This window comes from Curvibacter gracilis ATCC BAA-807 (assembly GCF_000518645.1).
Classification (GTDB): domain Bacteria; phylum Pseudomonadota; class Gammaproteobacteria; order Burkholderiales; family Burkholderiaceae_C; genus Curvibacter; species Curvibacter gracilis.
Genome location: NZ_JADZ01000036.1, coordinates 1 through 55,080 on the forward strand (window position 1 = coordinate 1; position 55,080 = coordinate 55,080).

At 66.9% G+C, this 55,080-nt stretch carries 51 protein-coding genes and 2 pseudogenes; 37 read left to right on the forward strand and 16 right to left on the reverse strand.

Features of this window, described 5'->3' with window-relative positions; translation table 11 throughout:
- The first annotated feature begins 123 nt into the window (after window positions 1–123).
- Genes L880_RS0122155 through L880_RS0122170 form a run of 4 tightly spaced genes read left to right on the forward strand, consistent with a single transcriptional unit; the run spans window position 124 to window position 2,223 of the window.
- Entirely contained in the window at window positions 124–462 is a 339-nt protein-coding gene (locus L880_RS0122155) for a hypothetical protein (protein WP_027477537.1), read from the forward strand.
- Window positions 459–785 carry a hypothetical protein gene (locus L880_RS0122160; protein WP_027477538.1) on the forward strand — a complete coding sequence of 109 codons (327 nt, stop codon included), beginning with the start codon at window positions 459–461 and terminating at the stop codon, window positions 783–785. The genes L880_RS0122155 and L880_RS0122160 overlap by 4 nt, the downstream gene beginning before the upstream one ends.
- Window positions 782–1,099, forward strand: coding sequence for an excisionase family protein (xisR, locus tag L880_RS36490; RefSeq protein ID WP_245615297.1), 318 nt, complete (start codon window positions 782–784; stop codon window positions 1,097–1,099). Before L880_RS0122160 ends, xisR begins: the two co-directional genes overlap by 4 nt.
- Window positions 1,075–2,223 carry a site-specific integrase gene (locus L880_RS0122170; protein ID WP_027477540.1) on the forward strand — a complete coding sequence of 383 codons (1,149 nt, stop codon included), beginning with the start codon at window positions 1,075–1,077 and terminating at the stop codon, window positions 2,221–2,223. Before xisR ends, L880_RS0122170 begins: the two co-directional genes overlap by 25 nt.
- A 103-nt stretch (window positions 2,224–2,326) precedes the next feature.
- Here L880_RS0122170 and L880_RS33145 read toward each other — a convergent pair.
- The 9 genes and pseudogenes from L880_RS33145 to L880_RS0122215 form a co-directional block, all read right to left on the reverse strand.
- Window positions 2,327–2,719: pseudogene (locus L880_RS33145) on the reverse strand (TauD/TfdA dioxygenase family protein); the annotation flags it as partial.
- 59 nt (window positions 2,720–2,778) lie between these two features.
- Window positions 2,779–4,128 carry an LLM class flavin-dependent oxidoreductase gene (locus L880_RS0122180; protein WP_027477541.1) on the reverse strand — a complete coding sequence of 450 codons (1,350 nt, stop codon included), beginning with the start codon at window positions 4,126–4,128 and terminating at the stop codon, window positions 2,779–2,781.
- Window positions 4,129–4,155: 27 nt separating this feature from the next.
- Entirely contained in the window at window positions 4,156–5,280 is a 1,125-nt protein-coding gene (locus L880_RS0122185) for an ABC transporter substrate-binding protein (protein ID WP_211245349.1), read from the reverse strand.
- A gap of 211 nt (window positions 5,281–5,491) precedes the next feature.
- Window positions 5,492–6,064, reverse strand: coding sequence for a c-type cytochrome (locus L880_RS0122190; RefSeq protein WP_027477543.1), 573 nt, complete (start codon window positions 6,062–6,064; stop codon window positions 5,492–5,494).
- Window positions 6,065–6,110: 46 nt separating this feature from the next.
- Window positions 6,111–7,385: a sulfite dehydrogenase gene (gene soxC, locus L880_RS0122195; RefSeq protein WP_027477544.1), complete on the reverse strand. Its 1,275-nt coding sequence runs from the start codon at window positions 7,383–7,385 to the stop codon at window positions 6,111–6,113.
- Between the two features lie 18 nt (window positions 7,386–7,403).
- Window positions 7,404–8,231 carry an ABC transporter ATP-binding protein gene (locus L880_RS0122200; protein ID WP_027477545.1) on the reverse strand — a complete coding sequence of 276 codons (828 nt, stop codon included), beginning with the start codon at window positions 8,229–8,231 and terminating at the stop codon, window positions 7,404–7,406.
- Between the two features lie 58 nt (window positions 8,232–8,289).
- On the reverse strand, window positions 8,290–9,057 hold the full coding sequence (locus tag L880_RS0122205; protein WP_027477546.1) for an ABC transporter permease: 768 nt from the start codon (window positions 9,055–9,057) through the stop codon (window positions 8,290–8,292).
- Between the two features lie 92 nt (window positions 9,058–9,149).
- Window positions 9,150–10,016, reverse strand: a complete 867-nt coding sequence (locus tag L880_RS0122210; protein ID WP_027477547.1) for an ABC transporter permease — start codon at window positions 10,014–10,016, stop codon at window positions 9,150–9,152.
- A gap of 198 nt (window positions 10,017–10,214) precedes the next feature.
- The gene (locus L880_RS0122215; protein ID WP_027477548.1) at window positions 10,215–12,125 is read right to left on the reverse strand and encodes an FAD-dependent monooxygenase; all 1,911 of its coding nucleotides are present in this window, start codon (window positions 12,123–12,125) and stop codon (window positions 10,215–10,217) included.
- A gap of 129 nt (window positions 12,126–12,254) precedes the next feature.
- Here L880_RS0122215 and L880_RS0122220 point away from each other — a divergent pair, with 129 nt between their 5' ends.
- The 3 genes from L880_RS0122220 to L880_RS0122230 all read left to right on the forward strand — a co-directional run bounded on the left by L880_RS0122220 (window position 12,255) and on the right by L880_RS0122230 (window position 13,323).
- Window positions 12,255–12,674 (forward strand): MarR family winged helix-turn-helix transcriptional regulator, encoded by a 420-nt coding sequence (locus tag L880_RS0122220; RefSeq protein ID WP_027477549.1) that lies wholly within the window; start codon window positions 12,255–12,257, stop codon window positions 12,672–12,674.
- A 71-nt stretch (window positions 12,675–12,745) separates the two neighbouring features.
- Entirely contained in the window at window positions 12,746–12,997 is a 252-nt protein-coding gene (locus L880_RS0122225; protein ID WP_027477550.1) for a ribbon-helix-helix domain-containing protein, read from the forward strand.
- The gene (locus tag L880_RS0122230) at window positions 12,994–13,323 is read left to right on the forward strand and encodes a type II toxin-antitoxin system RelE/ParE family toxin (protein WP_027477551.1); all 330 of its coding nucleotides are present in this window, start codon (window positions 12,994–12,996) and stop codon (window positions 13,321–13,323) included. Before L880_RS0122225 ends, L880_RS0122230 begins: the two co-directional genes overlap by 4 nt.
- Before the next feature lie 21 nt (window positions 13,324–13,344).
- On the opposite strand, the gene L880_RS0122235 is transcribed toward L880_RS0122230, so the two are convergent.
- Window positions 13,345–13,791: an SRPBCC family protein gene (locus tag L880_RS0122235; protein ID WP_027477552.1), complete on the reverse strand. Its 447-nt coding sequence runs from the start codon at window positions 13,789–13,791 to the stop codon at window positions 13,345–13,347.
- 171 nt (window positions 13,792–13,962) lie between these two features.
- Here L880_RS0122235 and L880_RS0122240 point away from each other — a divergent pair, with 171 nt between their 5' ends.
- The 3 genes from L880_RS0122240 to L880_RS0122245 all read left to right on the forward strand — a co-directional run bounded on the left by L880_RS0122240 (window position 13,963) and on the right by L880_RS0122245 (window position 15,347).
- Window positions 13,963–14,370 (forward strand): cupin domain-containing protein, encoded by a 408-nt coding sequence (locus tag L880_RS0122240; RefSeq protein WP_027477553.1) that lies wholly within the window; start codon window positions 13,963–13,965, stop codon window positions 14,368–14,370.
- 229 nt (window positions 14,371–14,599) lie between these two features.
- Complete coding sequence (locus L880_RS35155) at window positions 14,600–15,061, forward strand: type II toxin-antitoxin system RelE/ParE family toxin (RefSeq protein WP_084461538.1); 462 nt, start codon at window positions 14,600–14,602, stop codon at window positions 15,059–15,061.
- Entirely contained in the window at window positions 15,015–15,347 is a 333-nt protein-coding gene (locus L880_RS0122245) for a helix-turn-helix domain-containing protein (RefSeq protein ID WP_027477554.1), read from the forward strand. The genes L880_RS35155 and L880_RS0122245 overlap by 47 nt, the downstream gene beginning before the upstream one ends.
- Window positions 15,348–15,394: 47 nt before the next feature.
- Here the strand turns inward: L880_RS0122245 and L880_RS0122250 are convergent, their stop codons facing one another.
- A complete protein-coding gene (locus tag L880_RS0122250; protein ID WP_027477555.1) occupies window positions 15,395–16,519 on the reverse strand; it encodes a branched-chain amino acid ABC transporter substrate-binding protein in 1,125 nt (374 codons plus the stop codon).
- Between the two features lie 514 nt (window positions 16,520–17,033).
- Here L880_RS0122250 and yddG point away from each other — a divergent pair.
- The gene (gene yddG, locus L880_RS0122255) at window positions 17,034–17,948 is read left to right on the forward strand and encodes an aromatic amino acid DMT transporter YddG (protein WP_027477556.1); all 915 of its coding nucleotides are present in this window, start codon (window positions 17,034–17,036) and stop codon (window positions 17,946–17,948) included.
- Window positions 17,949–17,981: 33 nt separating this feature from the next.
- Here yddG and L880_RS0122260 read toward each other — a convergent pair whose 3' ends face one another.
- Window positions 17,982–18,923 (reverse strand): LysR family transcriptional regulator, encoded by a 942-nt coding sequence (locus L880_RS0122260; RefSeq protein WP_027477557.1) that lies wholly within the window; start codon window positions 18,921–18,923, stop codon window positions 17,982–17,984.
- Between the two features lie 115 nt (window positions 18,924–19,038).
- Here L880_RS0122260 and L880_RS0122265 point away from each other — a divergent pair, with 115 nt between their 5' ends.
- The 11 genes from L880_RS0122265 to L880_RS0122315 all read left to right on the forward strand — a co-directional run bounded on the left by L880_RS0122265 (window position 19,039) and on the right by L880_RS0122315 (window position 35,133).
- A complete protein-coding gene (locus L880_RS0122265; RefSeq protein WP_027477558.1) occupies window positions 19,039–20,046 on the forward strand; it encodes a tripartite tricarboxylate transporter substrate binding protein in 1,008 nt (335 codons plus the stop codon).
- A 6-nt stretch (window positions 20,047–20,052) separates the two neighbouring features.
- Window positions 20,053–21,579: a UxaA family hydrolase gene (locus tag L880_RS0122270; RefSeq protein ID WP_027477559.1), complete on the forward strand. Its 1,527-nt coding sequence runs from the start codon at window positions 20,053–20,055 to the stop codon at window positions 21,577–21,579.
- Between the two features lie 45 nt (window positions 21,580–21,624).
- Window positions 21,625–23,124: an NAD-dependent succinate-semialdehyde dehydrogenase gene (locus L880_RS0122275; RefSeq protein ID WP_027477560.1), complete on the forward strand. Its 1,500-nt coding sequence runs from the start codon at window positions 21,625–21,627 to the stop codon at window positions 23,122–23,124.
- Between the two features lie 73 nt (window positions 23,125–23,197).
- Window positions 23,198–24,004, forward strand: coding sequence for a 4-hydroxy-2-oxoheptanedioate aldolase (hpaI, locus tag L880_RS0122280; protein ID WP_027477561.1), 807 nt, complete (start codon window positions 23,198–23,200; stop codon window positions 24,002–24,004).
- A gap of 44 nt (window positions 24,005–24,048) precedes the next feature.
- Window positions 24,049–25,479: an FAD-binding oxidoreductase gene (locus L880_RS0122285; protein ID WP_027477562.1), complete on the forward strand. Its 1,431-nt coding sequence runs from the start codon at window positions 24,049–24,051 to the stop codon at window positions 25,477–25,479.
- A 250-nt stretch (window positions 25,480–25,729) separates the two neighbouring features.
- Window positions 25,730–28,030: an AMP-binding protein gene (locus L880_RS33150; RefSeq protein WP_027477563.1), complete on the forward strand. Its 2,301-nt coding sequence runs from the start codon at window positions 25,730–25,732 to the stop codon at window positions 28,028–28,030.
- 16 nt (window positions 28,031–28,046) lie between these two features.
- Entirely contained in the window at window positions 28,047–29,024 is a 978-nt protein-coding gene (locus tag L880_RS0122295) for an ABC transporter permease (RefSeq protein WP_157463024.1), read from the forward strand.
- 81 nt (window positions 29,025–29,105) lie between these two features.
- Window positions 29,106–30,119 (forward strand): sugar ABC transporter substrate-binding protein, encoded by a 1,014-nt coding sequence (locus L880_RS0122300; RefSeq protein WP_019572342.1) that lies wholly within the window; start codon window positions 29,106–29,108, stop codon window positions 30,117–30,119.
- Window positions 30,120–30,269: 150 nt separating this feature from the next.
- Entirely contained in the window at window positions 30,270–32,465 is a 2,196-nt protein-coding gene (locus L880_RS0122305) for an ABC transporter permease (protein WP_211245351.1), read from the forward strand.
- On the forward strand, window positions 32,465–33,577 hold the full coding sequence (locus L880_RS0122310; RefSeq protein ID WP_043330258.1) for an SMP-30/gluconolactonase/LRE family protein: 1,113 nt from the start codon (window positions 32,465–32,467) through the stop codon (window positions 33,575–33,577). The genes L880_RS0122305 and L880_RS0122310 overlap by 1 nt, the downstream gene beginning before the upstream one ends.
- Window positions 33,574–35,133 (forward strand): sugar ABC transporter ATP-binding protein, encoded by a 1,560-nt coding sequence (locus L880_RS0122315; RefSeq protein WP_211245352.1) that lies wholly within the window; start codon window positions 33,574–33,576, stop codon window positions 35,131–35,133. Before L880_RS0122310 ends, L880_RS0122315 begins: the two co-directional genes overlap by 4 nt.
- A 37-nt stretch (window positions 35,134–35,170) precedes the next feature.
- Here the strand turns inward: L880_RS0122315 and L880_RS0122320 are convergent, their stop codons facing one another.
- Window positions 35,171–36,169: a LacI family DNA-binding transcriptional regulator gene (locus L880_RS0122320; protein ID WP_027477567.1), complete on the reverse strand. Its 999-nt coding sequence runs from the start codon at window positions 36,167–36,169 to the stop codon at window positions 35,171–35,173.
- A gap of 243 nt (window positions 36,170–36,412) precedes the next feature.
- Here L880_RS0122320 and ptsP point away from each other — a divergent pair, with 243 nt between their 5' ends.
- From ptsP to L880_RS0122340, 3 genes are read left to right on the forward strand one after another with little or no spacing between them, the layout of a single operon-like run.
- Entirely contained in the window at window positions 36,413–38,941 is a 2,529-nt protein-coding gene (gene ptsP / locus L880_RS0122330; protein ID WP_027477568.1) for a phosphoenolpyruvate--protein phosphotransferase, read from the forward strand.
- Entirely contained in the window at window positions 38,938–39,921 is a 984-nt protein-coding gene (locus tag L880_RS0122335; protein ID WP_027477569.1) for a 1-phosphofructokinase family hexose kinase, read from the forward strand. The genes ptsP and L880_RS0122335 overlap by 4 nt, the downstream gene beginning before the upstream one ends.
- A 56-nt stretch (window positions 39,922–39,977) precedes the next feature.
- Window positions 39,978–41,786 carry a fructose-specific PTS transporter subunit EIIC gene (locus L880_RS0122340; RefSeq protein WP_027477570.1) on the forward strand — a complete coding sequence of 603 codons (1,809 nt, stop codon included), beginning with the start codon at window positions 39,978–39,980 and terminating at the stop codon, window positions 41,784–41,786.
- A 151-nt stretch (window positions 41,787–41,937) separates the two neighbouring features.
- Here L880_RS0122340 and L880_RS0122345 read toward each other — a convergent pair whose 3' ends face one another.
- The gene (locus tag L880_RS0122345) at window positions 41,938–42,840 is read right to left on the reverse strand and encodes a LysR family transcriptional regulator (protein WP_027477571.1); all 903 of its coding nucleotides are present in this window, start codon (window positions 42,838–42,840) and stop codon (window positions 41,938–41,940) included.
- Window positions 42,841–43,019: 179 nt separating this feature from the next.
- Between L880_RS0122345 and L880_RS0122350 the strand changes: the two genes are divergently transcribed.
- From L880_RS0122350 to L880_RS0122400, 11 genes are all read left to right on the forward strand, one after another.
- A complete protein-coding gene (locus L880_RS0122350; RefSeq protein WP_027477572.1) occupies window positions 43,020–43,739 on the forward strand; it encodes a pirin family protein in 720 nt (239 codons plus the stop codon).
- A gap of 119 nt (window positions 43,740–43,858) precedes the next feature.
- Entirely contained in the window at window positions 43,859–44,512 is a 654-nt protein-coding gene (locus tag L880_RS0122355; RefSeq protein WP_027477573.1) for a hydrolase, read from the forward strand.
- 6 nt (window positions 44,513–44,518) lie between these two features.
- Window positions 44,519–44,797, forward strand: a complete 279-nt coding sequence (locus L880_RS0122360; protein ID WP_019572331.1) for a XapX domain-containing protein — start codon at window positions 44,519–44,521, stop codon at window positions 44,795–44,797.
- Window positions 44,797–46,689 (forward strand): amidohydrolase, encoded by a 1,893-nt coding sequence (locus tag L880_RS0122365; RefSeq protein WP_027477574.1) that lies wholly within the window; start codon window positions 44,797–44,799, stop codon window positions 46,687–46,689. The genes L880_RS0122360 and L880_RS0122365 overlap by 1 nt, the downstream gene beginning before the upstream one ends.
- A 17-nt stretch (window positions 46,690–46,706) precedes the next feature.
- Window positions 46,707–47,135, forward strand: coding sequence for a DoxX family protein (locus L880_RS0122370; RefSeq protein WP_027477575.1), 429 nt, complete (start codon window positions 46,707–46,709; stop codon window positions 47,133–47,135).
- A 50-nt stretch (window positions 47,136–47,185) separates the two neighbouring features.
- Complete coding sequence (locus L880_RS34510) at window positions 47,186–48,007, forward strand: AraC family transcriptional regulator (protein WP_051443514.1); 822 nt, start codon at window positions 47,186–47,188, stop codon at window positions 48,005–48,007.
- A 350-nt stretch (window positions 48,008–48,357) separates the two neighbouring features.
- The gene (locus L880_RS0122380) at window positions 48,358–49,188 is read left to right on the forward strand and encodes an alpha/beta fold hydrolase (RefSeq protein WP_027477576.1); all 831 of its coding nucleotides are present in this window, start codon (window positions 48,358–48,360) and stop codon (window positions 49,186–49,188) included.
- A gap of 22 nt (window positions 49,189–49,210) precedes the next feature.
- Window positions 49,211–49,714 (forward strand): DNA starvation/stationary phase protection protein Dps, encoded by a 504-nt coding sequence (gene dps, locus L880_RS0122385; RefSeq protein ID WP_027477577.1) that lies wholly within the window; start codon window positions 49,211–49,213, stop codon window positions 49,712–49,714.
- 65 nt (window positions 49,715–49,779) lie between these two features.
- The gene (locus L880_RS0122390) at window positions 49,780–50,073 is read left to right on the forward strand and encodes a helix-turn-helix transcriptional regulator (protein WP_051443515.1); all 294 of its coding nucleotides are present in this window, start codon (window positions 49,780–49,782) and stop codon (window positions 50,071–50,073) included.
- 25 nt (window positions 50,074–50,098) lie between these two features.
- Entirely contained in the window at window positions 50,099–50,776 is a 678-nt protein-coding gene (locus L880_RS33160; protein ID WP_043330261.1) for a YoaK family protein, read from the forward strand.
- Window positions 50,777–50,861: 85 nt separating this feature from the next.
- Window positions 50,862–51,299 carry a hypothetical protein gene (locus L880_RS0122400; protein WP_245615300.1) on the forward strand — a complete coding sequence of 146 codons (438 nt, stop codon included), beginning with the start codon at window positions 50,862–50,864 and terminating at the stop codon, window positions 51,297–51,299.
- Window positions 51,300–51,540: 241 nt separating this feature from the next.
- Here the strand turns inward: L880_RS0122400 and L880_RS33165 are convergent.
- Both L880_RS33165 and L880_RS0122410 read right to left on the reverse strand, forming a co-directional pair.
- Window positions 51,541–53,622, reverse strand: a pseudogene (locus L880_RS33165) (PQQ-dependent dehydrogenase, methanol/ethanol family).
- A gap of 280 nt (window positions 53,623–53,902) precedes the next feature.
- Window positions 53,903–54,697 (reverse strand): phosphodiesterase, encoded by a 795-nt coding sequence (locus L880_RS0122410; protein ID WP_027477579.1) that lies wholly within the window; start codon window positions 54,695–54,697, stop codon window positions 53,903–53,905.
- A gap of 140 nt (window positions 54,698–54,837) precedes the next feature.
- On the opposite strand from L880_RS0122410, the gene L880_RS0122415 reads away from it, so the two are divergent.
- A partial coding sequence (locus tag L880_RS0122415; RefSeq protein ID WP_027477580.1) for a transposase occupies window positions 54,838–55,080 on the forward strand: 243 nt, incomplete at its 3' end.

The window sequence follows — 55,080 nt, forward strand, 5'->3', positions numbered from 1 at the left end:
CGCGCGCTCACGCACCTCGGGTGAGAACTTGTTCGACTTGCTCATGGCTCAATCCTCTCAGAGTGTTGAGCCTCCTCAAAATCCGGGGCGATTCACACCAGCCTCTACCGCGCAGATGCAGTTGTGCGCTGCCTGATTCATGTCTTTGGTGGAGATGCCAACCTCAAAGAGCCTGCCAAAGTGACCGGCCTCTTCGGCACTCTTCAAGCGGCAGCAGGGCTGATGTCCCGCGTGAACATCGTGCTCCAGAATCACAATGCATTGCCGGATCAGCTGCGCCTCAACGTCGAACAAGCGCTGTCGATGTTGCAACTGATCGAGACCCTGCAGGTGGCAGATCAGCACGAATGGCGCTGGAGCGATGACTGGTACTGCGCTTACTTCGATGCCGCCAGCGGTTGCATCGAAAGCGCCCTCAAGGCCATGGATGACCAGGTGAAAACCAGAAAGGTGGCAGCATGACGGAAGATCAACTTGAGCGAGTGCTGGAGGTCTTCGAGGCCCACTATCCTGGACATAGGTACACCGTCGAACTCAATGCGGAGCTTCCAACGGGCATCGGTGGGTATGCCGATTTCAAACATGACCCCATTGAAGTGATGGTGGCGAAGCATCCGACCGTTGATCTGGAGCGCCATTACCTGATCCACGAACTCGCTCATGTGGTTTGCGGATTGGCTGCCGAGCACAACGAGCACTTCCAACAAGTGAATCAAGAACTGGCCGACCTGTGCGACGCCAAAGACATGCTCACGTACCTGAACGGGCAGGAGGCAAACCAATGAAGCGCCAGCGTACCACCCAGGGCGATGAGTCATTTGACATCGCCGGCCTGCACCTCGATCGCGGCCACAACGTCGGGGCCCGCAGAGCCGCCCAGGAGCCAGCCAATGACGAGCCGATGGTGATCCAGATCCGCACGACGGAGTGGGTCACTGTTGAGTTGTTCGCCAAGATTTCTGGACTCACTCAGCCGGCCGTGCGCTGCATGATTTTCGAAGGAAAATGGCTCGAAGGGCGCCACTACCAACGCCGCGCCGGCCGGGTCTACATCTCGATCAAAGGGTTCGAAAAGTGGGTCGCATCGGGCTCGGCGTAGAGGTTCGAGAGACCAGCATCAGGCTGTCATTCACCTTTGAGGGCCGCCAGTACAGGCGGACTCTCAAGGCCAATGGGCAGCCGATCAGCCCTACCCTGGCGAATGTCGGGTTCGCCGAGCGCCTGGCCGCTGAGATTCGGACTCGAATCAAGTTCGGAACGTTCTCGATGCGGGAGTACTTCCACGAGGACGACACCGGCACCGGTGTCTTAACCGTTGGGCAACAGTTGGACACCTGGCTGTCAACTCTCAGAGTTGAGCATTCAACCCGGGCTGGGTACTCGAGCGCGGTTCGCTTCTGGCAGTCTTCGACTTGCGACAAGTTCGGGAAGAAGCTCGGCGATCTTCCACTTCGGACCATGCTCACAAGCCATGTGCTCACAGCGCTGGCCAGCCGCCCGGATCTGAGCGGCAAGACCCGAAACAACTACTTGGGCGTGCTGCAGGACGCACTGGAGGCCGCGGTCACAGATCGTGTGCTGGAGGTCAATCCTGCGGCCAAGGTGCCCAAAGCAAAGCATCAGAAGTTGCCGCCGGATCCGTTCACACGAGAGGAGAGCGAGGCCATCCTTCAAAAGATCGGGCAGCTCTTCCCTGGGCATGTATTCAACATGGCTGAGTTCTGGTTTTGGAGTGGGCTGAGAACTGGTGAACTGCTGGGGTTGACGTGGGCAAACGTCGATCTCGAGCACGGCATCGTGCACGTCAGAGAGTCCCTGGTACGAGGCCAGTACAAAGGATCGACAAAGACCAATGTGGCTCGCAGAGTGATCATGAACAGCAGGTCGCGCGCGGCACTCGAGCGTCAGAGCCTACTGCCCCGTGCGAAAGGACCAACAGTATTCCTGGACCCCAGAACCTCGAAGGGTTGGGCCAACGAAACCGTATTCCTGAAGTCCTACTGGATTCCGGTACTCAAGTGGTTGGGCATCAGGTATCGTCGCCCCTACAACTGCCGGCACACCTACGCGACTCAGATGCTGATGGCCGGGATGAACCCGGCGTTCTGCGCGGGCCAGTTGGGTCACAGCGTCGAGATCTTCCTGGGCACCTATTCGCGCTGGCTGGATGGTGATCGCAACGCGCTGGAGATGGGCCGGCTTGAGGCTGCAATCTCGGGCTGAACTCCACTACGGCGCCCGATTCATCCCTGGAAATTCCCTGGGAAGGATTTCATCAGCGCTAACCTATTGATTTTCAATGGGATGTTGTTCAGTGAACGGTGGGCGGGATGACCACCGAGCGCAGCACCGCCACCTGGGGGTAGTCGACCTCGAAGGTCACGTCGGTGTGCCAGGAATCGGCGCGGCCGCCATGGGCCGAGTCCAGCTCCAGGATCTGGGTGCCATCGCGCGAGGGCACGGTGGGGTGCTCGACCAGCGGCCCGAACAGGCGGGCAAAGGCCTGGTGCGAAGCATCGTCCAGGTGCTGCTGGCCCTTGAAAAACAGCACCTTGTGGCGCAGCAGGGCCTGCTTGAGGGCGGCGAAGGTGGCGGGATCCAGTTCGCCCGACAGGCGCAGGCCGCGCACTTCAGCCCCGAGCTTGCCGGCCAGGGGCTGCAGTTCAAAGGGTGCCGAGATGGAGGCGGCGTGGGTGGGTTCCAGAACGGTGCTGCTCATCGTGGGTTCTCCTGATCAATGGACGTGAGATGAAGGCGGGACAACATGAAAGGCGGTGCTCAGGCCGCCTTGGCCTGTTGCGCGTAGCGGCTGGCCGGGCGCTCCAGGCCCAGGTTCTCGCGCAGGGTGCGGCCCTCGTAGGCGGTGCGAAACAGCCCGCGGCGTTGCAGCTCGGGCACCACCAGGTCGACAAACTCGTTGAGCGACTGCGGCAGCACCGGCGGCATCACGTTGAAGCCATCGGCCGCGCCGTTCTCGAACCACTCCTGGATGCGGTCGGCAATGGTGGTGGGGGTGCCTACCACCACCCAATGGCCGCGGGCACCCGCCAGGTACTCGTAGAGCTGGCGCACGGTGAAGCGTTCGCGCCGGGCCAGCTCGATCACCACATGGGCGCGGCTGTTGATGCCCTTGGGCGGCTCGGGGTAGTAGGGGGGCACGGCGTCCAGATCCCAGCGCTGCAGGTCTTCACCGGGCCAGAAAGGCTCGAGCGTGGCCAGGCCCACCGAGGGGTGGATCAGGCCCTGCAGCTCGGCCCATTTGGCCTGGGCCTCTTCTTCGGTGCGCCCGACGACCGGCGAGATGCCGGGCAGCACCAGCAGTTGTTCGGGGCGGCGGCCGTAACGCGCCAGGCGGCCCTTCACATCGCGGTAGAAAGCCTGGGCCTCGGCCAGGCTGGTCCAGGCGGTGAAGATGGCCTCGGCACTGGCGGCGGCCAGCTCTTTGCCGTCCTCCGACGAGCCGGCCTGCACGATCACCGGGTAGCCCTGGGGTGGGCGCTCGATGTTCAGTGGGCCCTTGACCTTGAAGTACTTGCCCACGTGGTTGAGCTCATGGATTTTGCGCGGATCGACGTAGACGCCGCTGGCCCGGTCACGCACCAGGGCATCGTCGTCAAAGCTGTCCCACAGGCCCTTGACCACGTGCACGAACTCATGCGCCCGCTCGTAGCGCACGGCAGGGTCGGGGTGCGCATCAATGCCGAAATTGCCGTGCACGTTGTCGGCGCTGGTGGTGACCACGTTCCAGGCGGCGCGGCCCTTGCTGATGTGGTCCAGCGAGGCGAACTTGCGCGCCAGCAGGTAGGGGTCTTCGTAGGTGGTGGAGGCCGTGGCCACAAAGCCGATGTGCTTAGTGACCGCCGACAGCGCCGCCCACAGCGTGACTGGCTCGAAGTACGAGACGCGGCCCTGGCGGCTCAGCGATTCATCGCCGCCCCGATGCCACAGGCCCGGGCTGTCGGCCACAAAGACCTGGTCGAAAAGGCCGCGCTCGGCTGTCTTGGCCACCTCGATGTAGTGATCGATGTTGACGCCCGAGTCGATTTGCGAGCCGGGGTGGCGCCAGGCGGCCACGTGGTGGCCGGTGGCCATGACAAAGGCGCCTAGGCGCAGTTTTCTCTGACTCATGTGGACTCCGTGCTTGAGGTTTCAGGTTCAGCGCTTGGCGCCCTGGCTGCCCACCAGGTTGCCGTCGGCGGCGTACTCGGGCCAATAGCCTTCGAGCTTTTGCTCTTTGAGGGCGGCGTTCAGAAAGCGGCGGTCAAACCAGCTGTCGATCTCGGGCTGCTTGCGGATCAGCTTGAGCTTGAAGGACTCGTCGGTGGCGTCCTTGTAGCGGGCCACCAAGAAAGGGTCGAGCAGGGGCGACAGACGCACCCGCAGCGGCTGGCCCACAAAGTCTTCGCGCCAGTATTTTTCGGGCAGCTCGGCCTTGCCCCACTGGGCAAACAAGTCACCACGGCGCGACTCTTCGGAATACTCACGCGCGGTGCGCACCACCACATTCACCACGCGCTGCACCAGCTCGGGGTGTTCGGTGGCAAAGACCTCGGTGGCCAGCAGCACGGTCTGCCGCGTGAAGCGGTACGAATCTGCCGCCGCCGACCACACCACCTTGGCCACGCCGCTTTCGCGCAGGCGGAACAGGTCGACATAGCTGAAGGCCGCGTCGATGTCACGGGTGCTGAGGGCCGCCTGGGTACCGGCCGGGTCGAGGTTGATGAGCTTCACATCGCTCTCTTTCAGGCCATGCGCCGCCAGGGCGCGCACGGCGGCCAGGTGCAGGTTGGTGCCCTTGAACACGGCCACACGCTTGCCTTTGAGGTCTTCGATGCGGGTGATGGTCGAGTCCGGCGGCACGCCCAGGTACAGGCCGGTACGCACGCCGGTGCCCAGCACGATGCGGGTCTTCACGCCATTGGCGCGGTGCACGATGGAGGGCAGGTCGCCCTGCCAGGCCAGGTCCAGCTGCTGGTTGACCAGGGCTTCGTTGACCGCCGGGCCGGCGCCCTTGAAAAAGATCCACTCGACCTTGATGCCGTCTTTCTCGAACTCTTTCTCGATCAGGCCCTGGGCGTTGACGATGCCGACGGTGGAGCCCCCCGTGCGCGGCGGGCTGCCCACCCCACCCGTGGCCACGCCGATGCGGATGGAAGCGGGGGCCGCCGCCTGGACGGGGCTGATGGCTGCAAACAGCGAAACAGACAGCGCCAGCAGCGCGTTCAGCCATCGCTGGGGTGTTCGGGCCGGTGAGGGCCGGGGCGTTTGTTCTGGCGTCATGGGAGAGATCCTTTTTTGGCGAATGTGGGTGTTCTGCCTTCAAAGGTATGACGCCACCTGCGGCCCGTGAACGCAGGTTTTCAGATTTGGATATGACCAAGTGTGGGCCAGCCACCAGGAGGCCAGACAAGGGCACACAAAGTCAGAAGCCCCGGGACCAGGGTCGCCGGGGCGTTGATGGAGGCGCGAGGAAAGGGGGCTAAGCCGGCATTCAGCGACAGGTGCGGCAGGCCCAATTGCTGACATCGGGCCGGGCGTCGCTGACAAAGCCGGCCTGGTTGGGCATCTTGAGAGCGCTCAGGCGCGGTGCGTCCAGCACCGCATCGGCGGGCAGCACGCCATTGGCATGCAAGACCCAGGCCGTCAGCGCATACACCTCATCGGGCTGCAGGCTTTGCGGCGCGTTGTAGGGCATGGCACGGCGGATGAAATCAAACAAGGTGGTGGCATACGGCCAGAAGTTGCCCACGGTCTTGAGCGGCGTGCTTTTTTGCTCCCCCAGCGGCACATTGCCACCCACCAGGGCGTCGGCCGGTTTGCCCTGGCCGCGCTCGCCATGGCAGGCGGCGCATTTCTCGGCGTACAGGCGGGCGCCCTCGGCCACACTGCCCTGGCCACGCGGCAGGCCGTGGCCCTGGGCATCGATGTCGATGTCCCAGGCGGCGATGGCCGCCGGGGTGGCCACTCGGCCAAAGCCATAGGGAGCTGCGTCCTGGCTGGATTGGGCCTGGACCGTGAGGGGCAAGGCGCCTACTGCCAAGCACAGCGGCAAGGCAAGCGACATCAGGGAGCGGTACGCGGACAACATGTTCTGGCGGGGGCTTGGCGTATCAGGCATGGACATTCTTCAGGCTCCCATCCGCTGACAGCTGCCAACTCTGGATGGCGTTGTAGTGGTAGAGCGAGTTCAAGCCGCGTGCCGCAATCAGTTGCTCGCGGGTGGGCTGAACATAGCCGGTCTCATCGATCACCCGGCTTTGCAGCACGGCGGGTGAGCCGTCCCAATGCCAGCCCAGGCTGAAGCGGGTCAGGGCGCGGTTCAGCACCGGCTCTTGCAGCTGGGCTTCGCGCCACTGGCGGCCGCCATCGACCGACACCTCCACCCGCTTGACCCGGCCCAGGCCGCTCCAGGCCAGGCCGCTGATTTCATGAAAGCCGCGCTGGCGCAGCACCTGCCCCGGTGAAGGCCGGGTGATGACGGATTTGGCCTCCATCAGAAAGGTGAACTGTCGCGCCGTGCCGTCGGGCAACGAATCGGTGTACTTGGAGGTTTCCTCCCGGGTCTGGAAGGGCTCGGTGCCGATCTTCAGGCGGCGCAGCCACTTGATGCTCATGTTGCCCTCGAAGCCGGGCAGGAACAGGCGCAGCGGGTAGCCGCTTTCGGGTCGCAGGCGCTCACCGTTCTGGGCATAGACCACCAGGGCGTCTTCAAAGGCCTTGTGCACCGGGATGCTGCGCGACATGGCCGCGCCATCGGCGCCTTCGGCCAGGATCCAACGCGCCTCGGGGGCGATGCCCACCTCGTCGAGCAGCACCGACAAGGGCACGCCTGTCCACTCGCAGCACGACAGCAGGCCATGCGACAACTGCACATTGGCCGAGGTCGGGGTGCGCCACTCGGTGCCGGTGTTGCCCGAGCACTCCAGAAAGTGGATGCGCGACACCGAGGGGAAGCGCAGCAGGTCGTCCATCGTGAACACCCGGGGCCGTTTGGCCAGACCATGGATCACCAGGCGGTGCTGGTCCGGGTCGATCTGCGGGATGCCGGCGTGGTGGCGCTCGAACACCAGCCCGGTGGGGGTGATGATGCCGAACAGATCGGCCAGCGGCGTCATCGACGAAGCCGCCCCCGGGAAAGGCGCGTTGCCGCGGCTGCGGCGCACCACGTGGCGCTCGTGCTCGGAGGGCTGGCCATAGGGGTGCCACAGCACGGGCTCGCCGGGCTGGCGGCTCCAGTCGGGCACGGTCAGCGGCGCGGCCTCGGGGGTCGAGGGGCTCTGAACCTGGGCCAGGATCGGGGTGGCGGCCACGGCGCCCAGGGCGGCGGTGGCTCGGCGGAAGAAGGCCCGGCGCGGGGCCCGAGGGGCTGATGGGACTTGGCTCATGGGGCTTGGCACAAGAGTTCAGACGGCAAACTGCCAATGGGCTGCCACCGGGGCTTCAGGGCGCAGCGGGGCTTCGATCAAGGCGGCAGCCGGGTGGCCCGAGAACTCGCGCAGCACCGACTCTTTCACCTGGGTGAAGGCAAAACTGGCACGGTCGCGCGGGTGCGGCAGGGGCACCGGCAGCACCTGGCGGATGCGGCCCGGGCGGGGCTCCATCACCACCACCTTGTCGCCCAGGTAGACGGCTTCTTCCACATCGTGCGTCACCAGGATCATGGTGATGCCTTCCTGCTGCCAGATGCGGTGCAGCTCTTGCTGCAGGTGGGCCCGCGTGAGGGCGTCGAGAGCGCCAAAGGGTTCGTCGAGCAGCAGGATGTCGGGCCGGTTGACCAGGGCGCGCGCGATCGCCACGCGCTGCGACATGCCACCCGAAAGCTGGTGCGGGTAGGCGGTCTCGAAGCCGTTGAGGCCCACCAGCTCGATGTGCTCGTTCACGGCCATGCGCTTCTGGCCCTCGGTCTGGTCAGAGTTGAGCAGGCCCAGACCGATGTTGTCGCGCACATTGAGCCAGGGGAACAGGCGGTGCTCCTGAAACACGATGCCTCGGTTCAGGCTGGTGCCTTTGATGCGCTGGCCGTCGAGCAGGATCTGGCCCTGGTAGCCCTCCTCCAACCCGATGATCAGGCGCAGCAGCGTGGACTTGCCGCAGCCGCTGGCGCCCACGATGCTGACGAACTCACCCGGGGTGATCGAAAGCGAGATGTCTTGCAACACCGGCAGGGCAGCGCCCTTGACCTCGTATTGCTTGCTGACGTTTTGCAGCGTCAGGGTTCCTGCATGTGCCATGGTGAATCGGTCCGGGAAAGAGAGAACGACAGGGGTTGTGCTGCGCGTGGTCAGCGGCTTATTCGTACTGGGCGACCGAGCGCCCGCGCCAGGCCAGCAGACGGTGCTCGAGTTGGCTGGCCAGCCAGTTCAGGGCAAAGCCCACCAGACCGACCACGATGACGCCAAACAGCACCAGGTCCATCTTGAAGTGCTCGCGCCCATCGATCAGGGTGTTGCCGATGCCCTGGCCCGAGACCAGCAGGTACTCGGCGCCCAGGGTGGCCAACCAGGCGTAGATCAGGCCCAGGTGGATGCCGGCAAATACCGAAGGCAGGGCCGAGGGCAGCACCACGCGGCGCAGCATCTGCCAGCGCGAGAACTCGAACACCCGGCCCACCTCGATCAGCTCGGGCGCCACACTGCGGATGCCCTCGAAGGTGTTGAGCACCACCGGGAAAAACGCGGCCAGCGACAAAAACGCCACCTTGGCCGCATCGCCCAGGCCGAACCACACCGACAGCAGCGGGATCCAGGCAAACAACGAGATCTGCTTGAGCGTGTGAAAGCTCGGGCCCAGCAGGCTCTCGAACAGGCGCGACAGGCCCAGCACGGTGCCGAAGATCAGGCCCGCGCTGGCGCCGATGGCAAAACCCAGCAGATCGCGCCACAGGCTGGAGCGCAAGGCACGCCAGAGCTCGCCGCTCACGGTCTGCTCGACCGCGGTGTGCCAGACCTGGCTGACCGGCACCAGCAAGGGCGACTTGGACCAGCCCAGCGACACCGCCAGCCACCACAGCAGCAGCAACAGCAGGGGCAACACCCAGCCGCGCAGGGCTGCGGGCAAGGCGAAGGACGGCCTGCGCGTTGGCGCGGGAGCCGAAGGGACCGAAGTGGAAACAGAAGCGGAAACGGGTTCAGACATGCGACACCTTTGCCTCAAAAACCAACCCGACGCCAGCGCAGCAGGCGCAGCTCGACCAGGGCCAGCAGCTTGTCAAGCGCAAAGCCCACCACGCCCACCACGATCACCGCCGCCATCACCACATCCAGCTGAAACAACTGGCGGCCGTAAACGATCATGAAACCCAGCCCCTCGGACGAGGCCAGCAGCTCCACCACCACCAGCGCCAGCCAGGCGTGGGTCAGCCCGTAGCGGATGCCGTTCCAGATCGGCGCGGCGGCGGCCGGAAACACCACCCGCGACAGCAATTGCCAGCGCGTGAAGCCAAACACCCGTGCCACTTCGACGTAGCGGTTGGGCACGTTTTCGATGCCCTTGGCGGTGTTGAGGGCCACCGGCACCAGCGCGGCCTTGGAAATCAGGATGATCTTGAGCGCCTCGTCAATGCCCACCAGCAGCATCAGCAGCGGCAGCCAGCCCAGCACCGGCACCTGGCTGAAGGCCTTGAACAAGGGGTAAACGTAATCTTTGAAGCGCGGCGACAGGCCCATGCCCACGCCCAGCAGCAGCCCCGCCATGGCGCCCACGCCAAAGCCGAACAGCACCCGCTGCGCGCTGATCCACAGGTTGTCGGCCATCTCGCCGCTGCGCACCAGCTCGACCAGGGTGGTGCCAACGTCTTCAGGCGAAGGCAGCACCTGCGGGGCAATCCAGCCCTGGCGGGCGGCCACCCACCACAGCAAGAGCAGCAGCAGCGGCACGGCCCAGGGCAGCAACCAGGGGCGCAACGCCCGCCCCGCCCGGCGCAGCAGGCCGCCGGGCAAGGCGCCCCCAGCGGTGGCCCCCGGGGCTGGGGCAGCCTGGGCCAGCGCCCCATCGGGCAGCCGCAAGGTCTGGCTCATGTTTGGCACTCCTGGAAAGAATCGTGGGATCGATCTGACCGGTGCGCGCAACAGCCTGCCTGGGCTGGCTTCAGCAAGGCCAGCTCAGCCTGTCTTGACACGGGTCATGGTGGCGCCATTGTTCGTGCCCAGGCTGGATTGAAAAACGAATATTTACAACGCTTCTTATGCAAAAAATGGCGGCCCGAGGGCCGCCACTCAGCGCAGGATGCCGGCGAAGAAGGCCGCCAGCTCGTCAAAGGCATCCAGGGGCAGGACGTGGGCGATGTACTGGTCAGGGCGGACCACCACGATGCAGCCGCGGGCCCGGTCGATGCGTCGCATGTCAAAAATATCGCCTGCGCCCTTGTGGTCCACGCAGAAGACCTTCTCGTGGTCCTGCAAGCCCAGTCGGCCCGTCTTGGGCTTGAGCAGCGAGGGCATGTGCTCGTACGCCAATTGCTCGAAGGTCTGCTGGAAGACGGCCCGGAAGTCGATCACCGCATCGATGTCTTCGCCCGGGCGGGTGTGCCGGCGCACCGGCGAGGCCGGGTCGGATTCCAGCCAGTCGGCCAGCCGGTGGATCGCCGAGCCGGATGCGGAGCTGTCGGCCTGGCCGGCAAAGGCATACAGGCGCCAGCGCGCGTCGGCCTCGGCCACATGGCCCAACTGCATCTGCTTGGCATCGGCCAGGCGCACCACGGGTGCGGAATGGAAGCGGCGGCCGATTTCCTCGCCACGCGCCAGGGCCTGGTACTTGGGGGATGCGATCAAGGTCGAGGCGTCGTATTTGACGGCCGTGCCGCCCGTGAACTCGAGGTTCTGCTTGAACTGGCGGATGATGCGCGGCTCTTCAGTGCCGTCGCGCTCAGCCTGGGTGGTGGGGGCAGACATGATGCGAGCCCACTCGTGGTCGGTCTCGACCAGGCGGCGGGCCTCGGTCAGGCGCTCTTTGGAGTAGCTGCGCAGCAGGCTGGCGTCGGCCCGGCCCTGCAGCACGTGCACCAGCTTCCAGCCGAGGTTGAAGGTGTCCTGCATCGACACGTTCATGCCCTGGCCCGCCTTGGGCGAGTGGGTGTGGCAGGCATCACCCGCGGTGAACACGCGGGGGTTGCGCTCGCTGCCCTCGGGCACGTCGTCGAACTTGTCGGTGATGCTGTGGCCGATGTCATAGATCGACCACCAGACCACCTCCTTCACATCGATCGAATAGGGCCGGATGATGCGATTGGCCGCGGCAATCATGTCGTCCTGGGTGAACTTGCGGCTGGCGGCCTTCTCGTCGGGGCGCAGCTTGTCGAGCTCCACGTACATGCGGAACACATAGCCGCCCTCGCGCGGCAGGATCAGCACATTGCCTTCGTTGGCCGACGAGATCAGGCACTTCTGGCGCACATCGGGGAAATCGGTGTTGGCCAGGATGTCCATCACGCCCCAGGCCTGGTGCGCGGCGTCACCATGCAGCACGCCGCCGATGGCCTTGCGCACGGCCGAGTGGGCGCCGTCGCAGCCCACCACGTAGTTGGCGCGCACGGTGCGGGTGGCGCCCCAGTTCACGCCGCTGGCATCCTTGAGGGTGACGGTGACCGGGTGGTCGTCGGTGTCGGGGTCGACCGTGAGGCCCACGATCTCCCAGCTGTAGTCGGGCTCCAGGCGCGAGGGCGAGTTCTTCATCACCTCCAGAAACAGCTCGTGCAGGCGCGCCTGGTTGATCAGGATGTGGGGCATCTCCGAGCTGTCATCGGCCACGTCCTGCACCCGGCCCACGCGCTTGATGTGCTCGGGGTTGGCCGGGTCGGGCATCCAGAACGCGGTCTGGTTCACCCAGTAGGTTTCACGCTTGACCTTGTCGGCAAAGCCGAAGGCCTGGAACATCTCCATGGTGCGCGTGTTGATGCCGTCGGCCTTGCCCTTGATGATGTTGGTGGGCATGCGCTCGATGATCATCGTCTCGATCTCGGGGAACTGCGCCAGCTGGGCCGCCAGGCACAGGCCGGCCGGCCCGGTGCCGGCGATCAGCACATCCACTTTTTCAGGCAGGGGCTCGTTGATGCCCCGGTTGCGACGGTTTGGCGCGGCTTGCTTGATGTCGGGGCTGCCGCCTCGGAACCCGTTTTTGTAGAACTGCATGGCTTGTCTCCTTGGGATGGGGGGATACCGTCCAGGGTTTGGCGGTATGTATGCAAATAATAACTATGCTTACTAATTGCTGTCAATAAAATAAGTACACTTATCAAAAACACCACCCGGAGCGCAGGCATGAACTCACTCGACATGGCGGGCCACCTGATACGGCGCCTGCACCAGCAATCGACCCAGGTGTTCACCCAACGCACCCAGGCCGCCGGCTTCGACCTGACACCGGTTCAATTTGCCGCGCTCGACGCCATCCAGGCCCACCCTGCCACCGACCAGGCCACAGTGGCCGAGCTGATTGCCTACGACCGCGCCACCATCGGCGGCGTGATCGACCGGATGGAGCAAAAGGGCTGGGTCAAACGCATCGTCAGCGAGCGCGACCGCCGAGCGCGCGAGCTGTCGCTCAGCCCCGAGGGCGAGCGCATCCACGCCACCCTGCTGCCCATCGTGCAAGAGCTGCAGAACGAGATCCTGCAACCACTGGATGAGGCTGAGCAAAGCGCGTTTCTGGCCCTGGCCAGCCGGGTGGTGCGGGCTTGAGCATCGCCGCAGTTGCGTGGCGTCACACCTCATTTCTTGCCAAATCTTGTCAAAAATCCTAGGCTATGGGCATGAGTACCATGAACATTTCTCTGCCTGACACCCTGAAGAATTTTGTCGATGAGCAAGTCAGCCAGCGTGGCTATGGCACCAGCAGCGAGTACGTGCGCGAACTGATCCGCAATGATCAGGATCGCCAGCGATTGCGCGGTCTGCTGTTGGCGGGGGCAGAATCCACACCCGGCGCCCCGGCCGACGCCCTTTACTTCGATGCCCTGCGAGATCAGGTTCGCCAGAGCGCCAGCCCCCGAGCCAAAGCGTGAGGCATCACACCGTCATCCCGCGTGAGCAGGCCCATCAGGACGTACAGGACGCGGTGATGTACTACCTGAAGAGCGCTGGCGAAAAGGTGGCACTGGGCTTCATCGACGCCTTGGAGAGAGCCTACACCCACCTCGCTCGCCACCCTGCGACCGGATCACCGCGCTACGCCCACCAACTCCAACTGCCCAGCCTGCGCGCCTGGCCTCTGACACGCTATCCCTATTTGGTGTTCTACACCGAACGCTCCGACCACATCGACGTCTGGCGTGTGCTACACAGTCAGCGAGACATCCCCGCCTGGATCGACGCGACGGACAACTTGTGAGGGCCCCGTGGGCTCAGAGGCTTAACCCCGGACCTCAGGCTCCACCAGCCAGGCCAGCAACTGCAATGACTCCTGCCAGCCCAGGTAGCAGGCCTCCGGCGGGATGACGGCAGGGATGCCCTCTTGCATCACATGAAGCTCCACCCCGCAGGACACGGCCTTGAGCGTCACCGTGGTCTGCATCGTGCCCGGCAGATGGGGGTCGTCGAAGGTGGCGGTGTAGCGCAGCCGCTCGTGGGGCACCAGTTCGAGGTATTCGCCACCGAAGGCATGGCTGTGGCCGGTGCTGAAGTTGGTGAACGACATCCGGTAGTGGCCCCCGACCTGGGGCTCCAGCTGATGGACCTGGCCCGTGAAACCATGGGGTGGCAACCACTTGGCCCAGGCCGCCGGATCGAGGAAGGCGCGGTAGACGCGTTCAGGGGTGGCACGCAGGACTCGGTGCAACTGGATGGTCTGGGTCGACATGGTGGGCTCAGCTCCTGTGGACAAGATCAACAACCCCTTGGCAGGGACCGCGGGAACCCAGTATGCCGCAGCAGGCATCCACGGAAGTGGCGATGGCTTGGCACAAACCCGAAGTGCTTCGCTGCGACTTGCTTTCATACTGCCGGCTGCATCACACAGGAGGTTTCATTCATGTCCCCACTGCTTCAACGTCCCCTCATCGGCCTGGCCTGTCTGCTCGCCGCACCGCTGTGCCTGGCACAGGCTTCAGGGCTGACCCGCACCCTGGTCACCAAGGCCGATGTGTCGGTCGCCAACCGCGAGGCGGTGGTGGCCCGGGTGGAGGTGAGCCCGGGCAGTGCCGCCGGCTGGCACACCCACCCGGGCGACGAGATCAGCTATGTGCAGGAAGGCGAAGCCACCCTGCTGATGGCGGGCCAGCCCGCACGCAAGGTGGCGGCCGGTGAGGCCTTTGTGATCCCGGCCGGGGTGGTGCACAACGCCATCAACCACGGCCAGGCGCCGATCAAGCTGGTCGGCGTCTATGTGGTGGAAAAAGGCCAGCCACTGGCCACGCCGGCGCCTGCTCCGGCGCCCTGATCGACCCGCGGCCCAACCCTGACAGCGCCGCCCAACTGCGAAGCTGCGAGCTTGCAGGGATCCCAGGTGGCAGCGACTGCTCTGCATGAGCCGGTCCAGGCGATGCCGCCCCATTGGGTGCCACCTACCCGGGAACGCCGTCGGAATGGCCTTCCATCATGACGCTGGCCTTCGACGGCCGCGCTGCCTTTCCGTGCCAAAAGAATGAGGGACAACTCTCTCATTTCCCATGAGCTACGGCCGGAAATACGGTGCCACTAAGTGGCATACTACGCCCCAACATCGGGTTTTTGTAACACGGCACTTCGCCCGCTGGATGCGCAAAACGGCCTTGACCCATGTGGCACTCTGTGCCGCCGTCGAGGAAATGGTGGCTGGATTGATCGACGCAGAATTGGGTGGTCATATCTTGAAGAAGCGGGTTGCATTGCCAGGACGAGGCAAACAAGGCAGTACCCGAACTCTGGTGGCCGCCCGTCAAGGCAGTCACTGGTTCTATCTCTTCGGCTTTGAGAAAAACGAGCGTGCCAACGTCACGCCCACCGAACTGCAGGCCTTGCAAATGCTGGCAGCCTCGCTGTTGAGCCTCAGTGATACCGAACTGGAAACCGCCGTTGCTGACGGCACCTTGCAGGAGATTGGCCATGAAGCCCCCCCATCAAGCCTCCCCGCCCAAAAGCCGGATTCTTGAAGCAGTCCATGAAACCTCAACTGACCTGGGGCGCCTGGGCTTCATCGACAAGCGCAAGCAGCAACAGATCGATGTTTTGTGCCTGCAACCTATCCCCCCTTACGACCGACAGCGCATCCGGGCCCTGCGCGAGCGCCTGCAACTGAGCCAGACGGTGCTGGCATCGGTGTTGAACGCCAGTCCATCTTCTGTGCGCAAATGGGAATCCGGTGAAAAGCAGCCCAGCGGCCCTTCGCTCAAGCTGCTCCACCTGCTGGAGCGCAAAGGCCTGGAAGCGGTCTTGTAGGCGGCACCAGGAACATGAAGGAGGGCCGTCCGGCCCCCCGCAAACGTTCACAGGCTCTTGAGCGGCACCACGTCCTTGCCCTTGAAGGTGTAGACCGTCACGGCCGACGACTTCAGGTCGTGCTTGGGATCGTAGGCAAACTCGCCGGTCACGCCCGCGTACTTGCCTGCGGCGATGGCGGGCACGATCTTCTTGGCGTCCAGCGATTGGGTGGCTTCGATGGCGCCGGCCAGCAGGTACATGCCGTCGTAGAAGGCGGCAGCGTAGGTCAGCGGGTCGCGCTTGTACTCGGCGCGGTAGCGCTCGACAAACTTCTGGCCCTTGTCGCTCTTGTCCAGCATCGAACCACCTTGGGTGCAGAAGGTGTTCAGATCACCCGCCACCTGGGCCAGGGTGGCAGTCTCCGACGAGCAGATACCGTCGCCGCCCAGCAGCGGCACCGTCAGGCCCAGCGAGCGCATCTGGCGCAGCATCGGGCCGCCCTGGGGCGAGTAGCCGCCAAAGAACACGGCATCGGCCTTGGAGGCCCGCACATTGGTCAAGATGGCGCTGAAATCGGTGGCCTTGTCGGTGGTGAATTCATTGGCCACCACCTTCAGGCCCAGGCGCTTGGCCTGCTCGGTGAACTCCTTGGCCACGCCCTGGCCGTAGGCGGTGCGGTCATCGATCACGGCCACGGTCTTGACCTTGAGGTCTTGCGCGGCATAGGTGGCCATCTTGGCACCCAACTGGTTGTCGCTGGCCCCGATGCGGAACAGGTTGTTGTAGCCCAGTTCGGTCACCTTGGGGTTGGAGGCCACGGTCAGCACCACCACGTCCGACTCATTGAGCACCCGCGCTGCCGGCACGGTCACACCCGAGTTGTAGGGCCCCAGAACAAACTTCACCTTCTTGTCGGCCAGGGTCTGGGCCACCTGCACGCCCTGCTTGGGGTCGGCCACGTCGTCATGGATGTCCAGTTCGAACACCACGGGCTTGCCGCCCACCTTCAGGCCCTTGGCATTGAGCTCCTTGATGGCCAGTTGGGCGCCATCGCGGTTGTCGATGCCATTGGCGGCCTGCGGTCCGGTGATCGGGCTCATGAAGCCGATGCGGATGCGCTCCTGCGCCTGGGCGGTCAGCGCCGTCAAGGCCAAGGTGACGGCTGTCATGCTGAACAGGATTTTTTTCATGGAAACGTCCTCGTGAGTCGTGGTTGAAAAAGGTAGAAACAATGGGGAATGAGAAATAGGGGCCGCCCGCCAACCCGCCAGCCAGGCGTTGGCAACCCATCGGGTGCGCGAAAGCGCCAAGCCATGGGGATGCCAGCGCAGCGCTCAGCAGCGACGCGCCATCACAGCTTGGGGGGTCGGGAGAAGATGTAGCGCCCGGGCCGCAGGCGGCGCCCGGTGCAGAGGGGCCAGCACGGCCAAAGCGTGGGCCGGCTGAAAGGCGTGGATCGCCATGTTGAATGCTTTCTTGTCTCGGGTATCGCGTTGGTGTGCCGCCCTGGTGAGGCAGCCACCCCGTCTTGTCACCCCGTCGGTGGGTGCCGGCGGGTCTGCAAAGTGGGCGAGATGTTAGCTACCGCCGGCGGTATCGGCGGTCTGGACGGGCTTGCATCAGTTTTTTTCAAGCACCACAACCGCGAGCATCACAACGCATTCCAACCCGCCAGGGCCGGATCGGGCTCAGATAATCCGGGCGATGCCTCGTCCCCAACTCAGTCTCCGCCACGCCACCCTGGTGGGCCTCATCGCCATTGTTCTCTGGTCTTCGGTCGTGGGGCTGATCCGCAGCGTCAGCACGGGCCTGGGGGCCACGGGGGGCGCCGCCATGATCTACACCCTGGGGGCCCTGCTGCTGGCCCTGACGGCGGGCTTCACTCCGCTGCGCACCATCCCCCGGGCCTACCTGGGCTGGGGCAGCCTGCTGTTCGTGGCTTACGAGTGGTGCCTGTCGCTGTCGATCGGCTACGCCCACACGGCCCAGCAGGCCATCGAGGTCGGCATGGTCAATTACCTGTGGCCCACCTTCACCCTGCTGGCCGCCATCGCCTTCAATGGCCAGCGCGCCAACGGCCTGATCGTGCCGGGCGTGCTGATCGCCCTGGCAGGCATCTGCCGGGTGCTGGCGGGTGAACAAGGGCTGGACTGGGCCGGCATGCTGACCAACATCCAGAGCAACCCCTTGAGCTACGGGCTGGCCTTTCTCGGCGCCCTGCTGTGGGCGGCCTACTGCACGGTCACCGCCCGCATGGCCCGTGGCCACAACGCCATCACCCTGTTCGTCACCCTCACCGCCCTCACCCTGTGGGCCAAGTACCTCATCGTGGGCGGCGAGCCCATGCACTGGAGCCTGTCCACCGGCATTCACCTGGCGTTTGCCGCTGCGGCCATGGGCCTGGGCTATGGCGCCTGGAACGTGGGCATCCTGCACGGCAACGTCACGGTGCTGGCCGGCGCTTCGTATTTCACGCCGGTGTTCTCGGCCGCACTGGCTGCAGCCCTGCTGCAGGTGCCCTTGACGCCCGCCTTCTGGCTGGGCACCGGCATGGTGTGTGGCGGGGCGGTGTTGTGCTGGCTGGCCACGCGGGGCCGGCCCGTGGGGGCGAAGTCCTGACAGGGGCACCCCGCCCGGTTCAGGACCAGGCTGTCATCCGGCCCGTTCTGCGGCCACCGCCCGCACCCAACTCTGCAAGCGCTGGGTGATTGGCGTCAGTGGCCGCCCGCGCAGGGTGATCATGCCCACGGGGGGCACCTCGGCCTCCACGGCCAGGGGCAGCGGAGTGAGCAGGCCCAGCGCCGCAAAGTGCCGGGCCACCGAATCGGCCATCAGGGCGGCGGCGCCCTGGTCGCGCAGCAGGGTCAACTGGCCCAGAAAAGAGGCGGTCTCGACCACATCCAGCGGCGGGGTCAGGCCCAGGCGGAAGAACTGCTGCTCCAGCTTCACGCGCATCGAGGCCCAGGGCGGCGGGGCCACCCAGCGGCAGCCGGCCAGCTCGGGCCAGCCCGGCAGGTCGGGGCCAGCCAGCAAGGGGTGAGCAGGGTGCAGCACCACGCGCATGCGTTCGTCGTACAGCGCCTCGGTCAACAGGTCGGGGGCGGCGTAGCCGGGCTCCAGCCGGCCCACGAACAGGTCCAGCTCGCCCAGGCGCAGCTTGGGCAGCAGGTGCGTCAGGTCGCCCTCTTCGATCAGCACGGTGGCGCCTGCGGATTCGGCCTTCAGGCGCTCGATGGCCGGCGCCAGCAGCGTGGGCAGGCCCACCACCATGGCCCCCACCCGGGCGCGGCCGGCCACCCCGCGTTCGATGGTGCTGATCTCGTCGCGGGTGCGTTCGTAGTCGGCCAGCACCGAACGGGCAAAACGCAGCATGGCCAGGCCGGCTGCCGTGGGCTCGGTGCCGCGTCGGGAGCGGTCGAACAGTTGCAGGCCCAGCATCTCCTCGATTTCCCCCAGCATCTTGGACACCGCCGGCTGGGTGACCGACAAAAACTCGGCCGTGCGGCCCAGGTGCCGGAACTCGTTCAGCGCCAGCAGCAATTGCAGGTGGCGCAGCTTGATGTTGGAGCGCAAGGCCCGATCGATGTGGGACATGCGCGGATGTTACATGAGTAAATCCTCATGAGAAGTTTCCAATAATCGATTGGACGGTTATGAATCAAAAGCGCACCATGCGGCCCAACAAGTACCAGACGGAGACATTGCCCCCATGAAACTGCCTCGCCTCAATCGGCGCGAGTGGCTGGCCAGCGCCACCCTCGGCCCCCTGCTCGGCGGCACCGCCGCAGCCCTCCCGGCCCTGGCCGCCGCGGCCGACGACTACCCCAGCCGCCCCATCAACTTCATCTGCCCCTGGCCGGCCGGCGGCACGGCCGATGTGTCCATGCGCGCCATCTGCCAGGTGGCGGGCCGCATCCTCAAGCAACCGATTGCCGTGGACAACAAGGCCGGCGCGGCCGGCATGATCGGCGTGAAGGCCCTGGCCGGCGCCAAGCCCGACGGCTACACCCTCGGCCAGATCCCGATCTCGGTCACACGCTTTTCGCAACTGGGCCTGCTGCAGACCAACCCGCTGAAAGACTTCAGCTACCTGGCCCGCACCTCGGGCCAGACCTTCGGCATCGCCGTGCCGGCCGACTCGCGCTTCAAGACCCTGAAGGACATGGTCGAGCACGCCAAGGCCCACCCGGGCCAGCTGACCTACGCGCACGCCGGCATCGGCGGCGCCACCCATGTGGGCATGGAAGAGTTCGCCATGGCCGCCGGCATCCAGCTCAGCGGCATCGCCTACAAGGGCGGGGCCGCCGCCCTCAACGACACCCTGGGCGGCCAGGTCGACATGCTGGCCGACTCCAGCTCCTGGGCGCCCCACGTCGAGGGCGGCAAGCTGCGCCTGCTGGCCACCTGGGGTGAGCAGCGCACGCCGCGCTTCAACAGCACGCCCACCCTGCAAGAGCTGGGCTTCAAGGTGGTGGTGGATGCCCCCAACGGCATCGGCGCGCCGGCCGGCCTGCCACCCGCCATCGAGAAAAAGCTGCGCGACGCCTTCCGCCAGGCCGTGGCCAGCGACGAATTCAAGGCCGTGGCCGCCCGCATCGACGCCCCCCTGATGTACCTGGACGGCCCCGACTACAAACGCTATGTGGCCGAGGTCTACAAGCGCGACACCGCCCTGATCGAGCGCCTCAAGCTCAAAGAACTCCTGGAAAAAGGCTGATTGGCCATGAGCACCACCCCCCACCTGATCCGTCTGCACGCGGCAGACAACGTTCTGATCGCCAAAGAGCCCATTGCGCTGGGCCAGGCCCTGCCCGGGCTGGCCGCCCGGGCCCGCGCCCAGGTGCCGGCCGGCCACAAGATCGCCGCCAGCCGCATTGCCCAGGGCGAGCCGGTGCGCAAGTACAACGCGGTGATCGGCGTGGCCGGGCGCGACATCGAGCCCGGTGACTACGTGCACACACACAACCTCAGCCTGAGCGAGTTCGACCGCGACCCGGGCTTTGGCCTGGATGTGCGCCCCGTCAACTACGTGAGCGCGGCCGAACAGGCCACCTTCCAGGGCTATGTGCGTGAAGACGGCCGGGTGGGCACGCGCAATTTCGTGGGCATCCTGGCCTCGGTGAACTGCTCGGCCACGGCCATCAGCCGCATTGCGGCGCACTTCACGCCCGAGCGCCTGAAAGACTTCCCCAATGTGGACGGCGTGGTCGCCTTCACCCAGACCACGGGCTGCGGCATGTCTTCGCCCAGCCCGCACTTCGACCTGCTGCGCCGCACCCTGGCCGGCTACGCGCGCCACCCCAACCTGGCCGGCGTGCTGGTGGTGGGCCTGGGCTGCGAACGCAACCAGGTGGCCGACCTGATGGACTCGCAAGGCCTGCAAAGCGGCCGCCTGATGCGCAGCATGGTGATGCAGGACATGGGGGGCACCCGGGTCACCATCGAGGCCGGCATCCGTGCCATCGAAGAGATGCTGCCCCTGGCCAATGCCTACCAGCGCCAGACCGTGCCGGCCAGCCACATCAGCATCGGCCTGCAGTGCGGCGGCTCCGACGGCTTCTCGGGCATCACCGCCAACCCGGCCCTGGGCGAGGCCATGGACATCCTGGTGCGCCACGGCGGCACCGCCATCCTGTCGGAGACGCCCGAGATCCACGGCGTGGAATACATGCTGACGCGCCGCGCCGTCTCGCCCGAGGTGGGCCAGAAGCTGCTCGACCAGCTGGCCTGGTGGGCCGAATACACCCGGGGCCACAACGGCCAGTTCAACGGCGTGGTGGGCCCGGGCAACCAGGCCGGCGGCCTGGCCAACATCTTTGAGAAATCGCTGGGCTCGGCCATGAAGTGCGGCACCACGCCACTGCAGGGCGTGTACGCCTATGCCGAGGCCATCGACCGCAAGGGCTTTGTCTTCATGGATTCGCCAGGCTACGACCCGGTCTCGGCCACCGGCCAGATCGCCAGCGGCGCCAACCTGATCTGCTTCACCACCGGGCGCGGCTCGATGTTCGGCAGCAAGCCGGCCCCCACCCTCAAGCTGGCCAGCAACACGCCCATGTACCAGCGCCTGAGCGAAGACATGGACATCAACTGCGGCGCCATCCTCGACGGCGAGGTGGATCTGCCGGGCATGGGCCAGCGCATCTTCGAAGCCATCCTGCGCCACGCCTCGGGCGAGCGCACCAAGAGCGAACTGCTGGGCCTGGGCGACCACGAGTTCGTGCCCTGGCACCTGGGCATCGTGAGCTGACCGCCCCCTGCCCCGCCCTGCTCCCTTTTTTCCAGACAAGACCCCATGACCGTGCCCCACCCGCTCGCCCTGAACCGAGCCGACCTGATCGAAACCCGCCACCTGATCGGCGGCCACTGGTGTGCCGGCCTGCAGGCCGACCGCGCCCCGCTGGCCGTGCACGACCCCGCCGACCTGAGCCTGATCGCCAGCGTGCCCGATGGCGGGGCCGCCGACGCCCGCGCCGCCCTGGAAGCCGCCCAGGCCGCCTGGCCGGCCTGGAAAGCCCTGCCCGCGCGCGATCGCGCCGCCATCCTCAAGCGCTGGAACGACCTGATCGTGGCCCACCAGGACGACCTGGGCCGCCTGATCAGCCGCGAACAGGGCAAGCCCCTGGCCGAGGGCCGCGGCGAGGTGTTGTACGCGGCCAGCTATGTGGAGTGGTTCGCCGAGCAGGCCACCCGCGCCAATGGCGAGGTGATCCCCACCCCGGCGCCCCACAAGCGCCTGCTGGCCGTGCGCGAGCCGGTGGGTGTGGTGGCCGTGATCACGCCCTGGAACTTCCCGGCCGCCATGATCGCGCGCAAGATCGCCCCGGCCCTGGCCGCCGGCTGCACCGTGGTGGCCAAGCCGGCCGAAGACACCCCGCTCACCGCCCTGGCCCTGGCCAAGCTGGCGCAAGAGGCCGGCGTGCCCGCCGGGGTGCTGAACCTGGTCACGGCCTCGCGCGAGCGCACGCCCGAGGTGGTCGATGTGTGGCTGGCCGACGAGCGCGTGCGCAAGATCAGCTTCACCGGCAGCACCCCGGTGGGCCGGCACCTGGCGCGCGAATCGGCCGCCACGCTCAAGAAGCTGTCGCTGGAGCTGGGCGGCAACGCCCCCTTCATCGTGTTCGAGGACGCCGACCTGGACGCCGCCGTCGAAGGGCTGATGGTGGCCAAGTTCCGCAATGGCGGCCAGACCTGCGTGTGCCCCAACCGCGTGTATGTGCAAAGCGCCGTGCACGAGGCCTTTGTCGACAAGCTGGTGGCCCGCGTGGCCGCGCTGCAGGTGGGCCCGGCCAGCGACCCGGCCTCGCAGATCGGCCCCATGATCAACGAGCGCGCCGTGGCCAAGATCGAACGCCACGTGCAGGATGCCGTGGCCAAGGGCGCGGTGGTGCGCACGGGCGGGTTGCGCCTGCGACGCGACGATGCCCCCGGCGCCGCCTACTACGCCCCCACCGTACTCACCGAGGCCCAGCCCGACATGGAGTGCGCCTGCGAAGAGACCTTCGGCCCGGTGGTGCCGGTGTCGCGCTTCGAGACCGAGGCCGAAGTGCTGGCCCAGGCCAACGGCACACCCTACGGCCTGGCCGCCTACTTCTACAGCCAGAACCCGGCGCGCATCTGGCGCGTGGGCGAGGCGCTGGACTGCGGCATCGTGGGCATCAACGAAGGCGCCCTGGCCGCCGAGGCCGCGCCCTTCGGCGGCGTCAAGGCCTCGGGCTATGGCCGCGAGGGCTCGGTGCACGGGCTGGACGACTACCAGCACATCAAGTACCTGTGCCAGGGCGGGCTGGGCTGAACCCGACCCGGTGCCCACGCCAGCAACACCCTCATTTGAACCCGGGACCCACACCATGACACACCCCACCGGCCTGCCCACCGGCAACCCCTTCAAACACGCATTGCAACAACGCCAGGCCCAGGTGGGCCTGTGGCTGTCGATGGCCGCCCCCTACCTGGCCGAGGTCAGCGCCACGGCCGGCTTCGACTGGCTGCTGATCGACGGCGAACACGCCCCCAACGACCTGCGCAGCACCCTGGCCGCCCTGCAGGCGGTGGCGCCCTACCGGGCCCAGCCCGTGGTGCGCGCGGTGCAGGCCGACACCGCCCGGATCAAGCAGTTGCTGGACATCGGCGTGCAGAACCTGCTGGTGCCCATGGTCGACACCGCCGAGCAGGCCGCCCAGGTGGTGAGCGCCACCCGCTACCCGCCCCAGGGCATCCGGGGCGTGGGCAGTGCCGTGGGCCGGGCCTCGCGCTGGAGCGCCCGCGGCGACTACCTGCAGGTGGCCGACAGCGAGATCTGCCTGCTGGTGCAGGCCGAATCGGTCACGGCACTGGGCCAGCTCGACGCCATTTGCGCGGTTGACGGTGTGGACGGCGTGTTCATCGGCCCGGCCGATCTGGCCGCCTCGATGGGCCACCGCGGCAACCCAGGCCACCCCGAGGTGCAGGCCGCCATCGAGGGCGCCATGCGCACCATCATCGCCAGTGGCAAGGCTGCGGGCACCCTGACCTCCGACCCCGTGCTGGCCCGGCGCTACCTCGATCTGGGCTGCACCTTTGTCGCCACGGGCGTCGATGTGCTGCTGTATGCCCAGGCCGCGCGCAAGCTGGCCGCGAGCTTTCTGGCCAGCGCACCCGCCGTGGCCGCACCGGCCCCGGGCGCCGCCTACTGATGGCCTGACGACGGCCGCCCCCTTCCCCCTACCCCTGAACACCCATGTCCACCCGAGTTGAATTCATCGCCGCGCTCACGCGCATCGTCGGCCCCCAGGCCTGCCTGACCGAGGTGGCCGACACCGTCGGCTACACCACCGACTACCGCAAGCTCTACCGCGGCGATGCCCTGGCCGTGGTGCTGCCCGCCAGCACCGAAGAGGTCAGCCAGGTCATGGCCCTCTGCCACGCCCACGGCGTGCGCGTGGTGCCGCAAGGCGGCAACACCTCACTGATGGGTGGGGCGGTGCCCGAGCAGGACTCGGGCGCCATCGTGCTCAACCTGCGCCGCATGAACCGGGTGCTGGCCGTGGACACGGTGAACGACACCCTGACCCTGCAGGCCGGCGTGACGCTCAGCGGCGCGCGTGCTGCGGCCGACGAGGCCAAACGCCTGTTCCCGCTGCGCATCGGCTCGGAGGGCTCGTGCCAGATCGGCGGCAACCTGGCCACCAACGCGGGCGGCACCGCCGTGCTGCGCTACGGCAATATGCGCGACCTGGTGCTGGGCATCGAGGCCGTGCTGCCCGATGGCCGCATCTACTCCAGCCTGCGCGGCCTGCGCAAAGACAACACGGGCTACGACCTGAAGCAGCTGTTCATCGGCTCCGAAGGCACGCTGGGCATCATCACGGCCGCGGTGCTCAAGCTCTACCCGCAACCACGCGCCGTGGCGGCCGCCTTTGTGGCCGTCAGCGACCCGGGTGCCGCCGTGCAACTGCTGGGCCTGGCCAAGCAGTTGGCCGGCCCGCAGGTCACGGCCTTCGAGCTGGTGTCGGCCGATGCCATGGCCCTGGTGTGCGACTACCTGGGCGACGCGCGCCCGCCGCTGGCCGGCCAGCCCGCCTGGATGGTGCTGATGGAATTCAGCGCCACGGGCGAGCAAGCCGCCCTGGACGCCCAACTGACCCAGGTGCTGGAAGCCGGCATGGAACAGGGCTGGGTGCAAGACGCCGCCCTGGCTGCCAGCCTGTCGGATGTGCAGGCCTTCTGGCGCCTGCGCGAGGAAATCTCGGACGCCCAGACCCGCACCGGCGGCAGCATCAAATGCGATGTGTCGGTGCCGCTGTCCGACATCCCCGCCTTCATCGAACAGGCCAGCCAGCAAGTGCAGACCCTGGCCCCCGGCAGCCGCATGGTGATCTACGGCCACATGGGCGACGGCAACGTGCACTTCAACCCCCTGCGCCCGGCCGACACCCCGGCGCGCGAGTACCTGGATCAGCACTACAGCACCGTCTCGCACGCCGTGGACCAACTGGTGCACCGCCTGAACGGCTCGATCTCGGCCGAACACGGCATCGGCGTGGCCAAGCGCGACGACCTGCGCCTGTACAAGTCAGAGGTCGAACTGGCCCTGATGTGGCAAGTGAAGCGGGCCCTCGACCCCAAAGCGCTGCTCAACCCGGGGAAGATGCTGCCGGCAGAGGGCTGAACACCGCCCAGGGCGGCACCAAGCCGGGGCCACCCATTCCGCTTTTCGCGCGGCTTGGAACCCGACTGCACCGGCGCCCGCACCGCTGCGCCCCGCTTCGGGCCGGGGTGTCCCGCATCCGACAGATGGTGCTTTGCATCAAAGGGTTTTCCTTAGCTGCAAAGCCTTTCAGGGGGTCTATCTTTCCGCCAGTCGACAGGCTTACCCGCCGGTAACCTGATCTCGATGAAGCCAGGAAAGGTCGGTACCCGTGCCTAAAACTGTTGCTGCAAGTGCCCCGAGCGGCAAGGCGCCTGAGCCCACGGGCTCGCCCTGGGCCACCCGCCATGAACGCGAACCCGCGCGTCAGGCCAAGAAGGAAGCCGTGCTGCTGGCCGCCGCCCGGCTGTTCACCAAAAACGGGTTCCAGCACACCTCGCTGGACGACATTGCGCGCAGCCTGGGGGTGTCCAAGCCCACGCTGTACTACTACGTCGACAACAAGGAACAGATTCTTTTCGACTGCGTCGAACGGGGCCTGGCCGAGTTTCACACCGGCCTGGCTCAGCTGCAGGGCCAGGGCCTGAGCGGGCGCGAGCGCCTGCGTGCCGCCATGGCCTTGTACGCCAGCGTGGTGACAGGTGATTTCGGCCAATGCGTGATCCGCCTGGGCGAAGACACCCTGCCCGAAGAGCGGCGCCGCGAGCTGCGCCGCCTCAAGCGCCAGGTTGACGCCGATTTCCGGGCCCTGATCGACGAGGGCATGCTGGCCGGCTGGATCGTCACCGGCGACGCCGCCGTGGCCTCCTTCACCGTGGTCGGCGCCCTGAGCGGCATCGGCCGCTGGTACCGGCCCAGCCAGCACAGCGCCGAGGCCTTGCGCCACGCCGTGGACCACTGCCTGGAGATGTTGTTGCGTGGCGTCCTGAGCGCGCCCACGGCAAGCCAGGCCCACCCCGCACAGACTGGAGACAGCATGCCCCTGACGCGCCGCGAAACCCATTTCCAGAACCGGGTGCTGCGCTGCTACAGCGATCGTCCGGCCAGCCTGGCCCACATGATGCTGAAAGCCGCCCAGGCGCACGCCGACGCACCGGCCCTGGTGTCAGGCGATCTGCGGCTGAGCTGGCGTGAGCTGCAACACACGGCGGCCCGTTATGCCGCCGGCCTGGCCCGGCTGGGTGTGCTGCCGGGCGACCGGGTCGCCCTGCACATGGCGAACCGGCCCGAGTTCGTGCTGTTGGCCCTGGCCTGCGCCTGGATGGGGGCCGTGCTGGTGCCCATCAGCGACCGCGCCCGGGGGCTTGAACTGGCCCATGCCCTGGTCGATTCCGAAGCCGTGGCCGTGGTGTGCGCGCCCGAATTGGTGGAATGGTTTCCCCACGACGCGCCACCCCCGGGCTTGCGCTGGCGGCTGGTGTGCGGCAGCCAGGCCGTGGCCGGTTTCAGCGCCCTGTCGGGCCTGCTGCAAGGCGAGGCCATGGCCCAGCCCCATGCCATGGCCGAAGACGAACTGGCCGTGCTGCTCTACACCTCAGGCACCACCGGCAAGCCCAAGGGGGCGATGATCTGCCAGCTCAACATCATCCATTCGGTGATGCACTTTGCGCAGGTGATGGCCTTGGGGCCCCAGGAGCGCACGCTGGTGGCAGTGCCTCTGAGCCACGTCACGGGCCTGGTGGCCCAGCTCTACACCATGCTGCACTGCGCCGGCTGCCTGGTGCTGATGCCCCCTTTCAAGGCCGGCGAGTTCTTGCGCCTGGCAGAGGCCGAGCGCATCACCCACACCATCATGGTGCCGGCCATGTACAACCTGTGCCTGCTGCTGCCCGATCTGCACACGCACGACCTGCGGCACTGGCGCATCGGGGCCTTTGGCGGTGCCTCGATGTCGACCGCCACCATCGATGCGCTGGCCCAGCGCTTGCCGGGCCTGACGCTGATGAACGCCTACGGCGCCACCGAGACCTGCTCACCCGCCACGATCATGCCGCCCGGCCAGACCGACCACCACCGCGACAGCGTGGGCCAGGCCGTGCCCTGTGGCGAGGTGTGCATCGTCGACGACGATGGCCGCGAGCTGCCGCGCGGCAGCGTGGGCGAGATCTGGATCGCCGGGCCGATGGTGGTGCCGGGCTACTGGCGCAACGAGGCGGCCACCGCCAACGAGTTCCGGGGGGGCTTCTGGCGCTCGGGCGACATCGGCAGCCTGGACGCAGAAGGCTATCTGCGCATCCTCGACCGAAAGAAGGACATCATCAACCGCGGGGGCTACAAGGTGTACTGCGCCGCGGTGGAGAACGTGCTGGCCGAGCATCCGCAGGTCATCGAGGTGGCGCTGGTCGGCGTGCCCTGCGCCGTGCTGGGCGAACGCGTGCACGCCTTCGTCACCGTGCGGGCGCTGGGTGACGACACCCAGGCCCCGGTGCTGCAGGCCTTCTGCGCCGAACGCATGGCCGACTACGCCGTGCCCGAGACCTGGACCATCGACACCGAGCCCTTGCCACGCAACCTCAACGGCAAGCTCGTCAAGCGGGAACTGCGCCGCTCGCTCAATGCAGCCCTGACCTGACCCCTAGGAGCCCACCATGACCCTGCCCAAGCTGCGTGCCACCCAGCAGACCATCGTGTTTGCCCTGTTCATCGTGATGTTCCTGGGCTTCACGGTGCTGCTGCCCGGCTTCTCCAACCTCGACAACCTGCTCACACTGCTGCAGAACGTGGCCATCCTCGGCATCCTGGGGCTGGGCATGGCGGTGGTGGTCATCGGCCGCGGCATCGACATCTCGATGATTGCCGCGCTGGCCGTGCCCGCGGGCCTGATGCTGCAGCTGGTGACCAACGGGCAGTCGATTGCCTCGGCCGGGCTGATGGCGCTGGGCCTGTCGCTGGCCTTTGGCCTGGTCAATGGCTGGCTGATTGCCTATGCCGAGGTGCCCTCGCTGTTCACCACACTGGCCTCGGGCCTGTTTCTGGCCGGTCTGGGCCAGGCGGCCATCTTCCAGCTCGAGGTGGTGCAGTGGCCCGCTGAGCTGGATGCCGTGGCCGGCATCGGGCGCGGCTCGCTCGGCGGCATTCCCATGCCCGTGATCATGTTTGCGCTGGCCTCGGCCCTGATGGCCTTGCTGCTGCGCAAGGTGCGCGCCGGCGCGTTCATCTATGCGATTGGCGACAACCCCTTCAGTGCACGCGCCACCGGTCTGCCCACGCGACCGGTGATCGTCTTCGAGTACGTGCTGGCAGCCTTGATCGGGCTGTTTGCAGGCCTGGTGATGGCGGCCTCCGTCAACAGCATGCCCACCCGCATCTACAACTCGACCATGGTCTATGACGTGGTGCTGGTGGTGGTGCTGGGCGGCATCGGCCTGTCGGGCGGGCGCGGCGGGGTGGCCAATGTGGTGATCGGCACGCTGCTGATCGGCACCATGCTCAATGGCATGACCATCATGGACATCTCGTACTCGGTGCAGAACATCATCAAGGGCCTGGTGCTGCTGGCCGCCATCCTGATCGACTCGGTGCTCAACCCGCGCAACGAAGAGACCGCCCAGCAGGGCGACATCTAGAGCCCCCACCCCTTCCGTTTTCGGTACGCCGCACGCCCGGCCTCAGGCGCTTTTGATCCTCAAACAAGCAAGGAGACAAGCATGCAAAACACAGGAAAGTGGATGACAACCCTCACCGGTCTGGCGCTGGCCCTGGGCCTGGCCGGCAGCGCGCTGGCCCAGAGCAAAGGGCTGGACGAGCCGTTCCGAGACGGCTACAAGAAGGCGCTGGCGGGCAAGACCGTGGGCTACATCCCGGTGGCCATGGGCTTTGACCTGGCCCAGGGCTGGTACCAGGGCCTGAAGAAAGAGCTCGAGCCCTCGGGCATGAAGGTGGTGGCGCGCGACCCGAACTGGAACACCAATGCCGGCGCCCAGGCCTTCACGTCGCTGATCGCCGAGAAGCCGGCCGCCATCGTGATCCACAACCCCGATGTGCAGACCTACGCCAAGCTGATCAAGAAGGCCGAGGACGAGGGCATCTACGTGGTGCAGATCAACATGCGTTCGGCGCAGCCGTCGACCGTGTTCGTCGGGGCCGACTGGGTGGACATCGGCGAGCGCACCACCAGCGCGGTGGTCGAGGCCTGCAAGGGCAAGTCGAACAAGATCGCCATCGTGCAGGGCGCCCCCACGGCGGCCGCCAGCGCCTACACCCTCAAGGGCGTGGAAAACGTGCTGGCCAAGAACCCGGCCGTGAAAGTGGTCTCCAACCAGGCCGCCGACTGGGACGCCGCCAAGGCCAAGGCCCTGACCCAGACCGTGCTCAAGCAGCACCCCGATCTGTGCGGCATCGTGGGCTTCTGGGACGGCATGGACATCGGCACCGCGGCCGCCATCAAGGAGGCCGGCCTGACGGGCAAGGTGTACCTCGCCACCTCGGGCGGCGGCGAGCAAAAGGGTGCGTGCGACATGGTCAAGAGCGGTGGCTTTGACTACGACATCAGCTACGACGTGCCCACACAGGCCAGCAACATGGCGGCCATGATCAAGTGGCTGGTGCAAAACGGCCTCAAGGCGGGCCAGGCGCGGCAGAACATCTACACCACGCTGATCCCGATCACCAAAGAGAACGCCGGCACCGACGGTACCTGCTGGAAGCTGGCCGCCAAGTAAGCCAAGCCACAAGCCGCCTGCGCGGCTGTGCGGCTGCGCGCGCATCAACCGTGCCTCAGCACCCCCAGGGGCCGCTGGGCCGGCCCCCCAACGCCGGCGTCCGGCCTGCCCCTGTGCCAGGGGCGCTTCACCGATGGATGGAAACCTGCCATGAGTGACCCTTCAAGCACCACCTTGCCCCCTTTGCTGCAGGCGGGCGCGCCGCCGCGCCAGGGCCCGGACGCGCCGACGTGGTCCGAGACACTGACCCGCCAGCGCTACCGCTATTGGCCCGACCACTGGGTGGGCGAGATCCTGTCCAAGCGCTGGACCGAGACCGCCATCCCGGTGATCCTGCTGCTGGCGGTGCTGATCGCCTCGGGCCAGCTGCTGCCCAACTTCTACAGCATGGCCGTGCTGGCCGACACCTTGCGGCAGGCCGGCGAGGTGGGCTTCGTGGTGCTGGGCCTGGCCCTGGTGATGATCGTGGGGGGCATCGACCTGTCGGTGGGGTCGATCTTTGCGCTGACCAATTTCAGTGCGCTGATGATGATGCACGTGCTCAAGTGGCCGGTGCCAGCCGCGGTGCTGGGCACCCTGGTCACCGGTGCGCTGCTCGGGGGCATCAACGGGGTGCTGATCGGCTATCTGCGGCTGCGCGCCTTCCTCACCACCTTGATCACGCTGATCATCTTCCGCTCGCTGTACGAGATCCTGAGCCTGCGCTATTCCACCGAGATCGCGGGCAACCTGCCCGACTCGCCCTGGTGGGATTTTCTGGGCGGGGGCACGTTTCTGGAGATCCCCTCCGTGGCCTGGGTCTATGCCGTGGTGGCCATCGCAGGCCACCTGATGCTGACCCGGCTGCGCTGGGGCTGGCATGTGATGGCCATCGGCGGCTCGCGCCGCTCGGCCTACAACTGCGGCATCGCCGTGCGCCGCACCGTGGCCTTGAGCTATGTGGGCAGCGGCGTGCTGACGGCCGTGGGGGGCTGCTTCTTCGCGTCGCGCCTGGCCACGGCGGGCGCCGACATCGGCGTGGGCATGGAGGTGCTGGTGCTGACCGCGGCCGTGCTGGGCGGCATCAGCCTGGGGGGCGGCCGCGGCTCGGTGACCAAGGCGCTGGTGGGCACCCTGGTGGTGCTGCTGATCACCAACGGCCTGACCTCGCTGTCGGCCCCTGGCGGCATGACGCGCATGGTGCTGGCCGGCATCCTGATCGCAGCCGCCGCCATCGATGTGCGCTGGCTCAAGAACCGCCACCGCATCATCAGCAAGGTGTACGTGAGCCCCACCTACCTGCGCCTGCCCGCCGCGCCCGACTGCAGTGCCCAGGCACACAGCGCCTGGGCCGTGAACAACAAGCTGCGCGATGTGGAGCTGATCGGCCTGGGCCGCATCGAGGCGCCCGAGGACGTGATCCTGGACCGCGACAACCACCTGTATGCGGGTTCGCGCCATGGCGACATCATCCGGTTCAAGGCGCCCGACTACCAGGAGATGGAGGTCTTTGCCCACATTGGCGGCCAGCCCCTGGGCATGGCGTTTGACCGCGACTGGAACCTGCTGGTCTGTGTGGGCGGCATGGGCCTGTACAAGGTGACGCCACAGCGCGAGGTGCACTGCGTGACCGATGAGACCAACCGCAGCTGGGCCTCGATCAACGACGATAGCCGCCTGCGCCTGGCCGACGACCTGGACATCGCCCCCGATGGCCGCATCTTCTTCAGCGAGGCCACCACCCGCTATGAAATGCACGAGTGGCCGGTGGACGGGCTGGAGGCCCGCGGCAATGGCCGCATCGTGTGCCACGACCCGCGTGACGGCAGCACCCGCACCTTGTTGCGCGGGCTGAAGTTCCCCAACGGCATCAGCGTGGCCAGCGACGGCCAGTCCATCCTGTTTGCCGAAACCTGGGGCTGCTGCGTCAAGCGCTACTGGTTTGACGGGCCGCGCCAGGGCCAGGTCGAGGTGGTGCTGGACAACCTGCCGGGCTACCCCGACAACATCAACCTGGCTTCGGACGGCCACTACTGGATGGCCCTGGTGGGCATGCGGGCGCCGGCCTACGACCTGGCCATGCGCATGCCGGGCTTCAGGCGCCGCATGGCCAAGCGGGTGCCGGTGGACGAATGGCTGTTCCCCAACATCAACACCGGCTGCGTGCTCAAGTTCAGCGAGCGCGGCGAAGTGCTTGAAACCCTGTGGGACCTGGGTGGCGAGAACCACCCCATGATCACCTCGATGCGCGAGCACCGGGGCTACCTGTACCTGGGCGGCATTTCCAACAACCGCATCGGCCGCTACAAGCTGCCCGACGCGAAGGCGGATTTCGCCCACTACGAACAACGCTGGGAGCAACACTGATGCTGGCCACCTTCAGACAACTGAGCGACCGCTTTCTGGGCCGGGGCGAGGCGGCCATCACCGTGCCCGTGATGGATGGCGCCCTCAAGCCGAACCGGGCCCTGGACGAGGCCCAGGTGGTGGCCCGGCTGCCGGGCCTGAACGACCTGGCCTGCGATGGGCGCCAGCTGTGGATGAGCGCGGGCAACGCCCTCTACCGCCTGGACCAGGGCACCACGCCCGTGGAACAGCTGCGCTTTGACCGCCCCGTCACCGCGCTGGCCCTGCAGGGGCCCGAGCGCCTGGCCGTGGCGCTGGCCGGCAGCGAGTTGCGCATCCTGCACCGCCGGGGCACCGACTGGATCACCGAGGCCAGCCTGCAGACGCTGGCGGGCACGCCGCTGCTCAGCGTCAATGCGCTGGGCTTTGACGCCCAGGGGCGATTGCTGTTCAGCGAAGGCTCTTCGCGCCACGGCACCGAGGCCTGGTGCCATGACCTGATGACGCTGGGCCGCACGGGGCGCGTGGGCTGCTGGACGTCGGGCGCGCCACAGGCCGAGCTGCTGGCCCAGGCGCTGCGCCACGCGTTTGGCGTGCTGGCGCTGGGCTCGCGGGTGCTGGTCAGCGAAAGCTGGCATCACCGCGTGCTCGACCTCAGCGGCACCGGCCCGCGCCAGGGCCACCCGCTGAGCGCCGAACTGGTGGGCTACCCGTCGCGCATGGCGCTGGATGACAGCGGTGGCTTCTGGCTGAGCTGTTTTGTGTGTCGCTCGCAGTTGGTCGAGTTCGTGCTGCGCGAGCCCGCCTACCGCCAGCGCATGGTGGCGGAGATCGACCCCCGCCACTGGATCGCGCCGGCCTTGTCCTCGGGCCAGAGCTTTCTGGAGCCGCTGCAGGGTGCGGGCGTCAAGCAGATGGGCGTGCTCAAGCCCTGGGCGCCCCCGCGCTCCTATGGTCTGGTGCTCAGGGTGGCGGCCGATGGCCGGGTGCTGTCGTCGCTGCACAGCCAGGTGGACGGGCAGCACCACGGCATCACGGCGGTGGCCCAGGTGGGCCACGCCTTGTATGTGGCCTCGCGCGGTGCGGGGCGCTTGTTGCGGCTGGACACCCAGCCGGCAGGGAGTACGACATGACGGTTTCTCAGCTGGATTCCCTCCACGCTTCCCCCCACGCCACAGCCCCTGCCCCGCTGGCCGACGAGGTGGTGCTGGAGCTGCGCCAGGCCACCAAGAAATACGGCGGGGTACCGGCCGTCGACGGGGTGAATTTTGACCTGCGGCGCGGCGAGATCCATGCCCTGCTGGGCGAGAACGGCGCCGGCAAGTCCACCCTGACCAAGATCATGGCCGGGGTGGTGGCCCTGAGCGACGGGCAGATGCTGGTCGAGGGGCGCGAGGTGCAGCTCAAGACCCCCCTGGAGGCGCGTGACGCGGGCATTGCCATGGTGTTCCAGGAGACCAGCCTGGTGCCCACCATGACGGTGGCGCAGAACCTGTTTCTGGGGCAAGAGCAGTTCTTCAACCGCCTGCGCGGGGTGTACATCTCGGCGCAGCAATTTCTGCAGTCGCTCAACTTCGATGTCGACCCCACGGCCACGGTCAGCCTGCTGGGCGCGGCCAAGAAGCAGATGGTGGAGATTGCCCGCGCCGTGCTGCACCAGGCCCGCATCATCATCTTTGACGAGCCCACCGCCAGCCTGACCCCCGAAGAGAAGAAATACTTCTTCGACCTGATGCTCAACCTCAAGGCGCGCGGGGTGTCGGTGATCTTCATCTCGCACGCCCTGGAAGAGGCCCTGCTGCTGGCCGACCGCATCACGGTGCTGCGCGACGGCCAGCACGTGGTGACCGACCTGAAACAGAACTTCGACCGCGCCCGCATCATCCAGGCCATGGTGGGGCGCGACCTGTCGCAAACCCTGTACGGGCAGAGGAAGACCCATGTCCGGGCCCAGGGCGACTGCGTGCTGTCGGTGCGCAACCTGCGCATGGCCTCGATGGTGAAAAACAACTCGCTGTCGGTGTTCGCGGGCCAGGTGACCGGCGTGTTCGGGTTGGTGGGGGCTGGCCGCACCGAGACCTTCAAGGTGGTGGCCGGCCTGATCAAGCGCGACTTCTTCCACGGCGGCGAGGTGTTGCTGCGCGGGCGCCCGGTGCGCTACCGCGTGGCGCGCCAGGCCGTGGCCGATGGCATTGCCTACATCACCGAAGACCGCAAGGTGGAGGGCTTTTTCGAGACCATGTCCATCACCCAGAACATCTACATGGGCTGGCTGGGCAAGCTGGGCTCGATGTTCGGTCTGCTCGACCCGGGCCGCGCCGCCCGCATGGGCGAGCACTGGAGCCAGCTGCTCAATGTGCGCGCCATCAGCCGCGATGTGAAGGTGATCGAGCTGTCGGGTGGCAACCAGCAGAAGGTGGTGATTGCCAAGTCGCTGGTGCAAGACCCCGATGTGATCATCTTTGACGAGCCCACACGCGGGGTGGACGTGGGCGCCATCACCGAGATCCATGCCGAGATCAACCGGCTGGCCGATGCCGGCAAGGCGGTGGTGGTGATCTCGTCCTACCTGCCCGAGGTGATGGCCCTGTCCGACCGCATCCTGGTGGCCAAGCAGGGCAAGGTGGTGGTCGAGTTCTCGGCCGAGCAGGCCAGCCAGGAGGCCATCATGTACGCGGCCATCCACTGACGGGGCGGGGATGGGGGGCGCCCGCCCCCGATCGGCGTCAGCCCCTGACGCCGTCCGGCCCCCGGCTGGACCCGCGGATCACCAACTGCCCCTCCAGCACCACCTTGCGCGCCGGCCGATCCGGGTCGTCCATGCGCTGCAGCATCAACTCGGCTGCGGTGCGGCCGATGTCGTAGGTGGGCTGGGCGATCACGGTCACGTCCACCGAGGGCAGTGCCGTCCAGTCGTTGTTGTCGAAGCCGGCCAGGCCGATCTGCCCCGGTGAGCGCTTGCCCGCCGCCTGCAAGGCCTGCACCGCCCCCATCAACAGCAGGCCGTTGGAGGCCAGCAGGGCATCTGGCCCATCGGCCTGGGCCAGCAAGGCGGCGGCCACCTGGGTGCCGGCCTCGCGGGTGGGGGCCACGCGGTGCACCTCGGGGCTGAGGCCGCGGGCCTGCAGGGCGGCTTCGTAGCCGGCCTGGCGCTCCTGGCCGGTGGTGCTTTGGTGGCCCACCAGCAGCGCAATGCGCCGGTAGCCCGCCGCCAGCAGGTGCTCGGTGAGCTGGCGCGCCGCCGCCGCGTTGTCGAGCAGCACCCGGTCCACCGGGGTGTCGGGCAGGGCCCGATCGACCATCACCACCGGAAAGGGCCAGTCTGAGGCGCGAAAGCGCCGCAGGCCGTCCAGTGTGGGTGAATAGATCACCCCACTGGCCTGCTCATCGGCCATCAGCTGCAGGTAGGAGTGCTCCTTTTCGGGGTTCTCGTCGGTGTTGCACAGGATCAGGCGCAGGCCATGGCGGTAGGCCATGTCTTCGACGGCCCGGCCCACATCGGTGAAAAAGGGGCTGCGGATGTCCGACACGATCAGGCCCAGCAGCGAGGCGCGCTGTTGCCGCAGCCGACGCGCCGCCAGATTGGGGCGATAGCCCAGGGCAGCAATCGCTTCTTCAACCTGGGCGCGCAGCGCCGGGCGCACCGCCTGGGGTTGACTGAGCACCCGCGACACGGTGGTGGTGGACACACCGGCCTTGGCTGCGACGTCCTTGATACTGCTCACCTGAAAACCTTTCTCTTGCCGGCCTCCATGGTAACGCCGGCTGCCATGCTTGGTATCGATTCCAAATACAACATCAAAATGAGCTGTTCAATGGCCTTTCACCCTCCGTCAAATCTTGATTTTCAGACTTGAAACACAGGGATTACCCTGATTATTAGACGCAAAACACCCCGAATCATTGCCATTCCTGAGAAACGACATCGATAATGCGCTCCTGAAATCGATACCAATTTGGAGACAGCGATGCCGATTCCGGTCGAAGTCCGTCTGGGGGCCGCCCCCCACAACCGCGAAGACGCCGTGCGCGCCGCCGGAGCCCTGCTGGCCCAGGCCGGCCATGCGCTGCCGGCCTATGTGGACAGCCTGTTGCAGCGCGAGAAGCTGGCCAACACCTTTTTGGGCCAGGGCGTGGCCATCCCGCACGGGATGATCGAAGACCGCCACCTGGTGCAGAGCACCGGGCTGGCCGTGCTGCAGGTGCCGGCCGGTGTGCGCTGGGGCGACGATGCCAAGCAGGCCCACCTGGTGGTGGCCATTGCGGCGGCCTCCGACGAGCACATTGCCGTGCTGCGCCGCCTGACGCGCCTGATGCGCGACGAGGCCCTGATGCAGCGCCTGATCAGCACCCACGACCCAGAAGACATCGTGCGCGCCCTGACCACCGACGGCGAGGCCGACGCACCGGCGCCCTCGACCCTGCAAGACTTTGCGCTGGGCCGCGAGGTGGCGCTGAGCTACCCCAACGGCCTGCACGCCCGCCCAGCCGGCCAATGGGCCCAGACCGCCCAGCGCTTTGTCGCCCAGGTGCACGTGCGCTACGACCAGGTGGTGGTGGACGCCAAGAACGTGGCCGCCCTGCTGAGCCTGGGCGCCGGCCGCGGCGCCACCCTGCGCCTGTCGGCCCAGGGGCCGGACGCCGAAGAAGCCCTGCGCGCCCTGCGGGCCATCGTGGTGCGCCTGGGCGAAGAAGAGGCCCGCCAGGCCCAACTGGCCAGCTTCCGCCAGAGCCAGGCCCAAGGCCTGGGCCAGGTGCTGGGCGACTGGCAGCCGGCGGCGCGCCAGACCTTCACCGGCATCGCGGCCAGCCCCGGCCTGGTGATCGGCACCCTGGTGCAGGCGGCCGGGGCGGTGTTGCAGGTCGAAGACCATTTCCGCAGCGCCCCGCTGGAGGCCGAGGCCCTGGAGCAGGCCCTGCAGGCAGCCATGGCCGAGCTGGAGGCCTGGTCCACCCAGGCGCGCGGCCAGGGCCAGAGCGAGCAGGCGGGCATCTTCAGCGCCCACGCCGGCCTGCTGCGCGACCCGCGCCTGCTGCAGGCGGTGAGCCGCGGCATCGTGCAGGGCCACGGCGCGGCCTGGGCCTGGCGCCAGGCCTTGGGCGAACGGGTGGCAGCCCAACGGGCCCTGCCCGACGCCACCCTGGCCGCGCGCGCCGCCGACCTGCAGGATGCCGGCGACCGCGTGCTGCACCACCTGCTGGGCCTGCCCTCCGAGGCCGTGGGCGGCGCCTGGCCGGCCGATGCCATCTTGCTGGCCGACGACCTGTCGCCCTCCTTCACCGCCCAGATCGACCCGGCGCGGGTGCGCGGCTTCTGCACCGCCAGTGGCGGCCCCACCGCCCACACCGCCATCCTGGCCCGAGCCCTGGGCCTGCCGGCCGTGGTGGCCGGCGGCCCCGATCTGCTGAAAGCCGACAGCGGCACCCCCGCCATCCTCGACGGCTACCGGGGCCGACTGTATGTGGCCCCCAGCGCCACCGCCCTGATCGAGGCGCAAGAAAGAATCGAAGGCCTGGCCCGCCGCCAGGCCGAAGAGGCCCGCAACCGCCTGCTGCCCGCCACCACCCCCGACGGCCACACGGTGGAGATTGCGGCCAATGTGAACCGCGCCGACCAGGTGGCCCGCGCCCTGGAGGCCGGCGCCGAGGGCGTGGGCCTGATGCGCACCGAGTTCCTGTTTCTGGAGCGCGACACCGTGCCCGACGAAGAGGCCCAGTACCTGGCCCTGCGCGCCATGGTCGAGGCCCTGGGTGGGCGCCCGCTGGTGGTGCGCACGCTGGACATCGGGGGCGACAAGCAGGTGCCCCACCTGCAGCTGCCGGTGGAGGACAACCCCTTTCTGGGCGTGCGCGGCGCCCGTCTGGCCCTGCGCCGCGACGACCTGCTGCTGCCTCAGCTGCGCGCCCTGTACCGGGCGGCCCGGCATGGCCCGCTGCAGATCATGTTCCCGATGATCAGCACGGTGGAAGAAGTGCTGGAGCTGCGCCGGCGCATGGCCCAGGTGCGCGAAGAGCTGGACGCCCCCGAGGTGCCCATCGGCATCATGATCGAGGTGCCCTCGGCCGCCCTGCTGGCCGACCGCCTGGCCGCGCATGTCGACTTCTTCTCGATCGGCACCAACGACCTGACCCAGTACACGCTGGCGGTGGACCGCCAGCACCCCGAATTGGCCGCCATGGCCGACAGCCTGCACCCCGCCGTGCTGCGCCTGGTCGAGCGCACCGTGGCCGGCGCGCGCCGCCACGGCCGCTGGGTGGGTGTTTGCGGGGGCCTGGCTGGCGAGCCGCTGGGCGCAGCCCTGCTGGTGGGCCTGGGCGTGGACGAGCTCTCGATGAGTGTGGGCGACCTGGGGCCCATCAAGGCCTTGCTGCGGCGCCACCGCCTGAGCGAGCTGCAGGCCCTGGCCCAGCGGGCCCTGGACCTGGACAGCGCCGACGAGGTGCGCGCCCTGGGCGCGGCCCTGCGCAGCGCAGACAGCACGGAGGCCCAGGCATGAGCGCCCGGCTGATCACCATCACCCTCAACCCCGCCATCGACCAGACGGTGCGGCTGAGCCGGCTGGAGCCCGGCGCGGTGCACCGCGCCCTGGGCGAGCAGACCGAGGCCGGCGGCAAGGGCATTGGCGTGGCCGCCGTGCTGGCCGCCCTGGGCCGGCCGGTGACCGCCAGCGGCTGGCTGGGCGCCGACAACGATGGGGTGTTCCGCACCGCCTTTGCCAGCCACGGCATCGCCGACGCCATGGTGCGCCTGCCCGGCGCCACCCGCACCAACATCAAGCTGGCCGTGGCCGAGCGCGGCGACAGCACCGACATCAACCTGCCCGGCCTGAGCCTGCCCCCCGAGTCCTTGCGGGTCGCCGAACAGCAGCTGCAGCAAACCCTGGCCGCCACCCTGGCGCCCGGCGACTGGTGCGAGCTGGCCGGCAGCCTGCCCCCGGGCACCGATGTGGCCCTGTGGGAGCGCCTGGCGCGCTGGCTGGCCAGCCGCGGCGCGCAGCTGGTGATCGACACCGGCGGCGCGGTGCTGGGGCAGCTGCTGGCCCGCCTGTCCGACCCGGCCCTGGGCCCGGTGGTGGCGCCCGCCTTCATCAAGCCCAACCGGGCCGAGCTGGAAGAGCTGGTGGGCCAGCCCCTGCCCGATGCCCGGGCCGTGGCCGATGCGGCCCAGGCCCTGGCGCAACGGTACGGGGTGCAACAGATGGTGGTGTCACTGGGTGCCGAAGGCGCCGTGATGGTCAACGCCCACGGCCGCTGGCAGGCTGCCGCGCCCGCCGTGCCCGTGGCCACCACCGTGGGCGCGGGCGACGCCCTGGTGGCCGGCACCCTGGCCGCGCTGATGGACGGCCAGGCCATGCCGGCCGCAGGCGTGTTCGGCATGGCCTGTGCAGCCGCCCGCATCCAGCGCATCGCCCCCGGCCTGCCCCCGCTGCAAGAGGTGCGCGAGCTGGCCAGCCGCATCCACACCACGCCGATCTGAGCGCACCGATCTGACCGCCTCGATCTGAACCCCACACTGAGCACACGGAGACACGCATGGCGCAACTCATTGCCCTCGCGGCCAGCCAGGCTGGCCCCGCCCACAGCTTCATCACCGGCGAGGCCCTGCGGGCCGCCGCCGAACGCCAGGGCCACCACCTGGCCCTGTGGGTGAAAAGCCCGCTGGGCGACCAAGGCGTATGGAGCGAAACCGAACGCGCAGGCGCCCTGGCCTGCATCGTGGCCTCGGACCTGGACACCCCCCTGCCCCCTCACCTGCAACCCCAGGTGCCCACCCTGCGCGTGACGCCGGCCGAGGTGCTGGCCGATGCCGAAGGCGTGCTGCGCCGCGCCCTGCTGCCGGCCGCTGGCGCCGCACAGCCAGGCTTGAACACCACAACGCCCACACCGCTGACACCGGCCGCGGCGCCTGCAGCCGCAAGCGCACCCCCTGTTCCTGCTGCGCCCCTGCGCATCGTGGCCGTCACCTCCTGCCCCACCGGCGTGGCCCACACCTTCATGGCGGCCGAGGCGCTGGAGCAAGGTGCCAAGGCCCTGGGCCACGCCATCCAGGTCGAGACCCAGGGCTCGGTGGGGGCCCAGAACACCCTCAGCGCCCAGGCCATTGCCGAGGCCGACCTGGTGATCATTGCGGCCGACACCCAGGTGAACCGCGAGCGCTTTGTGGGCAAGCGCCTGCACGTGACCGGCACCAAGGCCGCCATCCATGACGCGGGCGCGGTGTTCACCGAGGCGGCCCGCCAGGCCACGGTCTGGAACACGGCGACGGCGGCCAGCGCGGCAACATCGGCCACGGCATCGCCTGCCAGCCCCCAGGCCCGCACCGGCGCCTACAAGCACCTGATGACCGGTGTGTCGTTCATGCTGCCCTTTGTGGTGGCCGGCGGCCTGCTGATTGCGCTGGCCTTTGCGCTGGGCGGCATCTATGTGTATGACGATGCCCACAAAGGCACGCTGGGCTGGGTGCTGTTCCAGGTGGGGGCCAAGGCCGGCTTTGCGCTGATGCTGCCGGCCCTGGCCGGCTACATCGCCTACTCGATCGCCGACCGCCCCGGCATTGCACCGGGCATGATCGGCGGCCTGCTGGCCGGCACGGTGGGGGCCGGGTTTCTGGGCGCCATTGCGGCCGGCTTCATCGCCGGCTACAGCGTGCAGGCACTCAACCGCTACCTGCGCCTGCCGCGCGGGCTGGAGGGGCTCAAGCCCGTGCTGCTGCTGCCCCTGCTGGGCGCGGCCATCACCGGCGTGCTGATGCTGATGGTGATCGGCGAGCCCATGGCCGCCGTGATGGGCACCCTGACCAACTGGCTCAAGGGCCTGCAGACCGGCAGCGCCGTGATGCTGGGCCTGGTGCTGGGCGGCATGATGGCCGTGGACATGGGCGGGCCCGTCAACAAGGCGGCCTATGTGTTCTCCACCACCTTGATCGGCTCGGGCGTGACCGAACCCATGGCCGCGGCCATGGCCGGCGGCATGACCCCGCCGCTGGGCATCGCCCTGGCCTGCTGGCTGTTTCGCAGCCGCTTTCTGGCCGAAGAGCGCGACGCCGCCAAAGCCACCGCCGTGCTGGGCCTGGCCTTCATCTCCGAAGGCGCCATCCCCTACGTGGCGCGCGACCCCCTGCGCGTGATCCCGGCCTGCGTGCTCGGCTCGGCCGTGGCCGGTGGCCTGAGCATGTTCTGGCACATCGGCCTGCAGGCCCCCCACGGCGGCATCTTTGTGCTGGCCATCCCGAATGCCGTCAACCAGGTGCTGCTGTATGCCGCAGCGATTGCGGCGGGCACGGTGGTGACGGCGCTGGCGCTGGGGGTGGTGAAGCGGGTGGTGGTCGCCAAGGCTGCCTGAACGTCCAAGGCCAGCCACCCTGCAGAGCAGGGGCACCGGCGTGACGGGACGGGGGATGGGCGCTTACCTGCTTAGCCCCATGCTGGCCACACGATGCCCCCTGTGGGCCCGCATCCAACCCACAGCGATGCACGCCCCCCCCTGCACGCCCTCACTTGGCCAGGATGTGCGGCAGCAGGGGCCGGGAAAGTCGATTCACCCACCACTTCAGCGCCTCGCCCTCGTGGCCGATCTTCCAGCCCAGCCAGAATTGCTCGTCAGGCCTGGGTTCCTGGCAAGGCAATTCGACCAGGGTGCCGCGGGCCAATTCGGACTGGATGCAGGCCAGGGGCAGAAAGCCATGGCCAAGCCCCGCCACCTGGTAGGCGATCTTGGCCTCCATCGAGGGCACGGTGATCCGCTTCTGGCCCAGTTGCACCCCCACCGTCCGCTCTGACAGGTGGCGTGCGCTGTCACCCACCACGATGGCGGTGTGCTGCAACAGCTCGTCCCGACTCAAGGGCAGCTGCGCCCTGGCCAAGGGGTGGGTTGGCGCCACACAAAAGCCAAAAGCGAGCGAACCCACGTTGACCGCCCGGTAGCCGCCGCCGGCCGGGCCATCGCCGGCCGCAATGACCAGATCGGCTCGGTCGTCCCGCAAGGCCTCCCAGCTGCCGGTCAGGGCTTCGCAGGCGATGCGCAAACGGGTGCCACAACGCAGGTCTTCAAAAGCGCAGACATCTGGCGCCAGCGCACTGGGCGGGACCAAGGAGTCATGGACCAGGCGCAACTCGGACTCATAGCCGGTCGCGATCTGGCACATCCGCGACTCCAGATCGGCTGCGGCATTGAGCAGCCACCGCCCTTCCTTGAGCATCTCCCGCCCTGGGGGCGTGAGGGTGATGCGCGGCCCGTTGCGCACAAACAAAGCCATGCCCAACTGTGATTCGAGCTTGGTGATGGCATAGGACACCGTCGATGGCACCTTGTGAAGCCGCTCGGCCGCCGCGGCGAATGAGCCATGCCTGTCAATCGCGTCCACCAACTCAATGGCTTCGAGGGTGATCTTCAACATGCTTGCAGCGCCCCATCTATGTTCGAATTTTTCGATTATGAAGCATGAAATTCTTCAATCCAAGGGGGTATTCCGAAACGGAAACTAACGTCTATTCATCGGAAACACTTCACTGATTGGTTGATTCGATGAAATTGATCATCAACCAGATCGAAAGATCACCCAGTCCGGAGAGCAGCATGCTTGAACTTCGCAAAGCCAACGATCGGGGCCTCGCCAACCTGGGTTGGCTTGAGTCGCGCCACACCTTCTCATTCGGTCACTACCGCGACCCCCAGCAGCAAGGCTTTTCTGAACTGCTGGTGATCAATGACGACAGGGTGCAAGCCGAGCAGGGCTTCGGCACCCACCCGCACAACAACATGGAGATCTTTTCCTATGTGCTCGAAGGGGCGCTGGAACACAAGGACTTGATGGGCACCGGCTCGGTCATCCACCCTGGCGACGTGCAGTTGATGAGCGCCGGCGCCGGGGTGCGGCACAGCGAGTTCAACCACTCCACGACCGACCCGCTGCACTTTCTGCAGATCTGGATCGTGCCCAACATCCGGGCGGCCAAGCCGGGTTACCAGCAAAAGCACTTCAGCGAAGCGGACAAGCGTGGCCGACTGGCCCTCATCATCTCGCCGGATGGTGCCGAGGGCTCACTGCGCATTCACCAGGACGCCCGCGTGTATGCCGGCCTGTTTGACGGTGACGAGGCCAGCACCTTGGCGCTGGGGCCGAACCGCTACGCCTATGTGCATGTGGCGCGCGGCAGCCTGGAGGTGAACGGGCAAAGGCTGGCCGAAGGCGATGGCGCCCGTGTGCGCCATGAAGAGGTGTTGCATTTGAGCGGTGGCCAGCAGGCCGAGGTGCTGGTCTTCAACCTGCCGCCGCGCGAGCTGCCCTCGCGGTGACATGCGGCCAGACACTGCCACGACCACCTGACAAATCTTCAAGACGGCGCCAAACGCACTTGGCACGATCGGCGCGCTTCTGTTCATTTTTGTTCTCCCACACTTTCAAGGATCTCACCATGACACTCACCGCCACCCCGACACCCGGCGCCAAACTGCTCACGCCATCGGACCACGCCCTGATCCTGATCGACTACCAGTCGCAGATGTCGTTTGCCACGCAGTCGATCGATGCCATCCAGTTGCGCAACAACGCGGCCCTGATCTCGCGCGCCGCCAAGGGCTTTGGCGTGCCCACCATCCTCACCACCGTGGCGGAAAAGAGCTTCTCCGGCCCCATGTACGAAGAAATCACCTCCGCCTTCCCAGGCCAGGCCCTGATCGACCGCACCTCCATGAACACCTGGGAAGACGCCAACGTGATCCAGCAGGTCAATGCCATCGGGCGTGACCGCGTGGTGCTGGGCGGGCTCTGGACCTCGGTCTGCATCGTCGGCCCGGCCTTGTCCGCACTGGCTCAGGGCTATGAGGTGTATGTCATTGCCGACGCCTGCGGTGATGTGTCGGTGGAAGCCCACAACCGTGCCGTGGACCGCATGGTTCAAGCCGGCGCCCGCCCCATGACCGCGCTGCAATACCTGCTGGAACTGCAACGTGACTGGGCGCGCACCGACACCTATGAGCTCACCACGGGCATTGCCAAGCAGTACGGCGGCGCCTATGGTCTGGGCATCACCTACGCCAAGACCATGTTCGGCGCCCACGAAGGCTGACAGGCCATGAAGCCCTATCTTTTGGCACTGGCCGTCGGTGTGTTGGTGGGTGTCATCTACGGGGCGCTCAATGTGCGGTCACCGGCGCCCCCGGTGATTGCGCTGGTCGGCCTGCTGGGCATCCTGGCAGGCGAGCAAATCCCGTCTCTGCTCAGGCAGGTTCTGCAAGAGCGCGCGCACCGCGTGTCCTGGCTGAACGAGCAGGTCAAACCGCACATGTTCGGGCACCTGCCCAAAGCCCCGCCGAGGGCCCGTGAAACCAACGCCGAAAGGCAGGACACATGATGAACCCCAACAGCCATCCCGACCTGATCCTTCACCGTGGCCTGTTCACCACGCTGGACCGCAGCCAGCCCAACGCCAGCGCCGTGGCCATACGGGACGGGCGGTTTCAGCAGGTGGGTCGCGATCACGAGATCCTGCCACTGGCAGGGCCGAACACCCGGGTCATCGACCTGCGCGGCAAGCGCGTGCTGCCCGGCCTGATCGACAACCACATCCACATCATCCGTGGTGGCCTGAACTACAACATGGAGCTGCGCTGGGATGGCGTGCGCAGTCTGGCCGACGCGATGGCCATGCTCAAACGCCAGGTCGACCTGACCCCGGCGCCACAGTGGGTTCGCGTGGTGGGCGGCTTCACCGAGCACCAGTTCCAGGAGAAGCGCCTGCCCACGCTGGAGGAACTCAACGCCGTCGCACCCGACACACCGGTGTTCATCCTGCATCTGTATGACCGGGCCTTGCTCAATGGCGCGGCCTTGCGGGCCGTGGGCTACACCAAGGACACCCAGGCCCCACCGGGTGGCGAGATCCTGCGCGACGCGGGCGGCAACCCCACCGGGCTGTTGCTGGCCAAGCCCAATGCGGGCATCCTGTACGCCACCCTGGCCAAAGGCCCCAAATTGCCCATCGACTACCAGATCAACTCGACGCGCCACTTCATGCGCGAGCTGAATCGCCTGGGCGTGACCGGGGCCATTGATGCGGGTGGCGGCTTCCAGAACTACCCGCAAGACTATGAAGTGATCCAGACGCTGGCCGACGCGGGGCAGCTGACCCTTCGACTGGCCTACAACCTGTTCACGCAAAAGCCCAAGCAGGAGAAGGAAGACTTTCTGCAATGGACCGCCAGCTCGAAGTACAAGCAGGGCGACGACTACTTTCGCCACAACGGCGCGGGCGAGATGCTGGTGTTTTCGGCCGCCGATTTTGAAGACTTCCGCCAGCCCCGCCCTGACATGGGGCCCGAGATGGAGGGCGAACTCGAGGCCGTGGTGAGTCTGCTGGCGCAAAACCGCTGGCCTTGGCGCCTGCACGCCACCTACGACGAGACCATCAGCCGCGCCCTGGACGTGTTTGAGCGCGTGAACCAGAGCGTGCCCCTGCAAGGGCTGAACTGGTTCTTTGACCACTGCGAGACGATCTCCGAACAGTCCATCGACCGCATCGCGGCGCTGGGTGGCGGCATCGCGGTGCAGCACCGGATGGCCTATCAGGGCGAGTATTTTGTCGAGCGCTACGGCAGGGGGGCCGCCGAGGCCACGCCACCCGTGGCCCGCATGCTCGAGAAAGGCGTGAAGGTGTCGGCGGGCACCGATGCCACCCGCGTCGCCTCGTACAACCCCTGGGTGTCCTTGTCCTGGCTGGTCACCGGCAAGACGGTGGGGGGCCTGCAGCTCTACCCGCAGCGCAATTGCCTGGACCGCGAAGCCGCGTTGCGCATGTGGACAGACAACGTGACCTGGTTCTCCAACGAGGAGGGCAAGAAAGGCCGCATCGAAGCCGGCCAACTGGCCGACCTGATGGTGCCCGATCGCGATTTCTTTGCCTGCCCCGAGTCCGATATTGCCGACACCACCTCCTTGCTGACCCTGGTGGGTGGCAAGGTGGTGTATGCATCGGGCATCTTCCAGGATCACGACGAGGCCGCGCCTCCCCCAGCCATGCCAGACTGGTCACCGGTGCGCACCTTCGGCGGCTATGCGGGCTGGGCTGACGAAGGTGGAGCCCCCTTGCAAGCCAGCTTGAAGCGCCAGGCCGCCGCAGCCTGTGCCTGCAACGTGAGTTGCGGGGTGCATGGCCACGAGCATGCCACGGCCTGGAGCCGCCAGCTGCCCATTGCCGACCTCAAGAGCTTCTGGGGGGCACTCGGCTGTGCCTGCTGGGCCATCTGACCCCGAGCGAGGCGAGCATGCTCAGATCATCGACGGATCAGTCGCCCCAAGGGCCAGCGCATCGCCTGGCGTCGGCCCTTCATGGGCTGGCCCTGCTCGGGCTTTGCGCGGCCTACCTGCAGGGGGGCGTCAACAAGCTGCTGGATTTTCCGGCGGCGGTGCAGGAGATGCAGCACTTCGGCCTGGCCCCTGCCCCGCTCCTGGCGGGCGGCACCATCGTGCTGGAACTGGGGGCGTCCCTCATGATCCTGACGGGTTGGTGGCGTGGGCTCGCAGCCGCCCTGCTGGCGTGCTTCACCCTTGCCGCGACCTTTCTGGCCAACCGCTACTGGACCCTGGAGCCACCGCTGCGCGCCGGCGTGGCCAATGCCTTCTATGAACACCTGGGCCTGGTGGGCGGCTTCGTGCTGGTGGCCCTACAAGACTGGCGGGCCCGGCAACGATGACGAGCGCGACCTCCCGCGACGGGAAAACCCCGTCCAGACCGCAACACCAGGTGATTGCCTGGCGCACCGATGACATCGGCTTTCAGCGCGTGGCGATCTCCACCGATCAGCCGCTGGCCTTCAACCGGGTGTTCCACGATGACATCACCATCCTGGCCTTCCGGCATTCCTATTGGCGCAGCGAGCAAGACCGGCGCCAGCACGATGAAACGCCCGATCACCTGGTCATTCGCAATGCCGGCCAGGTGTTTTCGGCCCGCCTCATCGAGGCCCGAGCCAGCGCTGAAACCGCACCGGAATGCCGGGAGATGCACCTGTCGGGCAAGCGGCTGGCGCAGATCTATGAAGAGTCACACGGTGTTCTGCCGGCCGTGGATTTTTCGTCGCCCGTGATCATGAGCCCGGAGCTGGTGCAGCTGTTCTGGGACACACACTGGCTGTTCGAACATCGCAACGAATGCACCTTGCTGGCCACGACCTACCTCAGCTGGCTGTTGTCGGCCATCGCCCAGCGCAGCAGCGGGCAGGGCCTGAAGGCGTCAACCGCCTCGTGTAGCCATCGGCCCATGCAGGCGATCGAGTACCTCAGAGCGCACTTCCAGGACAAGATCAGTCTCAGTGATTTGGCCCAGGTGTGCCAGACCAACCCCTACACCCTGCTGCGGCAGTTCAAGAAGGCCTTCGGCATCGCCCCGCACGACTACCTGCTGGCCTACCGCATCTTCCGCGCCAAGCAATACCTGCAAGCCGGATTGCCCTGCTCCGAGGTGGCCCACCTGTGCGGCTTTGCGGATCAAAGCCATCTGAACAGGCGCTTCAAACAACGCCTTGGCGTGAGCCCGGGCAGCATCGTCCCCAGAACGCGCAGCTGAGGGGCCTGTGGGCCCCAGGCGGAGGTCCGGCAGGTGACTGCCTAGCCATGCCCGAGCGATTGCCGACTGATTGCCGGGCGATTTCAGGTTGATGGCTGTCGGATGGCGGATGGATGGCGGATGGATGGCCAACACATCAATAACGTCCAAGACGGGTTGCCGCTGGATCACTACGCTGACCCCATCGCCACCGTAGACAACCCGCCACCGGAGATGCCATGCCACTCAATGTTCCCGTCGATCGCCGCCAAGCCCTGCTGGGGGCCGCCGCTGTTCTGCCCGCCCTGGCCATGGCCAAGGACAAGCCCGCCAACCACCCATCCACTCTGTCACACCCAGGAGCCCACACCATGAACCAAGGCAATGTCATCGTCACCCGGGACAAGACCCGCATCTTCTACAACGACTGGGGGCAAGGTCAGCCCGTCGTCTTCAGCCACGGCTGGCCCCTGAACGGCGATGCCTTCGAGGATCAGATGCTGTTCCTCGCCTCGCGCGGTTACCGGGTCATCGCCCATGACCGGCGTGGTCATGGCCGCTCGTCTCAACCCGGCTTCGGCAACGACATGGATCACTATGCCGATGACCTGGCCGCCTTGACCGAGGCGCTGAACCTCAAGGACGCGGTGCACGTCGGCCACTCCACGGGCGGCGGCGAAGTGGCGCGCTACATCGGCCGGCACGGCACCAAACGCGTGGCCAAGGCGGTGCTGATCGGTGCGGTCACCCCCATCATGGCGAAAACAGACTGGAACCCGGCCGGTGTGCCCCTGTCGGTGTTTGACGGCATCCGTGCCGGCGTGCAGGCCAATCGGGCCCAGTTCTACAAAGACCTGACCCTGCCTTTCTATGGCTACAACCGCCCAGGCGCCAAGGTGTCGGAGGCGGTGCGCGACACCTTCTGGCTGCAAGGCATGACGGGCAGCATCCTGGCCCAGTACGAATGCATCAAGGCCTTCTCGGAGACCGACCTGCGCGAAGACCTCAAACGCATGACGGTGCCCACCCTGATCATCCACGGGGATGATGACCAGATCGTGCCGCTGGAAACCACGGGCAGAGAAGCCGCCAAACTGGCACCTCGCTCCAAGCTGGAGATCGTGGCGGGCGCGCCCCATGGCCTGTGCACCACGCACAAGGACCGCATCAATGAGTTGCTTCTGGCCTTCTTGCAGGCCTGAGCCACATCACAGGGAGAGCACCATGGGATATGTCACCAAGATGGATCTGCCACCGCTGGTGCGTGGGCAGGTTGCACGCCTGCTGCAGCAGCGCCTGAACGATGCCATCGACCTGGACGCGCAGCTCAAGCACGCGCACTGGAACGTCAAGGGCCCTCAATTCTTCCAGCTGCACCAGCTGCTGGATTCGGTGCACGACGCGATCGAAGAGGCGGTCGACCTCATCGCCGAGCGCATCACCGCCCTGGGCGGCACGGCCGATGGGCGCCTGAAGACGGCGGTCAACGGCAGCTCGCTGGCGGAATACCCGCTGACGCTGAGGGGCGGCGCGGCCCACCTCGACGCCGTCAGCGGGGCCCTGAGCGGCTTCGGTGCTGGGGTGCGGCAAGACATTGAGGTGGCCAGCCATCTCGGTGACGCAGGCACGGCCGACCTGTTCACCCAGCTTTCGCGCGAATCAGACAAGCTGCTGTGGCTGGTCGAGGCCCACTTGCTAGACTTGCCTGGGCAGGAGGCTGCCCCGTGAATGCCGCCGTCCTGCAAGCATCGGCCGGGGGATTGTCCCGCTCCAATCGCATTCAGGCCTTGTCCATGTTCGAACTCTGCGGGCAGGCCCATTGCACCGTGGCCGCCGTGGCACGCCAATGCGGTTTGTCGCGGGGCCACTTCAGCATGGCCTTCAAGGCCTGGACGGGTTACAGCCCGGCGCAGTGGCGCCTTGCCCGCAAGATCGACTTGGCCAAGCTGCTGCTCAAAGGCCCGCTCTCGATTGCAGACATTGCGATCGAATGCGGCTTTGCCGACCAGGCCCACCTGACGCGCAGCTTCCGCGCCGCGGAGGGCCTATCGCCAGGCCAGTGGCGCAGCCAGTTCCGCGCCCACTGACCCCCTCACCGGAGACCGCCCCACCATGAAACCCCTCTCTGCCCACCACGGCGCCACGCTTTTGGCGGGGGTGGCCGGCTTTGTCGACACGCTTGGGTTTGTCGCCCTGTTCGGCCTGTTCACCGCCCACGTCACAGGCAACTTTGTGTTGATCGGTGCGGAACTGGTGCAGCCTGGGCACGGTGTGGCGCTCAAGCTGCTGGCGTTTCCGGTCTTTGTGCTGGCGGTTGCGCTTTGCCGCTGGCGGGCTTTGGCTCTCGAACGGCAAGGCCGGCCGGCCTTGCGCCCCTTGATGGGCCTGCAAGCCATGCTCTTGCTGGCCTTCATGGCGGCGGGGGTGGCCTCAGAGCTGGTACCGGCTCATGGTCAGCCCCTGGCCTACGCCGCGGGCCTGTTTGGCGCGGGCGCCATGGGCATGCAGAACGCCAGCAGCAGGATGCTGCTGGCCAAGCTGACGCCCAACACGGTCATGACGGGCAATGTGACCCAACTCGTCATGGAGGCCAGCGATTGGATCGCCGGGCGCAGGGATGCGGGCCTGCACCAGCGCATCAGCCGGCTCTTCTACCCGGTGCTGACCTTTGCCCTGGGGTCGATCGCGGGCGCCCTCAGCTACTCGGCGGTCGGCTTTGTGGCCTTGCTGCTGCCGGTGGCGGCCGTGACCGGCATCGCCATCGTGGGCCTGCGCACCAGCGAGCCATGACACCCCGCCTTGGCATGCAGGTGGCAGTGCGCGCAAAATTGTTTCGGCCCCGTCTGCAAGCACCCCGGCAGATGGGGCAGGCGAAATGGGGCGCGGGCATGCACAGCCGAGCCCCAGCGGCGGGGGGCAGAGTCTCTGCCCCCTCATTTTCAACAACCGTTTCCAAGTTCCATTTCAAACAGGATTCCACATGAACAAGCAAATTTTGATCGCCGGTCTTCTGGTCTCGCAAGCCTTCATCGGCACCGCCTTCGCGGCCGGCGAGGTCGAGGCGGCAGACAGCAAGGCTGCCGCCACCAAGATCGTCACACCCGAAGAAAAGAAAGCAGCACGTGCAGAGCGCAAGGCCAACGGCGCCGCTGCCGCCAAGGCAACCCCGGTTCCTCAAGGGGGCGAAGTGGCCCTGGGTGACAGCAAGTCGGCAGCATCGGGCAAGGTGAGCGCCGAAGAGAAAAAGGCAGCCCGCGCCAAGAGAAAAGCCGAAGGTGCCGCCGCCGCGAAGGCCGAAAAAAACGGGCAGTGAACCGCCACGGCCCCTTGCGGTGATGCTCTGCATCCGTGCATCCGCCGGCTGTTCTCCCCGGATCTGAGCTTGGCCACGGGCTGGGTCGCCTGACTGCCGGGAGTGACCGCCACCGCCTGCATCGCCGCCGGGGGCCTGCAACCACCCAAGCCCTGAGGCAGCAACAGCCGGAGCAACAGTAGCGGCGCAAGCACCGAGATCGCCGCCCCCCACCGGCGCCTGCAGGGGGCGGGTTTCAAGATCAGCGTTGCGCCGCTGGCTCAGCTTGCGCCGCCTTGCTGCCCTTGGCGGTCGCCAGCTCAGCAGCCAGGTCATGGCTGCGCTTGACCAGGTACTGGCGAATCAGCTCCACCTGATCCATCGTCAGCACGCCATTGAAACTGGGCATGCCCTTGGGGATGCGGGCGCCGTACAGGATGCCGGCAAACTGCTGGTGTTTGGCGGGGCTCAGGTAGCGCAGGTCGGGCACCACGCCGCCGCTGATGGCGTTGATGCCGTGGCACGAGGCACACAGGCCATTGAACAGGGTGCGCGCCTGCTGCACCTGCTCGGCGCTGGCCGCCAGCGTTTGCAGCGGGGGCAGATCGCGGGCCTGTTGGGCCGGTGCGGGCAGCTTGGCCTTGCCGTCGAGCTTGAAGGTGACCACGCGCGCTTCGGGCTGCACCTGGGCGCCCAGCGACAAGGGCCCCCCGATCAGGGGCAAGGCCCCGCCCCAACCCACCATGAAGGTCACGTATTGCTCGCCCTTCACCTCGTAGGTGACCGGGCCCGCCATGGCGCCGGAGTTGACGCGCTGCTCCCACAGCTTGCGGCCGGTGTCTGCGGCATAGGCGACAGCCCGGCCATCGGCCGTGCCCTGGAACACCAGATTGCCGGCCGTGCTGAGGGTGCCGCCATTGCCCGGGGCCTTGTAGTCCACCGTCCAGGCCGGTGCCTTCTTCACCGGGTCCCAGGCGATCAGGCGGCCCTTCCAGGCGTCGCGCACCTGTTGGGTGATCTGGGGGTCTTCAGGCAGGTCGGGGGCATTCAGGCCCAGGTTGACCACCGATTTGGTGGGCAGAAACTCGGGCGCCTTGGCCGCCTCCAGGCCGGCCACCGTCTCTTGCGCCGGCAGGTAGATGTAGCCCGTCTGGGGGTTGAACGACATGGGCTGCCAGCTGTGGCCGCCCAGGAACGAGGGCACCACCATCTTCGGGCCCTTGTTGTAGTCGGCCTCGCCCGTCATCACCGGGCGGCCCGTGCTCAGGTCCACATGCGAGGCCCAGTTGGCCGGCACAAACTTGTCGGCCGACAGCAGCTTGCCCGTCTGCCGGTCCAGCACGTAGAAGAAGCCGTTCTTGGGCGCCTGCATGATGACCTTGCGCGGCTTGCCCTCGATCACGATGTCGGCCAGCACCATGTGCTGCGTGGCGGTGAAATCCCAGCGATCGCCGGGTGTGGTCTGGTAGTGCCACACGTACTCGCCAGTGTCGGGGCGCACGGCCACGATAGACGACAGAAACAGGTTGTCGCCCTTGCCTTCGCTGCGGAAATCGTAGTTCCAGGGTGAGCCATTGCCCACGCCCACATAGAGCAGGTCCAGCTCGGGGTCGTAGGCCATCGAATCCCACACCGTGCCGCCACCGCCCCACTTCACTCAGCCGTTGCCCGACCAGGTCTTGAGGGCCATCTCCATGGCGGCGTTCTCGGGCGGGTTCTTCGGGTCGCCAGGCACGGTGTAGAAGCGCCAGGCCTGCCGGCCGGTGTCGGCGTCGTAGGCCGTCACATAGCCCCGCACCCCGAACTCGGCGCCGCCATTGCCGATCAGCACCTTGCCCTTCACGATGCGCGGGGCGCCCGTGATGGTGTAGCTCTTCTTGTGGTCGATGACCGTATCCACCTCCCAGACCTTGCGCCCGTTGCGGGCGTCGAGTGCGATCAGGCGGCCATCGAAGGCGCCCACATAGACGCGCCCCTTCCAGACAGCCACACCGCGGTTGACGATGTCGCAGCACCCGGTGGACAGGCTTTCCACCTGCACCTGCGGGTCGAACTTCCACAAGGGCTTGCCGGTGCGGGCATCGAGCGCATAGACGATGCTTTTGGCGCCGGTGGTGTACATCACGCCATCCACCACGATGGGCGTGGCCTCCACACCGCGGTCGATGTCGAGCTTGTAAGTCCAGGCCACACCCAGCTTGCTGACGTTGGCATCGTTGACCCGCTTGAGCGGGCTGAACCGCTGCTCATCGTAGGTGCGGCCATGGCTCATCCAGTTGCCGGGCTCTTGATCCGCCCGCTGGATGCGCTGCCCATCCACATCCGCCGGCGGGCGCAAAGCCATGGCGGGTAAAGCGGTGGTCAAGAGTCCTCCGGTCAGGAGGGTGAGCGAAAGCAGGCGATGGCGGTGTGGGCTTGACATGGGCAGTCTCCGAGTTGTTCTGCCGCGAATTGTCCGAAGTCAAGCCCGCTCGCGCATCGCGAACAATCGTTAAGGGTGAGCCCTAGGCCGCTGGGCGGGAAGCGGGGGATTGGGTGGTGGATATTGACAGGGTGAAGCAGGCCAGCGCAGCGCCTGCAAGGACCATGAAAGCCAGGGCATGACCAAACAGCAGCGCCCGCGCTCAAGCGAATCCGTATGGCCCCGCAAAGTCACCGATGTGGCTCACATGGCTCACCATGCCGTGGGCCTCGTCCCACCAATGCAGCATGCAACCGCGCGGGCCGATGTGAGATTGCGGCCTGGCATCCGGGGCGAACTGCAGGTCGATTTCCGTCGTGGTGCTCGGGCAAGAGCACAACACGGTGCCAGCCCAACGCCGCAGCATGGTGCGGTGCACATGCCCACACAGCACAAGCTCGATATTGGGCGCCGCCCGCACCACCGCCTCCAAGGGCTGAGCCTCCATGTAGCGGTACTTGTCCATGTAAGCAATGCCACTCATGAGCGGCGGGTGGTGGAGCATCAGAAGTGTGGGCTTGACCCGGTCCTGGGCCAACACGCCAGCCAGCCAGGCAAGGCCCTGTGTGTCGATCTGCCCATGGTGCTGCCCTGCCGGACACGAGTCGAGCCCGATCAGGCGAACCGGATGGTCGTCGTTGCACCAGTGCAAGGGACCCGTCTTGGGCAAATAGGGGTGATCCTGAAACGCGAGGCGGAAGTTCTCACGGTGATCGTGGTTGCCCGGGATGACGAACACAGGAATGCGCGAAGCCGACAGCAGCTCGCGCGCCATCGCGTACTCCGCAGGCTGCCCCTCGTCAACCAAATCGCCGGTGATCAGCATCAGGTCAGGGCGTCGATCGAGGGCGTGCACATGGGCGATCGCTTCCTCGAACATGCGGTTGGAATCCGCAACGCCTTGGTACAGCTCGCCTTTGGGGCGGATGTGCGGGTCTGACAACTGAGCGATGAGCATGGAACTCCCCAAGAGACCTGCCTTCAGGCTATTTCAAATCTAACTGCCCTGGCGATCAGACGCGATCAAGGAACGCAAAAGGCTTTGCGGTGAATCGCCCCGGATTTTGAGGAGGCTCAACACTCTGAGAGGATTGAGCCATGAGCAAGTCGAACAAGTTCTCACCCGAGGTGCGTGAGCGCGCGGTGAGGATGGTGCAGGAGCACCGTGGGGAGTACCCGTCGCTGTGGGCGGCTATCGAGTCCATCGCGCCGAAGATTGGATGTGTGCCGCAGACCTTGAACGAGTGGGTCAAGCGTGCCGAGGTCGATGCTGGCGTGCGTGAAGGCGTCACGACCGGCGAGGCCCAGCGGATGAAGGAACTGGAGCGCGAGGTCAAGGAA

Bases quoted from the DNA above. Each gene is read 5' to 3' on its own strand.
- L880_RS0122160 (WP_027477538.1), top strand. From the start codon at position 459: ATGACGGAAGATCAACTTGAGCGAGTGCTGGAGGTCTTCGAGGCCCAC.
- xisR (WP_245615297.1), top strand. From the start codon at position 782: ATGAAGCGCCAGCGTACCACCCAGGGCGATGAGTCATTTGACATCGCC.
- L880_RS0122180 (WP_027477541.1), bottom strand. From the start codon at position 4,128: ATGAGTCAGAGAAAACTGCGCCTAGGCGCCTTTGTCATGGCCACCGGC.
- L880_RS0122185 (WP_211245349.1), bottom strand. From the start codon at position 5,280: ATGACGCCAGAACAAACGCCCCGGCCCTCACCGGCCCGAACACCCCAG.
- L880_RS0122190 (WP_027477543.1), bottom strand. From the start codon at position 6,064: ATGTCGCTTGCCTTGCCGCTGTGCTTGGCAGTAGGCGCCTTGCCCCTC.
- soxC (WP_027477544.1), bottom strand. From the start codon at position 7,385: ATGAGCCAAGTCCCATCAGCCCCTCGGGCCCCGCGCCGGGCCTTCTTC.
- L880_RS0122200 (WP_027477545.1), bottom strand. From the start codon at position 8,231: ATGGCACATGCAGGAACCCTGACGCTGCAAAACGTCAGCAAGCAATAC.
- L880_RS0122210 (WP_027477547.1), bottom strand. From the start codon at position 10,016: ATGAGCCAGACCTTGCGGCTGCCCGATGGGGCGCTGGCCCAGGCTGCC.
- L880_RS0122215 (WP_027477548.1), bottom strand. From the start codon at position 12,125: ATGCAGTTCTACAAAAACGGGTTCCGAGGCGGCAGCCCCGACATCAAG.
- L880_RS0122220 (WP_027477549.1), top strand. From the start codon at position 12,255: ATGAACTCACTCGACATGGCGGGCCACCTGATACGGCGCCTGCACCAG.
- L880_RS0122225 (WP_027477550.1), top strand. From the start codon at position 12,746: ATGAGTACCATGAACATTTCTCTGCCTGACACCCTGAAGAATTTTGTC.
- L880_RS0122235 (WP_027477552.1), bottom strand. From the start codon at position 13,791: ATGTCGACCCAGACCATCCAGTTGCACCGAGTCCTGCGTGCCACCCCT.
- L880_RS0122240 (WP_027477553.1), top strand. From the start codon at position 13,963: ATGTCCCCACTGCTTCAACGTCCCCTCATCGGCCTGGCCTGTCTGCTC.
- L880_RS35155 (WP_084461538.1), top strand. From the start codon at position 14,600: ATGAGCTACGGCCGGAAATACGGTGCCACTAAGTGGCATACTACGCCC.
- L880_RS0122245 (WP_027477554.1), top strand. From the start codon at position 15,015: ATGAAGCCCCCCCATCAAGCCTCCCCGCCCAAAAGCCGGATTCTTGAA.
- L880_RS0122250 (WP_027477555.1), bottom strand. From the start codon at position 16,519: ATGAAAAAAATCCTGTTCAGCATGACAGCCGTCACCTTGGCCTTGACG.
- yddG (WP_027477556.1), top strand. From the start codon at position 17,034: ATGCCTCGTCCCCAACTCAGTCTCCGCCACGCCACCCTGGTGGGCCTC.
- L880_RS0122260 (WP_027477557.1), bottom strand. From the start codon at position 18,923: ATGTCCCACATCGATCGGGCCTTGCGCTCCAACATCAAGCTGCGCCAC.
- L880_RS0122265 (WP_027477558.1), top strand. From the start codon at position 19,039: ATGAAACTGCCTCGCCTCAATCGGCGCGAGTGGCTGGCCAGCGCCACC.
- L880_RS0122270 (WP_027477559.1), top strand. From the start codon at position 20,053: ATGAGCACCACCCCCCACCTGATCCGTCTGCACGCGGCAGACAACGTT.
- L880_RS0122275 (WP_027477560.1), top strand. From the start codon at position 21,625: ATGACCGTGCCCCACCCGCTCGCCCTGAACCGAGCCGACCTGATCGAA.
- L880_RS0122285 (WP_027477562.1), top strand. From the start codon at position 24,049: ATGTCCACCCGAGTTGAATTCATCGCCGCGCTCACGCGCATCGTCGGC.
- L880_RS0122295 (WP_157463024.1), top strand. From the start codon at position 28,047: ATGACCCTGCCCAAGCTGCGTGCCACCCAGCAGACCATCGTGTTTGCC.
- L880_RS0122300 (WP_019572342.1), top strand. From the start codon at position 29,106: ATGCAAAACACAGGAAAGTGGATGACAACCCTCACCGGTCTGGCGCTG.
- L880_RS0122305 (WP_211245351.1), top strand. From the start codon at position 30,270: ATGAGTGACCCTTCAAGCACCACCTTGCCCCCTTTGCTGCAGGCGGGC.
- L880_RS0122310 (WP_043330258.1), top strand. From the start codon at position 32,465: ATGCTGGCCACCTTCAGACAACTGAGCGACCGCTTTCTGGGCCGGGGC.
- L880_RS0122315 (WP_211245352.1), top strand. From the start codon at position 33,574: ATGACGGTTTCTCAGCTGGATTCCCTCCACGCTTCCCCCCACGCCACA.
- ptsP (WP_027477568.1), top strand. From the start codon at position 36,413: ATGCCGATTCCGGTCGAAGTCCGTCTGGGGGCCGCCCCCCACAACCGC.
- L880_RS0122335 (WP_027477569.1), top strand. From the start codon at position 38,938: ATGAGCGCCCGGCTGATCACCATCACCCTCAACCCCGCCATCGACCAG.
- L880_RS0122340 (WP_027477570.1), top strand. From the start codon at position 39,978: ATGGCGCAACTCATTGCCCTCGCGGCCAGCCAGGCTGGCCCCGCCCAC.
- L880_RS0122345 (WP_027477571.1), bottom strand. From the start codon at position 42,840: ATGTTGAAGATCACCCTCGAAGCCATTGAGTTGGTGGACGCGATTGAC.
- L880_RS0122350 (WP_027477572.1), top strand. From the start codon at position 43,020: ATGCTTGAACTTCGCAAAGCCAACGATCGGGGCCTCGCCAACCTGGGT.
- L880_RS0122355 (WP_027477573.1), top strand. From the start codon at position 43,859: ATGACACTCACCGCCACCCCGACACCCGGCGCCAAACTGCTCACGCCA.
- L880_RS0122360 (WP_019572331.1), top strand. From the start codon at position 44,519: ATGAAGCCCTATCTTTTGGCACTGGCCGTCGGTGTGTTGGTGGGTGTC.
- L880_RS0122365 (WP_027477574.1), top strand. From the start codon at position 44,797: ATGAACCCCAACAGCCATCCCGACCTGATCCTTCACCGTGGCCTGTTC.
- L880_RS0122370 (WP_027477575.1), top strand. From the start codon at position 46,707: ATGCTCAGATCATCGACGGATCAGTCGCCCCAAGGGCCAGCGCATCGC.
- L880_RS0122380 (WP_027477576.1), top strand. From the start codon at position 48,358: ATGAACCAAGGCAATGTCATCGTCACCCGGGACAAGACCCGCATCTTC.
- dps (WP_027477577.1), top strand. From the start codon at position 49,211: ATGGGATATGTCACCAAGATGGATCTGCCACCGCTGGTGCGTGGGCAG.
- L880_RS0122390 (WP_051443515.1), top strand. From the start codon at position 49,780: ATGTTCGAACTCTGCGGGCAGGCCCATTGCACCGTGGCCGCCGTGGCA.
- L880_RS33160 (WP_043330261.1), top strand. From the start codon at position 50,099: ATGAAACCCCTCTCTGCCCACCACGGCGCCACGCTTTTGGCGGGGGTG.
- L880_RS0122400 (WP_245615300.1), top strand. From the start codon at position 50,862: ATGGGGCGCGGGCATGCACAGCCGAGCCCCAGCGGCGGGGGGCAGAGT.
- L880_RS0122410 (WP_027477579.1), bottom strand. From the start codon at position 54,697: ATGCTCATCGCTCAGTTGTCAGACCCGCACATCCGCCCCAAAGGCGAG.